We start from the raw sequence: 57671 nt of genomic DNA, 5'->3' as shown, positions 1-57671 counted from the left end.
TTTGCCCTTGCATCTTGCGATGATATTGGTATTTAAGTCTTTGCTAAGCTGAGCTAATTCATCTTGAAACAAAGTTATATCTGTATGATAAAGCAAGGTTATACTAAAGTCTTTCTTTGTGCTTAAAAACTCTACGCCAAAAAGCTTATTTGAAAGGGTTTTATTAGCATTTAAGCGCGCAAGCAAGCAAGGCATAAAGTTTTGAATTTGAGGCTCTGCAAAATCAAGACTTTGAATTTTTACCTTTTTCTTACCCTCAAAACTTGCATAACTTAAGCCTTGCTCGTCTTTATAAAAAGCAAGCTCGGCTCTGTTTCTATAGGCTTTTGAATGGTTTTGAAATTCCTCGATCTTAAGCTCATTTACAAGCTCTTTAAAAAGTTCTTTTGCAAACTGACTTTTTTTGGCAAAATCAGACATTTACACCTTTTTGCCAACAAATCTTAAAAGCAAGATCATAGCCACAAACCCTAAAATAAGGCTTAACCAAACATTTAAACCAAAACTTACAGGCAAATACCCACAGAGTATGCTTATAACACAAACGCTAAGTGCATAAGGCATTTGTGTTTTAACATGAGCAAGTAGCTCACAACGACTTCCCATAGATGAAAGTATGGTAGTATCAGAAATCGGCGAGCAGTGATCGCCAAAAATGGCTCCGGTTAAAACAGCTGAGATATTTATCACCATATAATGATGAAGTTCTGCTCCGCTTAAGTCATTATGAAAGCCAACAGCAGCAGCCAAAGGTATGGTAAGAGGCATTAAAATTCCCATAGTTCCATAACTTGTGCCAGTTGAAAAAGAAATGATAGAAGCAAGCAAAAATACAGCTGAAGCCAATACAAAAAGTGGTGTGGTGCTTGAAAGAAGCTCGATAAGGTATTTTGAAGTGCCAAGATCTTTGATCGTAGAAGCCAAACTCCACGCACATAACAAAATGATAACCGTCATTATCATAGTCCTCCAGCCATGAGTCCAAGTCGCTATTCCTTCTTTTAAAGTCCAAATTTTACGCCAAATTCCCATGATAATAGCCACTATAGAAGCTAAAAGTGCAGCTTGAAAAAGCACCACAGAAGCATCAGCTGCCCCAAAAGTCTCACGCAAGGCAAAAAGGCTAAGTGGGCTTGCGTTAATTTGGGCTTTTAAAGCTTCATCTTCAAGGGCATTATATCCACTAAAATAAAAACCCACAAAAGCAAAAATAACCAAGATAAGCAAAGGTATAAGAGCATTGCTTGCTTTAAGGGCGATATGCTCTTTTGGCTCTAAGAGTTTATCTTCTATATTATCAATTTGCTCGTGTCCGTGCGAAAACTTACCTGCTCTTGCATTAAGTTCAGCCTTAAGCATAGGACCAAACTCACGTCCCATAAAGATAGTAAGTAGCACAAAAACGAGCATAAAAAGATTATAAAAGCGGTAAGGCAAGGTTTGTACAAAAATTTCAAAAGCATTCAGCGAAGCCCTATCAACCCCAAGAGCTGTAAAAATTTCAGCCGAATCAATCAAATCATATCCACTTCTAATCAGTGAAATTTCAAGCCCTATCCAAGTAGAGATGATAGCAAGCCCTGTAATAGGAGCAGCTGTTGCGTCCATGATAAAGGCAAGTTTTTCGCGACTTACTTTAAACTTATCAGTAACTGGACGCATGATAGGTCCAACGATTAAGGAATTTGCATAATCATCAAAAAACACAAAACACCCCATGCACCAAGTGGCAAACTGAGAACTTTTTGCCTGTTTAGCTTTTTGAGAAAGCCAAAGAGCAACTGCCTTAGTGCCTCCGCTTTTTGTGATTAAAGCGACTACGCCTCCTATGGTTAAAACTTGCAAGATAATACCAGCATTTCCAGCGCTTGCCATAGAATTTAAAAGCTTAAAAACAAGTCCGGTAAAAGCTCCTATTGTAGAATGATACAGCATAGCCCAAAAGCTTACTTGGGCTGAATTTAAAGAAGTTTCATTTGCAAGCTGAGTGTTTAAAAGTGTGGCTTCATTAGCTAGCCCATTTTGTGTTAGTGCAAGCATAAAAGTGCCCGTAAAAGCTCCTAAGAAAAGCGATAAAACCACATCTTTGCTTATAAAAGCAAGAGCGATAGCAACGATAGGGGGTAAAAGCGTAAAAACACCAAAAAGCTGGGCGTTTTGACTTGCCAAATCAGGGCTTTGAGCCATTGCAAAAAGTGGTAAAAATAAGAAAAATGCAGCTTTCATAGAGTTTGTCCTTTTTCCACAAAAAAGCCATTCCAAGTCTGTGTTACAGGCATGAGTTCAAGCTCGTTGATATTGATATGATCGGGTAAGGCTAGTATAGAGCAAATGACTTTGGCTATATCTTCAGCGCTTAAATACTTGGTATTTTCATACAACTCATCAGCTTTTTTCTTATCACCCTTAAAACGCACCTCGCTAAATTCGGTTTTGCAAAGCCCCGGAGCAATATTTGTTACTTTGATATTTGAGCCTCTTAAGTCGTTTCTTAAAGCGAGTGAAAACTGACGCACAAAAGCTTTGGTGCCACAATACACATTGCCACCAAAATAAGGATTTACCCCAGCAACTGAGCCAAGATTAAAGATATAAGCGCTTTTTTGCTTTCTTAAAAGCGGGATAACTGCCCTTGCTACATATAAAAAACCTCTGATATTTGTATCGACCATAGTTTCTATATCTTCAAGGGCAAGTTCGTCAAATTTTTGAGTTTCTAAGGCTAAGCCAGCATTGTTTATGAGTATATCTATAGCCTTAAATTCACTTGGTAGATTTTTTACTGCTTCAAAAACAGCTTCTTTATCTCTTACATCAAGGGCTAGTGGGTAAATCTGCCCTTGAAAATCTTTAGCTAAGTTTTCAAGTCTTTCTTTGCGTCTTGCAAGAGCGATGATTTTAAAGCCATCTTTGGCTAATGCTCTAGCTATAGCTTCTCCAAAGCCAGAACTTGCTCCTGTGATAAATGCTGTTTTCATTCTAAAGTTCCTTCATAAAATAAATTTGTGTTTTCTTCTAAGCCTAGTGTTTTAAGATAGGCTATGTTTTCATCTTTGTGTGCAAGTATGGCAAAATCAAGTGCGTTAAAACCCAAATCATCTTTTGCATTTATATCTACTTTATAGGTGGTTAAAAGCTTTAAGATATTTACATTTGCATAGCTTGCTGCGTGCATAAACACATTTTTTGAAGTATGCTCAAGCGCGCAAAGTGTGATATAATAAGGCGTATTGCCACTTATAGCTAATTTTTCGTTATTATTGATGTATCTTGCATTGACATTTGCACCTTTTTCAAGCAAAAGCTTGACGATATTTTCTTGGTTAAATTCTACCGCATAAAAAAGAGGAGTTTTGCCAAAAGCATTACTTGCATTGACATCAGCACCTTTTTGAATAAGAAATTGCGTATTTTCATAGCTTTCAAGAGCATAAAATAAAGCACTTTCATAGCCCTCATTGATCTTCGCACCAAATTGAATCAACTCATTGATGATACTTGTATCTCTCTTGCTTAAAAGTGCAGTTTGTAAGGCTATGCTAAGATCAATATCACTTGGTTTATTTGCATAGATATAGCCTTGAATTTGCCTTAAACCTTTGCTTTTATCGATAATGAGTTTTTGAAACTCGCTAATATCTTTAAAGATTTTCGTCTCGCCCACAGCCCAAAATAAAAACTCATCTGTAGCCTTTTGTGCATAAATTCTAGCATCTTGTGCGTTCATCTTGTGCGTTTTTATAAAAAAATCCACAAAGGCTTTATTGGCTTTTTCAAGCTCTTCATTAAATGCGCGGTAAAGCCTGAAATTTCCTATACTTTGATACGCCCAATAACGAAAATATGCTTGAAACTCGCCTTTTTTATCCGCCAAATGACTTGGCGTTTGATACGAGCTTGGATCAAGAGCAAGCTGGGCGAGCAAAAGATGAAAAGAATCAAGATGAGCAAAATAATGAATTCCTCCACAAGAGCTATTATTGCCCCTGATTTCATTGCTAAGCTCATAAAGTCTTTTGCTAAAGCTTTGGTTTTTAAAACTTTTTTCACAAGTTCTTAATGTTTCTATGATCGTAGTATTAAGATCAAAAGCAGATCGTTTGTTTGCGTTTTGAAAGAGACTTTTATCTTGCTCTAAAAGTTCGCAACTTGCATACGCATTAAAGGCAAAAACCGCACAAAAAAGAAAGAAAAATAAAAATCTCAAAAAATCCCCTCAAAAGCTCACATTTTAAGGCAAAAGCCCTAAAATGCTGTATTGGCTATAAATAAAAGTTAATTATAGCCAAAGTTCTCTTAATCCACAAGCTCAAAATCCTGAATCTCATTAAAATTAAGATATTTATAAATTTCGCTTTTTTTGCTATCATCAAGCTTATCTTTAACGAGTTCAAGGTATTCGCTCACGCTTGGCAAGCGTCCTAGTAAAGCGCACACTGCAGCTAGTTCAGCACTGCCAAGATACACTTGTGCGCCCATACCCATTCTATTGTCAAAATTTCTCGTTGAAGTTGAAAATACCACGGCTCCATCAGCAACTCTGGCTTGATTACCCATACATAGCGAGCAGCCCGGCACTTCAATACGCGCTCCAGCAGCACCAAATACACTATAATACCCCTCAGCACTAAGTTGAGCTTTATCCATTTTTGTTGGTGGCACCACCCAAAGCCTTGTATCTATCATGCCTTTGCCTTTTAAAATTTCGCCCAAGGCTCTGTAATGTCCTATATTTGTCATACAAGAGCCGACAAACACTTCATCTATGTGTTTTGGACGCTTGCTATCAGCTAAAACTTCACTTAGCGTGGCTACATCATCTGGATCATTTGGACAAGCTAAAATAGGCTCTTTGATGTCATTTAAGTTAATATCAAAAACATAAGCATATTTTGCGTCCTTATCAGCCCTTAAAAGTTCTGGCTTTTCAAGCCATTTTTTCATCTTTTCAGCCCTTCTTGCAAGGGTTTTTTTATCCTCATAACCTGCTTCAATCATGGCCTCTATTAAGGTAATATTTGATTTGATATACTCACTTACACTTTCTACACTTAAATCCACACAGCACGCTGCTGCACTTCTTTCAGCTGAAGCATCGCTTAATTCAAAGGCTTGCTCGACTTTTAAATTTGGCAAGCCTTCTATTTCTAAGATTTTACCTGCAAAGATATTTTTCTTACCTTGTTTTGCTACGCTAAGTTGTCCTTCTTTAATCGCATAATAAGGTATAGCATTTACCAAATCCCTCAAAGTAACTCCGGGCTGAAGCTCGCCACTAAAACGCACTAAAATGCTCTCAGGCACATTTAAAGGCATAGAACCAGTTACAGCTGCAAATGCAACAAGCCCACTTCCAGCAGGAAAAGAAATGCCTATAGGAAAGCGAGTATGCGAATCCCCTCCAGTGCCAACGCTATCAGGCAACACAAGGCGGTTAAGCCAGCTGTGAATGACTCCATCGCCAGGCTTTAAGCTCACGCCCCCGCGACTTGTCATAAAATACGGCAAAGTTTTATGTAAATTTGAATCACTTACCTTTGGATAAGCTGCAGTATGACAAAAGCTTTGCATAACCATATCAGCATTAAAACCAAGTGAGGCAAGCTCTTTGATCTCATCTCTTGTCATAGGTCCGGTTGTATCTTGAGAACCAACGGTTAAAGTCATAGGCTCTATATACATACCAGGACGCACGCCAGCAACTCCACAGGCTCTACCAAGCATTTTTTGAGCTAGAGTATAGCCTCCGCTTGAGTTTTTAGGTTGTTCTGCTTTGATAAAAATTTGCTCTGTTTCTAAGCCTAGAAATTCTCTAGCCTTAGCACACAAACCGCGTCCTATGATGAGCGGGATTCTTCCGCCTGCTCTTACTTCATCATAAATGGTATTTGGGCTGAGTTCAAATTTGGCTATGACTTCGCCATTTTTAACAAGCTCGCCCTTATAAGGATAAATTTCAAACTCATCACCCATTTCAAGCTTGCTTACATCACACACTATAGGCAAGGCCCCGCTATCTTCTGCGGTATTAAAGAAAATCGGTGCTATTGTTGAGCCCATAACTATGCCTCCTGTGCGTTTGTTTGGCACGCCTTTGATATCTTTTCCCATATGCCACTGAATAGAGTTTATGGCTGATTTTCTACTAGAACCTGTGCCTACTACATCGCCTACATATACCACTTCTCTACCGCTTTTTTTAAGCTCTGCTATCTTTTCAAGGCTACCTGGTTGGCGGTTTTTAAGCATGGCTAGGGCGTGAAGGGGGATATCACTTCTCGTAAAAGCATCACCTGCTGGACTTAAATCATCAGTATTTGTTTCTCCGGGGACTTTAAATACTATACATTTTATAAGTTCAGGAAGTTTTTCTCTTTTTTCAAACCAAGTTGCATTTGCCCAGTTTTCTAAGACTTCTTTAGCATAAGCATTGCTTTTGCTTAGTTCGCAAATGGTATGAAAATCATCATGCACAAAGATGATATTTGAAAGCACTTTTGCAGCTTGTTTGGCTGTGTCATCTTGTTTTAACGCCTGGATTAAAACCTTGACATTATAGCCTCCAAGCATAGTTTCAAGCATGTTTAAAGCCCTTGTTTTGTCTATAGCTTTACAGCTGATTTTTGACTTTAAAATTTGATCTAAAAACTCACATTTAACCAAAGCTGCATCATCAACGCCCGGATTGACTCGGTTTTCAAGCAAAAAGGCTAGTTCTTCGCTTGGCTCATCTTGTAAAGCCTTGCAAAGTGCTTTTGTTTGCTCTACATTTAAAGGAAGGGGCGGAATGCCTAAGCTTTCCCTTTCTTTTGCATTTTCTTGATAATCTTTGATAAAAGACATTTTCAAACTCCTTAATTTTTCTTTTAATTGTAACGATAAAAAGAAAAATTTTTCTTGAAATTTAAGAACTTCTTTATCTTTTCTTACAAAAACACACAAATTTAAATCAAAATGGTTTTATTTGTGAGTATTTTTGTAGCTGTTTTTAATCCTCTTTAACTCAAAGAAAAATTTCACATATCCTCCCTTAAGTATGTTTTTATGAGCTTGTATTAAAGCTTCTCCTAACTTATAACTTAAATGCTCTTTTACTTTTAAAGCTTCGTGATAATCTTCATAAGCTTGCAAAGGTGGAAGTTTTAAATTTGGATTTATTTTAATTTGTTCTTGATAAAGTTTTTGAGCTTTTTTGTGCTTGTTTTGAATCTTTAGCAAAGTAAAAGGCAAGCTTATGATACCACTTGTATTTTTTGAGTTTTGTATCATTGCTAAGCCAAGTTTATAAGAAAGTGTGTTTTGAATTCTTTCCTTAGCTCCTTTTGGTTTAAAAATTTCTAGTTTTTGAAGTTCTTTGCTATCGATAAATTCTAAGTCCTTAAAGGCTGTTTTGCTTTCATCTTTGTATAATTTACATTCACTGATATCATTATCTTCAAACAAAGCAAAACGATTTTTTTCTGTGTTATTATAGATATAATCATACACAAACTCAAGCTTTTGCAAAGCTGTATCCATACTTTCTAGTTCTTTTTCTATTAGAGCTGGATTGAGGAATTTTTCTTTTTGGAAGGTGAATTTAAAATCTTCGGTTTGCATGGTTTTGTGCTGCTTGGTTTGGACTTTATCCCAATTACCAGCACATGGATCTAATCTACTCCAAAATACTTCATTTTTTATAAATTGACTTGGATTTCCAGCATAAATAGTATTTGAAAACTTTTTACCAGAATTTACGCTTTTTGCTCCCAAAACGCTTCCACTTGCCACAACACAGCCTTTTAAAATCGCACTTTCTTGCCCACACCACACATGATCGCCTATGTAGATGCTTTTACTGAAATTATTTCTTGCATAAGTCTTGCTATTAAAAATCAAGTGATGATCACAGGTGCTTAGCCAAATTCCCCAAGAAAACATAACATCATCGCCCAAAATGATATTTTTGCCCTCATACACCCGAAAACCTGCACCATTGCTTGTGCTATTTTTGCCTATATAACAAAGTCCATGCGATCTCAAGTCAAATCCTCCACTTAACCAACCACCATTTCCTGAGATAAATAAAAGTGCATTGTCTCCATAAAAAGTTGCATTCACATTTGCACTTTCTGTGGCAAAGAAAAGTATATTATCTCGTCCTTTAAATTCAAATTTAAGATTTTTTTGCTTGCTTAAATCCCCATAAATGATATTATTTCTTTCATCTTTTTGAAAAGGTATCATAAAAATTTGCTCCCCCCCCCCCTACTCATATTTGAAAATAAAGTCCTAAATTTACCTTTTTTTACTTTAAAATATCCTAAATTTACCTTGTTGTATTTTAAAGCTAAAAAATATATGCTTGTGTAAAAATTTTTTGGAAAAAGTGATGACTCAAAGAGATTTAGCAGGCAGACTTGATATCAATGTCAAAACCTTACGCAAATGGAAAAAAGATCGTCCAAGAGTATATGAACTTTTAATGCTAGGACTTGAGGCTGAAAATATGCTTAAAGAACTGCGACAAAATGTGCAAAAATTTGAAGAGCTTTTATACAAACACAGCGAAGAAGCAACAAAACAAAAGTCTTAAAACTCAAATCCTTAACCCCACTTTAAGCCAAAATAAGCTAAAATCAAAGCTTTAATTTGCAAATTTAAATACACTCAAAAAAGGTAGAAATGACTTATTTTTCTTTAGAATTCGCACTAATGTTTTGTGCTTTTTTTGTGCTGTATTGGTGTTTTAAAGAAAGTTTTCGCGCACAAAATATCTTTATTTTAGCATTTAGCTATATAGTGTATATCTTGATGAATCCTTACTTTGCTCTTGTGCTTTTTGTTTATACCTTTTTTATTCATTATTTTGCTTTGTTGATTTTTGTGCGTCAAAAAAGATACATTTTTGCTGCTTGCATTTCTTTTGCGGTTTTGAATTTATGCTTTTTTAAGTATTTTACAAGTATTAAAGATAGCTTTGATCAATTTTTAGCGTTTTTTGGTTTTGAGTATTTAAACTCTGATCTTATTTTTCCAGTAGGCATTAGCTTTTATACTTTTGCTTCAATCACCTATCTTGTAAGCGTTTATAAAGAACACAAAATCGAAACTTTTTTAAATTTAGCTACTTATCTTTCCTTTTTTCCGACTTTATTAGCCGGTCCTATCATGAGAAGTGAGTTTTTTTTCAAACAAATTCATCAAAGAAGAGAATTTTCAAATGGCGATTTAATCATCTTTTTACTCGTCTTAGGTATCATCAAAAAGGTATTAATCGCTAATTACTTAGGCATTTACTCTAAAGAAATTTTAGCAAATCCTAGCACGCATAATTTCTTAGAGCTTTTGTGTGCGATATATGCTTTTAGCGTGCAAATTTATTGCGATTTTAGTGGCTATGTGAATTTAGTTACAGCTTTTGCTTTAATGCTTGGCTTTAACCTACCTAAAAACTTTGATATGCCTTATCTTTCAAAGAACTTGAAAGAATTTTGGAGCAGATGGCATATCTCGCTTTCAACCTTTATAAGAGATTATATTTATATCCCTTTAGGCGGAAGCAAAAAAGGGCGTATGCGAACTTATGTGAATTTGTTGATCGCCTTTGCACTTTCTGGAATTTGGCATAACAATACCATCAATTTCTTATTTTGGGGACTTTTGCATGGGCTTGGGGTGGTGTTTTTGCATTTACCATTTATCCAAAAGATAAATTTGCAAAAAATTCCATATCTTGGGAGTTTTTTAACCTTTCATTTTGTGGCTTTTGCGTGGATATTTTTTTATTATCCAAGTTTTGACAAAGCATTTGAATACCTCAAAGCCTGCGTGGATAATTTCTTTTTTGAGCTTGAATACAAAGATATTTATATTTTTGCGTCCTTTGTGGCTTTGTTTATCATCTATCCTTTATTTGTGAATTTTCAAAAACATTGCGTGCGAATTTTGCATATCACACCTTTGTTTTTAAAGCCTATTTTGCTGGCTTTAATCTTACTTGTGGTTTTTGCGTTTATGCCAAGTGGAATACCTCAATTTATTTACGAGAGTTTTTAAGATGAAAATTTTTAGATTTTTCTTTGTGATCCTAAGCACTTTTTTCATCGTTGCTTTTGTGATGAATAAAAGCATAGCCTCGTATTTAGAGCAAAAATATCACCTGCACGTAGCTTTTCAAAATGATATTTTAGATGAGGCAAACAGCTTTAAAGTAAAGCTTGAACAAATTCGAGCTGTGCTAAGCAATGATACCCAAGCCTTGCATTATGGCTCTTTGAGTGAATTTAGCACAAATGATATAAATGCAAGTTTTAATGAAACTTATCTTATCGATGAGCTTGATGAAAATTTAAGCAAAATAACACTTGAGCTTGACAAAAACACAAGCATTCAAAACCATGATACAAACTTAAGCTCCATTCCAAGCAAGCTTGTGATACAAAAGGGCGAGGAGTTCTTGCTGATAGGGGATTCTTTAATGCAAGGTGTAGCTTTGGCTTTGACAAGAGATTTAAGCAAGCTTAAGATCAAAAGCACGAATTTAAGCAAACAAAGCACAGGCTTAAGCTATAAAAGCTATTTTAACTGGGCAAGTGCGACTCAAGCAGCATTTGTGGAAAATAAAAATTTAAAATACCTTGTTGTATTGCTTGGCGCAAATGATCCTTGGGATATTAAATTTGAGGGCAAATACCAAACCTTTAATAGCGAGCAGTGGCGTGAAATTTATACCAGTCGCGTTGATGAGATTATCAAAATCGCCAAACTTCACAATGCTAAGGTTTTATGGTATGAAATTCCTCCAGTGAAAAAAGACAGCCTTAATGAAAAAATCAAAATCTTAAATGAAATTTATCGTAGCGAAAACCTTAAAAATAACGAAATTTTCATTCAAACAACGCAAGCTTTAAGTGAAGACGGCAAGTATTCAAGCTATATTAGAGATGAAAACAACAAAAGCATTAAAATTAGAGCTGATGATGGCACGCATTTTAACATAAAAGGCGCAAAACTTATGTCTGAACTTTTGCTTGAAAAACTTGATACAAACGAGCTTAAATGAAAAAAATCTGTTTTTTTCTTTTGTGCGTTTTTGGGCTTTTTTTTATCAACGCTTGTGTATATATGAGCGTGCCAAAAAGTATACGAGTAAGCCAGCCTATCAGCAAAAAAGAACTTTTAGACAAACCAAGATCGGCTTTAATCAACTTTGCAAGCTCAAGCGAACTTGAACGCCTAAAAGGATACCTTAGCGATAAAAAAGACTTGAAAATCCGCATTTTTGGCGACTCTCATATGGCAGCTGATTTTTTTTCAAGAGAGCTAAGAAAGCTACTTATAAAAGTCAATGCCATAGGCTTTGCCTACCCTTTACAGCCCAAATACCAACATAATTTAATGCTAGATTATGAAAGCAAGGGCTTTGAGCTGTATAATTCTAAAAACGATAGCACACAAAACTACGCTTTAGGTGGCGTAAGTATAAAAGCTTTAAGAAAAAACGCTTTCGTAAAACTAAGTTCAAATCTCAAAGAACAAAATTTCAAATTTGGCGTCATTTTTGAAAGCAAAAACAAAAAAGAAGCCTTTATACTCAAAGACTCTAAAGGCAAAACTTATACACTCAAAACAACGCACTCTGGGCTTAACTACAAAGAATTTAACAATATACATTTTCCTATCAGTATCCACGCGCTTGAAAAAGGGGTAAATTTAAATGGCTTTTTTATCTACAATGAAAAAAACAATCTCATACTTGATACGCTTGGTATCAATGGTGCAAGATCTGATTTATGGCTTAAATGGGATCAAAAAGCTTTAAAAGCTGAACTAAATGTGATAAAAAGCGATTTTATCATACTTGCGTATGGTTCAAATGATGTTTTGTTAGGAAATTTCAACAAGATTAAATTTAAAGAAAATTATAAAAATTTCATCGCTACACTCAAGCAAGCAAATCCAAGTGCTGTGATTTTGCTGATCTCTCCACCAAGCGTTACACAAAAAATCGCTGAAAATTATCAACTTTCAAGCGACTTTTACCCAGTAAGAGATGCACTTTATGAACTCGCAAAAGAGCAAAAACTCTTGCTTTTTGATATGCATAAATTTATGCAAGAAAGCGGAGGCAAAGACTTGTGGATAGAGCAAGGGTATTCAAAAGAAGATGTGCATTTAAGCGTGCAAGGCTATGAGCTTATGGCGGATAAGTTTTATAAGGATTTAAAAGTTTTATTGCGGTTTTAATGGCTACATTGCCAAGCTAATATCACCGCACAAAAATTTTACTTTATCTATTATCTGCACGAAAATCAAATAAATTTAAAAATTTCCTCGCTCTTTGAGTTTTGGGCTGGGTAAAAAACTCCTGCGGACTTGAAATTTCAACGATTTGTCCAGCGTCCATAAATACTATCCTATCAGCCACAGCCCTTGCAAAGCCCATCTCATGCGTAACTATAAGCATACTCATACCATCTTTTGCTAAATTCAGCATAACATCAAGCACTTCACGCACGATTTCTGGATCAAGAGCAGCTGTAACCTCATCAAAAAGCATAAGCTCAGGATTCATACACAAGCTTCTTACTATGGCAATGCGTTGTTTTTGTCCTCCGCTAAGCTCTCTTGGATAGGCTTTAAGCTTGTGTGCTAAGCCTACTTTTTCAAGCCAAGTCATAGCCTCTTGTAAAACTTCTTCTTTTTTGCGTTTTTGCACTTTTAAAGGAGCTAAAAGCAAGTTTTGCTCGACATTTAAGTGATCAAAAAGCTCATAGGATTGAAACACCATACCAACTTTTTGACGAATCTTTTGCCAATCCTTAAAATTTGTATCAATTTTTTCTTTATCAATATAAATTTCTCCACTGGCTATACTCTCAAGCCCATTAATACAGCGTAAAAGTGTGGATTTACCACAGCCACTGGGTCCTAGTATCACCACAACTTCTTTTTTATCTACACTTAAATTTATATCTTTTAAAACATGGTGTGAGCCGTAGTATTTTTGCAAATGGCTGATCTTTAAAATTTCCATTTTAACTCCATTTTTTTTCTAAAATTTGAGAATACCAAGAAAGCGGATAGCATAATAAAAAATATATAAAAAATATTATACCATAAATGACAAAAGAAGCATAAACATTGCTATGATGAAACTCGATGATTTGTTGCCCTACTTTGACAAGCTCCACTGCTCCGATTAAAAAAGCAAAAGTCGTGCTTTTTATCATTCTGGTAAGCAAATTTATACTTGCTGGAGTTAAGCGTCTAAAAGCTTGAGGCAAGATCACGAAAATATAGAGCTCATAAGTGTTTAAAGCAAGGCTAGCGGCTGATTCGTATTGATGTTTTGGTATGCTTTGCAAAGCAGCTCGCACCAAATCCATCATCTCAAACACTCCCCAAATACTAAAAACTAAAATCGCCGCACTCACTGCACTTAAATTCAAGCCAAACCAACGCGACAAGCCAAAATAAATCACAAAAAGCCACACGATCAAAGGCATAACACGAACAAATTCAAGACAAAATCTACAAAATGCGTTTATAAAAGGATTTTTAAGATTATACATTACGCCCATAAAAAGCCCACCTACAGAAGAGATGATGATACTAACAATAGAAATTTCTAAGGTGATTAAAAGCCCTTCAAGTAGTCTTGAAAAGGTGTTTAAAGTCAGTAACTCAGGCATAACGCAACCTTTTTTCAAGATAGCTTAAAAACAAAGACAAAGGCAAGATTATACATAAATAACTCACAAAAAGCATAAATAAAAGCTCATCTGTCTTATAAGTAAGCGAATTTAAACTCGTCATCGTATAAACAAGATCAGGTAAAGCAATGATAGTAACAACCGAGGTTTCCTTAAATAAAAAAATAGTATTTGCACTAAGGCTTGGCATAGCCACGCTTAAAGCTTGAGGCAAGATCACAAAGCGAAACACCTGCCAAGGACTTAAAGCCAAGCTTAAGGCTGCTTCAAACTGCTGTTTTTTTACCGCTTCAATGCCAGCTCTTAAACTCTCTGCCATATAAGAACCACCCAAAAATGAAAGCCCCAAAACCGCACAGCTAAAGCTCTCAAGCCCAAGTCCAAGCCGTCCAAGCCCATAATACAAAAAGAAAAGCTGGATCAGCAAAGGTGTGTTTCTTGAAAGCTCTATATATACCCTACAAATTTGGCTTAAAAGCTTGAGCTTAAAATACTGCATTAACACGCAAAAAATGCCTATACACAAAGAAAAGAAAAGTCCTAAAGCAAAAACTTCAAGTGTAAGTAAGGCTGCATTTATAAAATTTGGCGTGTATTTGAGCATAAAATCAAAATCCATCTTTTTCCTCTTAGTAGTTTTTTAAGACTAATTTTAGTCTAAATAAGTTAAAAATTCTTTTAAATTTTCTCATTCTTTTTTATCAAGTGTATGAATAGCTTCTAAGATGCGCTTACAATTTTGCGTGTCTTTAAAAGCAAAGGCATGATAAGCATTACTTTTAAAGGGTTCTTGGAGCTTGCATTCATTTTTAAGCAAGTTTTTAAGCTCTTTTAAAAGACTTTCTTTATCCTCGCATACTTCACCAAAGCCATCTTTTCTATAATCAAAATAACCCTTTTGCCAATGCGTCTTAAAAAAATCTTTCTCATCAAATTGATAATAAAGCACCGGCTTTTGCAAATACCCCATCTCAAAAGCCACACTTGAATAATCAGTAATCATCATACTTGAATGCGTAAAAAGTTCTTGCAAAGAAAGGCTTTCATCTTGCACGCACTCTATAAATTCTGGCAAAGCAAAGTCTAAAAGATAAGGCTTTAAATTTGGATGAGGATTAAAAAGCACCTTATAATCAAATGTTTTAACCAAAGTTTCAAACTCTTTACTACACAAAAACTCACTCCAAGCTTTAAAAAACTCACTTTGCTTGAAATTTGAATTTTTCCTTCTTTGCATAAGTTTTTTGCTAAAATCTCCAACAAGCTCACGTCTCCAAGTTGGCATGATGAGGATTTGCTTTGTGTTTAAGACCTTATTTTTAAGCAAAGCATCATGCCTTGCAAGTCCTGTGAGTTTTACTTCTTTGGAACTAAATTTATAATGATTTACTCCCTTTACTATAGAATCATATTCTTTAAAGCTCGCCGTGATAAAAAGATCGATTTTTCTTAAATTTAGCCAAGCAGAAAGATCATCTTTTATAACTCCATGCTGCAAAAAGATAAAATCCTTAGTCAAAAGAGTATTTTTGCCAAAAGCCCCATACAAATACCGATCAAGATGAGAAGAGATAATCTTATCAGCCTTAAATAAAAGATATAAAAAATAAAGCGAGTTCATATCCACAAGCTTAAAGCCTTCTCTTTTGAGCCTCAAAAAATCACTTGATTTTTTACTTAAGACAAAATAGCATTTTTGAGCTAAGTTTTGTTCTTTAACAAAGCGGTATAAGTGTTCAGCATTATCATCAGCTTTTAAAATCATATCCGCAAAAAGCCAGATATGAGCATTTCTTGCCCTCTTTTTTTGCAAAAATTTCATTCTTGTATGCACATTTTCTAAGCTTTGAAGCTTTTTATCCTTAAAATAAAGCTCTATTTTACAAGAGTTTTCAAATGCTTGTAAATTTTTAGCCTGCTTTGGTAATTTAAGCCAAATTCTTTGTTCATAGCAAAATACCCTATTTAAAAAATCATGCTGTATTATCTTTTCATAGCAAGGTTTTAACTCATTTTCATCAAAGAAAAAAGAAAGTTTTTTATCAAAACTGGCACAAAAATAAACAAGTAAAATAAACTCTTTTTTCTCATCAAAATCCATAATAAAAGCTCTTCTAGGCAAGTTTTTTTCCTTCTTAAAGCAAGATAAAATACCAAATTGATAAAAATAACTAAAAGCTTGAAGCTTGAAATTTAAGATATTTTGCCTTTCTATATAGCTAAAATTTTCATCTAAAAGCTCTAAAAATCGCTCTTTTTCCTTTTCATCTAAAAGCTCAAGCATGCTTGGATTAGCAAGTATGTTTTGAATTTTCCAAAAAAGCTCATACAAATTTGTTTTTTGAATAAAATCAAAAAGCTTTTTATGAGTATTAAGAGCATATTTTGCAAGTGCTAAATTGCCCCTGTCACTTACCTTAAGATAAGCATCTTTTGACTTCATACTTAAATCTACGCTTGAATTTTTTGCCCTTCTTTTGCGGTAATAATACCTTGCATTTTTCAAAAAAGCAGTTTTAGAATTTAAATAATGAAGCAAATATTCATTGATGAACTTAGCGTCCTCAAAAGTTGGTTTTAAATCCTCATCAAATTTTACCCCACTTTTAAAAAGCTTTTCAAAAGAAAGCAAAACACTATTACAGCTTAGCTGGATAAAATCATCTAAATTTTCATTTTCTAAAACCCTGCTTGTTTTTTTAAAACGATAGTTTAAGGCATGAGCGTCCTTGTAAAGGACTTTAAAACCTTCTCTATAAAAAATTAAATTTGCACTAAGCATTGAAAAATCTTCATTTTTATGCTTATTTAAAAAACGCTCTACTGCATAGAAAAAATTCCTATCTAAAAAATCATCACTATCACAAAAGCCTATCCAATCAGACTTTAAGCCCTTTTTTTTGATATATTCAAGCCCAAAATTCCTTGCACTTGCCTGCCCACCATTTTCTTTGTATAAATAGATGATATTATGAGGAAATTTTTGCTGGTATGCTTTAATGATCGAGGCTGAGTTATCATTTGAACCATCATCAACCAAGATTAAAATGATATTTCTTTTAAAATCAAGCCTTTGTGTGACAAAAGAATCTAAAAAATCTTTTAAATACATACTTACATTATATACAGCTGAAACGATGATATAACTATGTTTTGCCTTATATTTTTTAGCTAAGAAACGCTTCAAAACATTACTTAGCGGTATTAAAATGGCTCCTTTAAGAAAAAATGGAGCCATTTTTAAGCTTTTTTCACTAATATAAAACATTTTTATTTGTCTTTCTTTGCCAAAACTCTTAGAAAAGGTAATTTAGAATCTTTAAAAAAGTCTTTTGGCGAACACATAAGCTTTCTAAATAGCCTATAAAACTTAGTTTGTGAGAGTTTAGCCTCTAAAAAAGCTGGCAAAAGCTTAAATTTAGTATGCTTAAGCTCATAAATATAAGGCTTAAATATGAGTGATTTTAAAGGATAAAAACTTTTTTTATGAGCTTGAAAATTACTTATTTCTTGAAGTAAATTTTCATTTATAATTTTGCCTTGAAACTCTTTAAAATGCCAAAGCTCAAGTTCATTTTCATCTTTTTGAAACTCGCATACTGCATATTCAAGCCTGTGTTGTTTTATACACTCTAAAAACTGAATTTGAGAAGATAAATAAGACGCATTAAACAAAATCAAAGCAATTTTTTCTTGTTTAAGAAAGCTTAAAAACTCGGCCTCATTTTGAAACTCCTTATATACAAAAGAGCCAAAATACACGCTTGCTATCCTAAAACTTAAAAGCTCCTTACTTAAAACAAGCACCTTTTGATCTTGTGCTTCTTTGCGTTGTAACACCTGAGGTAAGCTTTGTAAAAAACTTTGCTCGTCTTTAAAATACTTTTTTAGCTTTGTAAAAAATAAACGATGATTAGCTTCTTTGTTGCCTAGATAATTGTTTTGATTAGGCTCAATGTGCCAAAAATGATACACAAAAAGCGAATAAAAAGCACTTTCATAGCCAAGTAAAGAAAATAAAGCCCTGAAACCTTTAAATTCATTAAAATGCCAGTTTCTACTATCATAAGCTAAATTTGCTGGCATTTTTTCAAAATGCACGCAAGCTTTTAAAACACGAGCAAATAAATCAAAATCCTCATAGCCATGCCCCACAAAGCCTTCATCATTGCCACCAAGTTCAAGAAATTTATATTTATTTATCACAAAAATACTTGAAGAAGGGCTTAAAAACTTACATATTTTTTGCTCATTAAGCAAATCATTTTGTACTAAAGCATCCCAAGAATTTGGACTTTGACTAAGCAAAAACTCACTTGCTTCTTGTTTAAGATAAATGCAAGGTAAAACAAGCAAAGCATTTGGATTTGTATCAATACCCTTTACACATATAAGTTCAAGGAGTTTTGCAAGACTTTGAGGTGAAATTTCACAATCTACATCTAAAAACATCACCACATTTGCCCTAGCATTGATTACACCTAAATTTCTACATACTCCTAAACTAAAAGCTTGATTTTCTTGCTGTTTTTTTTCTTTCAAGTAAGTATGCTCTGACTTTAAAATATCTTCTTTTACACTCTCATCAAAGCAACTTGAAAAGCCCTCAACAAAGATATACTCCACCTTCTCATCGCTTTTATAAGCACAAGCTTTTTGCAATACTCTTTCTTTGATATAAGCTCGCTCAACACTTAAGCCAAAGGGGATAATAATACTTAGCTTGGGATTTTTCATAGTATTATTGTAACAAAATCTGCCTTTATAAAAGCTTGAAAAGTTCGTTTTTGTTTATGATTTTAATCTTGCCTTTGTGCGTATCGATTAAAGCTTTATTTTTAAGCTCTTTAATCAATCTTGAAAGAGATTCAGCTCTTGAATTGAGCTTTTGTGCGACTTGTTTTTGCGTCAAAGAGCTTAGCTTTGCTTCATTTTCAAGTAAAAAATATAGAAATTTTTGCCTTAAATCAAGACTTTGGGTGCCAAGCTCTTTTTCTAAAATTTGAATCTTTTTAAATAAAGAACTAATAAGCATTAAAGCGATTTTTGAATCCTCTTGACAAAGAGCCTTAAACTGCTTAAAATCAAGTTCTAAAACCTCACTTTCCTTTTCACAAATAGCACTTGCTGGATAGTTTAAGCCCTCAAATGCTGGCATTTCGGCGATAAAAGATATAGGCGTAAAATGATGGATACTTAGTTCCTTTCCTGCAGCCAAAGTCTTATAAACCCTTACTTCTCCGCTTAGCAAGATAAAAAATAATTCTGCTTTTTCACCTTCAAAAAACAAAATATTTCCTTTTTGATATCGCTTTTTTCTCCCTATGCGAAGAAAAAATTCAAGCACATTTTGCATATTTTTCCCTAGTTTTTTTATCTTAATTTTAACACAAATCAATAATTTTTAAAGAAAATTTTCTTATACTTTAGCTTCAAATTTAACAAGGAGAAAAAATGAAACTAGATACTATAAATAAAGAAGGTATCGATCGTTTAATGGAAATTTTTTATGAAAAGATTAGACGCGATAAGGATTTAGGAGCGATTTTTAACGCTAAAGTTGGCACAGATGATGAAGCATGGCAAAACCATAAAGCAAAAATCAGCAATTTCTGGCAGGGTATGCTTTTAGGACAAGGTGATTATAATGGACAGCCTATGAAGGCTCATATTGAGTTACCACCTTTTCCGCGTGAGTTTTTTGATACTTGGTTAAAACTTTTTGAAGAAAGCTTAAATCAAGTTTTTAACGAAGAAATGAGTGCGGTGATCTTGCAAAGAGCGCAAATGATCGCTAGAAATTTTCAAAATGTTTTATATGCTGGGCGTTAAGGCGTATTGAAAACAAAATCGATCTTAAGTTTATACTTTTGCTTTGTGCGAGGTGTAAATTTAAGATTTATATGTTTAAAAGCACAAAAATAAGCAAGTTTTTTACTCTTTATTTTTATACTCATACGAAAACACGGGCAAAGCCCAACCATAACAAATCGCTAAAAGTCTAAAAGCAACGCCAAAAAAAAGAGTGATTAAAGTAGTGCCTAAGCTGTTAAATTTAACAAATTCTATCAAAATATAATACAAAGCCCCAGCACTCATCGAAACAGCAGCATAAAGCTCTTTTTGAAAGACAAGAGGGATTCTCGCACACAATGTATCTCTTAAAATTCCACCAAATACACCAGTGATCACAGCTGCGCTCACAGCGATGATGAAACCATAACCCTCTGCTATAGCTATACTCGCTCCTAAGATACTAAACACCACAAGCCCAACCGCATCAAGAGCTAAAAAGAGCCCCTCAAGGCGAGTGATGAGACGCGGAATTTGAGTTGTGATGAGCGCACAAATACAGATTAAGATCACATATTCAGGATGAGCTACCCAAGTTAAAGGATAGTGTCCTAAAAGTATATCTCTAATGCTTCCTCCACCAATAGCTGTAACCAAAGCGATAAAAATCACACCAAACAAATCCATCTTATGCCGCCCAGCAGCAATCGCTCCTGTCATCGCTTCAGCAGAAATTCCAATGATATAAAGTGTAGTTAAAAGCATAAATTTTCTTAAAAGTGTATTGCAAATTTGCAAAATGTCAGTTCATGGTGCCCAAGGTCGGACTCGAACCGACACAAGGTTGCCCTTACTAGATTTTGAGTCTAGCGCGTCTACCAGTTTCACCACTTGGGCTTATTAAAAAGTGAGATTATACACTATTTAAATTTAAAAAAGACTTTAAAGCTTCAAAAAAAATATTTTTAGCCGATTTAGCCTTAAATTTAAAAAATGGAACTCTTTTTGCTTGCATCAAGTAAAAGAAACCATGATCAAGGACAAACAATGCGAATTACCAATCAGCTCACAAATTACCATTCGATCAGCTCCGTCCAGCAAGCTATGTCAAATTTTTATAAAGTTAGCAACCAAGTCAGCACAGGCTTGCAAATTCAAAACTCCTTTGAATCAGCAAACACCTATATAGATAACACTCGTCTTGAATACGAGCTTAAAACCCTAGAACAAGTCGAAAAGGCTGCCTCACTTGCCAATGAAATGACAAAAAACACAGACAAAGCCTTAGGCGATATCGTTTCGCTTATCGAGCAATTTAAAGTCAAAGTAACTCAAGCAGCAAGCGATAGTCAAACACAAACTTCAAGAGAAGCCATAGCAAAAGAACTTACCCGCATCAAAGAAGAGATTGTAAATATCGCAAATACAAGTGTTAATGGGCAGTTTTTATTCTCAGGATCGCTTAGTGGCACAAAGCCTTTTGATCAATCAGGAAATTATTATGGCGATAATAAATCAATGAATATCGTTACAGGAGACAGCACACAAAGCGCTTACAATGTCTCAGGTTATGATCTTTTTTACAAAGCAGACAATGACTTTAAAAAGCAAATTACCACAAATGTAAGCTTTACAGACAATCGCTATGATTTAAATCAAAACCCAGATAAAACAACTTATCTTGATGGCAATGCTGCGATTAGAAATTTAATAGGACTTGGCTATGTAAGGGAAAACAATCCTCCTCTTGATCCAACAACGGATTTTGAAACAACACCAAAAGACTTTCCACCAACCGCCCTTTATGTACAAGGCACAAGACCAGATGGGACGAGCTTTAAAAGTGCTGTGCTTATGCAGCCAGGCGATACTTTGCAAGGCATGCTTGATAAAATCGGTGCATTGTATGGCAACACCGATACAAATAAAGTCGTTGATATCAGCATTAACAATAGCGGACAAATTCAAATCACAGACTTAAAACAAGGCAACAACACTCTTGATTTTCACGCTGTAGCTTTTACTCCACAGGTTCAAAATTCTACTGAATTAGATCGTATCAATGAGGATTTGCAAGCTCAAGGAAACAGCTTAACAGACTTGACAAATATAGTTATGCAACAAGCCTTAGGAGCAAATGGCGATCTTACTAATCTTACAAGCCCGGTAAATATAGGCATAAACGGAAATAACTACTCTATAAGCTTGCAACAAACTGATTTTATCTTTAGCAAGATGACTGATACGCTTGGCAATGCAACAAATGGGGCAGATTATGATAATGTCTTTTTTGAAACAAGTGGCAACAAGGTTATAGGCAATATCTCACAAATCACAAAAGCAGATGGAGTGTATGCTACAGCTTCAACCAAACTTAGCGAAGTCGCAACAGGAGATTTAGCAAATACTACGCTAAATTTAGTCGTCAATTCAAAAGGCGGAAACACCTATAATGTCACTATTGACTTAGGAAATTCAAGCGTAAGCTATGAAGATCCAGCAAATCCGGGGCAAAATATCACTTTTCCTATCATGCATACTAATCCAGCTACTTCAAATAATGGTGTAGTAACTCCAAGCAATGATATTACTTATAAGCAACTCAATGATGTCATAGGGCTTTTTGCTTCAGATCAAATGCCAACAGCAACCATACCAGTAAATGCAAACCAAGTTACAGCAGCTGATTTTCAAACCTACAATACCGCTTTGCAAAATTCAAAATCAACCGTTGAAGTTAGCCTTGATTATAAAGGACGCATTACGATTACTGATAAGCTTTCAACCGGCACAAACATAGGCGTAGCTATGCACGATAGCCAAAGCACGCAGTTTCCAGCTCCACCGCTTACCACCACAGCTCAAGTAACAGATGGTGCGGCTTTATCCTTTAGTGCAAATAATGCTTTAATCATTGATGAGCCTCATGTTGATCTTATAAAAGACTTAGAACTGATGATTGATTCTGTTTTAGAAGGCAATATGAGAGCTGATTCTGAAGGTAAAGATCCAAGAAATACAGGTATGCAAGGAGCGCTTGAAAGGCTTGATCATTTAGGCGAACATTTAAGAAAACAAAGAACGCAAATCGGTGCAAGTGCAAAAGCTATCGAGGATACTGAATCAAGAGTAAAACTTTTAAAAGTCAATATCCAAAGCGTAAAATCAGAAGTCATTGATACTGATCTTGCTGAAGCGCTTACACAGATGATGCAAACACAGCTTACCTATCAAGCAGCGATGAAAGCTTCAACAACGCTTTCTCAGCTCAGTTTGCTTAATTATATGTAAAAGAGCTTTGCTATAAATTTAAAAAAATGCAAAAAATTTATGAAAAAAGCTTCAAATTTATTTTTTGTAGCCGATATAGTCTTTTAAGGAAAGACTATTTTTAAAAGGACTTAAAATGGAAATAGCAAAGATAAATGGCTCAAACTTGGATTTATCCATGAGTAAGCTTACAACAAGTCAAGCGCAAAATGCTTCGCCAAGGCAAAGTATTCACAATGCTGTGCAAAACACACAACAAAGCAGTGGCGATTCGCAAAACGATCAGCTTGCTAAGGATAAGGATTTAAACCAAATTGCGCAGAATTTAAACGAGCAAATGAAGTCTTTAGATACAAACATTCGTTTTGCATATAGCGATAAGATAGAAGGACTTTATATCAGTGTCACTGAAAAGGACACAGGTAGGGTTATCCGCCAAATTCCTAGCGAAGAGGCGATGAAAATGGCTGAACACTTTAAAAACGCCATAGGCTTAATATTTGATAAGGAGGGTTAAACAATGGCACTAGGTTCTTTAGGAAGCATAGGTATAGCTTCAAGCGTTTTAACAACAGAAACTTTAAATAAACTCAAAGAGGCTGAAGAGGGAAATATCATCAAGCCTTATACCACAAAAATGGAAAAAAACACCGCTAAGCAAACAGCAATTACTGAGCTTAACACCAAACTTTTATCTTTTCAAACTGCTGTTTCTTCACTAGGAGATGCAACAGCTTTTGCCAAAAGAACGGTAAATGCCAGCGTAACAGGTGATAGTGCTGCAGCGAGCTTAAGTGCAAGTAGCGGGGTAAGCACACAAAGTTTGAGTGTAAAAGTTGATCAAATCGCTCAAAAAGATGTGTTTCAAAGCAAAGGCATTACTGCTGATACAGATAGAGTTTTACAAAGCGGACAAAATGCAACAAGCTTTACTATCGTGCAAGGCAATAGCAAATACACTATTAGAGTTGATGCAAATACAACTTATGCGGACTTAGCTGAAAAAATCAACTCAGCAACAAGTGGAAATGTCCAAGCTAAACTTGTAAAAACAGGTGAGGCAAATACACCTTATCGTCTTACTTTATCAAGCAAAGAAACAGGCACAGACAATGCAATCAAGCTCGTTGATGGTGATGGCACACTTGATAAGGCTGGAAATTTTAACTCAACTCAAGCTTCGGCTGATTTGCTTGCTAATCTTGGTTGGGAACTTGATAAAACAACAACTAATGGCAAAGAAGGCTATGCTATAAAAGATCCAAATGGGAAATATCATATCAAAAAAGCTCAAAATGCTGAATTTACACTTGATGGTGTAAAAATGATACGTCAAAGCAATGAGGTTAAAGATATAGGTGCTGGACTTACTTTAACACTTAAAAAGGCGGGTGAGATTAACTTTGATATCAAACAAGACACTGAAGCCTTAACAACTGCTATGGAAGAACTTGTTGAAAAATACAACGATCTTATGACTCAACTTGAAACAGCAACTAAATACGACACTGAAACAGGTGTGGCTGGTGAATTGCAAGGCTTGAGCGTAGTCACAAGCATAAGATCAAATATCGTCAATTCACTCTTTCAAAGCCAAGCTGTAGAAGGAACAGAGCTTGATGAAAATGGAAATTCAAAAGCAACCACCGTTATGATGTCTATGCAAGACTTTGGCTTAACACTTAGTGAATCTGGAACTTTAAGCTTTGATAAAAGTGCTTTTGATGAGAAGGTGGCTGAGGATATTGACTTGGCTGAGAAATTTTTTGCTGGAACAAGTGGCTTTGAAGAGCTCGAAGTTACAGGTTCAGCAACTCAAGCAAAATTTAATGCAGATATAGACTTTACAGGCAAAGAATTTAAAATTACTTTCAATGATAAAACTTATGATTTGTCTAAAAAAGCTGATGGCACAGCTTTTAAGATTACAGGAGCCAATGAGCAAGAAAGAGTGCAAAGCCTTATCGATCATATCAATAGCTTTGGCATAGAAGACTTAAAAGTATCAGTGCAAGAGCTTACTATCGGCAATGCCAACGGACAAGCTGTCAAAGGCTATGCGATCAAATTTAAAAGCGATAATGGCTCGGACTTTGAACTTACTGGTGATAAAGATGTGCTTGAACAAATGGGCTTAGAAGCAACTAAAGTTACACCGCAAATCGAGCAAGGCACAGGCGTTTTTGCTGATCTAAAAAGCGTGCTTGAAGGTGTAACAAGCACAAAAAGTGCAAGCAAAGGCTCTTTGACACTTTATAGCGAACAGCTTACTGCTGAAAACAAAGCGATGCAAGAGTCAAAAGAAAAATCTCAAGCAAGCATAGACGCGCGTTATGAGACTATGGCAGAGCAATGGATACAATATGATAGGATCATTTCCAAGCTTCAATCACAAGGGCAGTATATCACTCAAATGATAAACGCTCAAAACAGCAACAGTCAATAATTTAAGAGGAATAAACAATGAATAGTCTTGCATATAATGCCTACTCTCAAAACCAAGTTGGTATAGAATCACCACAAAAATTGGTTGAAATGCTGTATGAGGGGCTTTTGCGTTTTTGCTCTCGTATCAAAGTTTGTATCAAAAACGAAGATATAGAACAAAGAGTGTATTATGTTAAACGCGCCACAGCGATTTTTATCGAGCTTTTAAATAGTCTTGATTATGAAAAAGGTGGCGATGTGGCATATTACCTTAGTGGGCTTTATACAAGAGAAATTCAACTTCTGGCTTTAGCAAATCTTAAAAATGATGAAGCTAAGGTTGATGAAGTGATTAATGTCGTCAAAGGTTTACTTGAAGCTTGGCGTGAGGTTCATGAAAATGCAAGCGTGGCTCAGTAATTTAAAACTTGCTGTTATAGAAGAAGATATAAGTGCTCTTGAAGATTTGCTTGATAGCTTTGCGCCTCAAAATATGAATACTCAAGAGCTCATAGAAGCAAAGGCTTTGATCGAAGAAGCCTTTGTTCTTATGCAAAACAAAAAAGCCGTCCTTGCAGTAAATATGAAAAAATTTCAAAGAGCAAAAGAATTTCTTAAATCCTAAAAACCCCATATCCTATCATCATAAAGAAAACTTGACTTTTAAAATAAATTTGCATAGAAAAAAACAACAAAACATAAATACACTTCATTTTATCATTATCAGGTTAAAGTCATATTTGCAAGAAACAATAAAAGATTAAGAAATTAAAATCAAAATATAAAAACAAACGATAAAAAATTCTAAAAAGTTCCAAAAAGCTAAATCAAGCCTACTCAGTTTTGTTTTTGTAGGCTTATATATTTATCTTGTTTGCAAGGTTTTTTGTGGTTATAAAATAAAACAAAAAGCTAGATAAAAGAAGCTTATTTGCTTGCTTTTCCTAGATACTCCCCACTTGTAGTATCCACACGCACCACCTCGCCTTCTAAAACATGAAAAGGAATTTGCACCACAGCTCCTGTTTCAAGTGTGGCTGGCTTTTTGTTTGAGCCTTGGGTATCGCCTTTAAAATTCGGGGCAGTTTCTATGATTTTAAGCTCAACAACTTGCGGCACTTCCACGCCTATAGCTTTACCATTGTGAAAGAGTATATCAACCATCATACCATCAAGTAACCATTTTTTAGCATCTGCAACATCTTCATCACTAATACCCACTTGCTCATAAGTTTCAGTATCCATAAATTGGCAATTTTCACCATCATCATACAAATACTGCATTTTTTTATCTTCTAAATTTGGAGCCTCGCATTTATCGCCTGCGTGAAAGGTTTTTTCAAGCACCTTACCATCGATAAAAGACTTGATTTTAATACGCACAAAAGCTGGTCCTTTGCCCGGTTTTACATGTTGATATTCAACGATTTTAAAAGGTATGCCCTCAATTTCTATCTTTAAGCCCTTTTTCAAATCACCCATAGAATAAGTCGCCATTTTCTTTTCCTTGATAAATAAATTAAACTCGTATTCTAGCACAAAAAAAAGTTTTTTTCAATATACAAGTATTTCCAAAATGTTTCTAAGCCTTTATAGAATTGCTCTTAAGTCTTTAAAGACTTATATTAAAACATAAAGGAAAAAACCATGCTAAGATTATCTTTAGTTTTAGTTTTATTTGTTTGTGCTTTTCATCTTCATGCTAAAAGCCTTGAAGAAAGCATTAAAGATGTCGAGCTTAACACTTATCTGCGTTACCGCTATGAGTCAAATTATAAAACAGGAGATTTAACCAAGCTAGATAGCTTGAGTATCAATCCTTTTCCTGCTGGTAAAAGAACGCCAAGCAATTCTCAAAGACATCGTTACTTAGCCTATTTTAATCTAGGCTTTAAACTTGATGAGTATATAAAACTAGGCTCTCAGTTAAGCTATAAGGCTGGAAGAAATGTAAGCGAGCAAAGCTATGGTCCTAATGCAAGCGTAAATACCACAGAAAGTTTTAGCCTAAGACAAGCTTATATGCTTATACAACCAAATGAATATACTCATCTTAGTCTTGGTAGGCAAGTGGTAGGTAATTTTTGGACAAATTCAGCCCAACATGACGGACTTGTTGGCATGGGTGCTAAGTTTTCTTTTGATTTTGAGGGTGTAAATTTAAATGCCTTTGCTTGGGATAGTTTAGATATAAATGATGGAGATACTATACTTGATCGTTATGATTTTGATGAGGCTAGAGTTGAGAACTTTTTTGCAAAAAATTGGTATGGAGCAAGTATGCAAGCTGACTTTTTAAATTTTAAATCCTTGCTTAACTTTTCTTTCTTACAAGATAGAGCCTTACTTTATGCCTTGGATTTAAAATATAAGTTTAATTTTGATAATGACTTAACATACACTATCCACGGACAATTTGCAGGCAATAACATACAAGATTATCTTGAAAGAAGAGCATTTAACAATGCGAGATTTTTTGCTTTGCAAGGCGTGCTTAAGCTGCAAAACTTTGATTTTAGATTTGGCGGGCTTATGTATGGAGATAAAGAAAAAAGAAGCTTTCACAGCATAGAAGATGGAGGTAAGTTTATCTTTGCTGGGGAAGAAGCCCTTTCAAGCATAGGATCTTCTAATTATTCTGCTCATGTGGGAAGAAATTTGTATGGTTTTGCTGTGCTTGGCTATACTTTGGATAAGATGCGTTTTGGTTTTGATTTTGTGCATGGAGGTACTCAAACTTCTAGTAAGCTTTTAGGAGAAATAGCGCGTTTAGGTGGTGGTAAAAAAACTGAATATGTTGCTCGCTTTGGATACAAGCTAAGTAAAAAATTTGATTTTTTGACATATTATTCTTTGGTTCAAGTAAGGGATATTAGCATAGAAAATCAAGCAAAAAGCTCTTATGATAATAAAAAAATACGCTTGCAGCTTCTTTATAGATTCTAATAATCCTAAAGTAATCTCATAGTCTAAGGCAGAAAATTCCTCACAAGACAAACACAATAGATAGCCAAGATATAAATCTTTGCTATCTATATATTAGTTTTATTGGCACAGAAGAAAATAAGTTTCCTTTAGTTCTCTAAGACCTTCTTTACCAGAATACATCTTTCCACCTACAAATACGGAAAGGTAAGACCTTGAACCAGCACTGGTAATATTGCTCTGTAATTCAGTAATACCTCTTCGCATTTCATCACAATTGACTCTAGCCCCAAAACCCGAAGCACTGCTTATGCTCATGGCAACAATGCACAAACTAAAAAGTATCTTTTTCATTTTATTCCTCTCTTAAATCTAAAATTTCTTCATCTGAGTTTATAAACTCATCAACTTTTTTGCTCAACTCCTCTACGCTTTGAAATTGTGGTATATATGCACTCACATAAGGGGTGAAGAAGTTATTATTTTCACTTATAGTGATTACAACTTGTGCCCAATCCGTCTCTGTAGGGTGTGGTGCAACCCTAATCACTCTTACAGAATCTTTGTTAAAATACATACTTTCATTATTGCTAACGATTTTTTTAAGCATTTTAACTCCTTTCATAAAAAATTATGAAAGCAAGAATATCAAAAAAAAAAAAAACGCAAGACCCTAAACCTAAAATTTGGAATTTTTCGACAAAATTAAAACAATTCGCACTTTAGTAAAATTTGTTTTCAATTTCTGCTATAATACAGCTTCAAAGCATAGTAAATGCTCGCTTTTACAAAAAGAGGAAAGTCCGAGCTGCAAAAGACAAACATTGTATCTAACAGATACCAGCAGTAATGCTAGGGAAAGTGCAACAGAAAGCAAACTACCATGAATTTGGTAAAGGTGAAACGGTGGGGTAAGAGCCCACCAGCGAATTTGGTGACATTTTCGGCTTTGTAAACCCAATGTGCAGCAAGAAGGGATGGTTAGAGTCTTTGAGAAAACCCTTCGCTTGATTTTGTTTGTGAAAACAAAACCAGATAAATGAGCATTCACGACAGAACTCGGCTTATCGCTATGCTTTGATTTTACTTAGCTTTATTGCTAGATACTGACTTATTTCATTTTTGGCTTTAAAAGCTTGCTTTTTAAGTTTTGCATTTCTTTTTTAAATTTTTAGCTACAAAATCAAACAAAAAGCATGTATTTTCACCCTACAAAGCCCTTTTACTTTTGAATTTAAACTTAAAAACTTAAATTTGAATCAAGGCTGATATTTTTGTCTTTAAGTTGAAGCATTTTTGGTAAAGCCTCATAACTTGGTAGTTCTAAAGCCTTAGGATCGATACTATCTACACTCAAATTTTGCGTGTCGATATCTGGCACTAAAAGTGAGCTCGGATCGCTTAGAGCTTTAATTTCTGGTATTTTAAGATCATCTGGGACTTTAAGATCAAAAGTGCTGGTATTTTTTTCTTCATCTTTTTTGATGATTTTTTGGGCGATTTCTTTTTGTTCATCGCTTGCTTCAGTATCTTTTAAAAAGCTTTTAAGCTCTTCTATATCAAATTTTTCTATACCTTTTAAGGCTAAGATATACACTCCATCGATCTCAAGCTTGTATTTTTTGTTAATAAAACGTTGCAAAGTCTCTTTAAATCTTAGTTTGCCAAGCTCAGTAAAAAGATCTTCATAAAAAAAGCTTGAAATGATAGTATTGCTCGCATCGATAATCTTGCTTTCATTTTCCTTCACATTTTTGCCCTCAAATTCAAGGCTGATTTGCACCTTTTTAAGTGTGTTTTTGCCTGCCTTGCTATAAATTTCAGTGCGTAAATTTTCTATTTTTAAACTTTGACTGAATACAAACAAAGGCAAAAATAAAAACAAAACTATCTTTTTCATTCCACTTCCTTTTCAAGATCGATAAAATCAGCTTTTTTATAAAAATCAAGAGCATTTTCATCAAGCTTTAAAGCCTTGATAAAATGAGCCTTAAAGTCCTTACCTTCATATACAAGCTTTAAACTTTGTGGCTGGCTTGCTCTTGAAAGCGCTACATAAAGCTGGGCATTTTCAAAAATCCAACCTATATCACACACTAAACGCGCTATACTCATACCCTGAGCCTTATGAATGGTGATAGCATAAGCAAGCTTAATGGGAAACTGACTCACGCTTGCAAGCACCCTACCATCATCACTTAAATCCTCAAGAGTAAAGCTATAGCGATCAAGATAGATTAATTCGCCATTATCCTTTTCAATCTCGATTAAGTCCTTACCCTGCTCATTTACAAAAGCACTGACCTTGCCCTGCTCGCCGTTAAAATACCCTGCTTCGTAATTATTTATGCAAAATACTATTTTTGCTCCCACTTTAAGCTTTAAATTCTCACTCACATTAAGGCTTTTTCGCCATTTTTCAAAACTAAGCTCGTCTAAATTTGCATCATTTTTCACAGCCAAAGCCTTAAATTCAAAAAGTTCGCCTTCAAGTTTGTTTAATTTTTCATTATTGATAAGCTCGGCTTTTTTATTTGTGGAGCAAAGCAAAGTATAATCATCATCTATCCTAGAAAGCTCTTGTTTTGAGATAAGTAAATTTTCAAAATAAGTCAAAAGCTCCTCATTAACCCTACCCTGCCTTAAATTTGAAAGATGATTATAAAAAAGCAGATCATTTGTCCGCTTTGCACTCTTTAAAAAGACATTTTTAAAAGCAAAATCCGCCCAAGAAAGTGAAGAAAAAGCATAATACGCCCCAGAAAAAAGGCTTTTTTCACTGATTTGCTCTTTTTTAAGCACAGGAGGAAGCTGTAAAAAGTCCCCTACAACTAAAACCTTGCCTTGAAACTGACTCGTTCTTAAGCGAAAAGCAAAGAGCTCAAACAGCTCAGCACTCACCATAGAAATTTCATCAATGATGAGCAAATCAAGATTTTTAAGGATTTTTTGAAGCTTGACAAGCTTTTCTTTTTGCTTTTTATCAAGCTTTAAAAGCTCATCTAAGGTATTACAAATTCCTAAAGCAAAGAAGCTGTGTAGAGTAACACCGCTGATATTAAAAGCTGAAATAGCTGTTGAACCAAGTGCAATGACATTTTTGCCACTTAGCCTTAAATCCTTTTTTAAAGCACTTACAAGATGAGACTTACCAACCCCAGCCCCACCGCTTAAAAAAACATTGTCATTTTGTAAAATTTGCTTGAGGTAATTTACCATTTTCATTTTATAATTATAGCTATTTTTATGAATTTAAGGTTAAATAATGCGTTTTTTTCTTATATTTTTCTTGTGTTTTTTTCTTGCGTGTAGTAGCAAAAACAAAAATTTTCAAAACCCTAGCATAAAAAATACCCAAAACCTTGAAGCACAATTTTACGCAAGTTTAGAGCTTAAGCAAAACATAAGTGAGTTAAGTGAGCTAAAACAAAGCAAAAAAAACTCTGCAAAAGCCTATAAAGACAAGTTTTTTTATGCTTGGCATATACAACCTAAGATAAAAAATACCCAAGATATATTTTGGTCTTTTCAAATTTATCTTAATCCAAATAAAAATTATTATTTTTTCAACAAAAAGCCTATAGATAAAGCGTATTTTAAGGCTTTGATAGATAATGCTAACACAAAAGATTTTTTAAAACTTAAGAAAAAAGCTCTTGTCATAGAAAATAGCTTTTTAAGAAATATCCCCACTCAAACAGCTATTTTGCAAAATCCTTTTAAAAACAGCGAGGGTGTGCCATTTGACTACTCGCTTGATAGCGTTTTAAATGTGGGCTCACCTGTGCTGATCTCTCACTACAGCAAAGACAAACGTTATGCTTTTGTTTTAGCAGAAAGTGGTTGGGGCTTTGTTGAGGCTAAGAATTTAACGCTTTTTGATGAAAGAAGAGCTAGAACTTATGAAAATTTAAACTTCCTTACGCCTATAAAAGAGCGAGTAAGTGTGTATGATGAAAAGGGTAAATTTGCTTTTGAAGCAAGGATAGGAGCGATTTATCCGTATTATGCTGAAGAAAAGGGGTATTTTTTAAGTAAGATTGGGGATAAAAAAGTAAAGCTTAGCAAAAAGCATTTTAGCCCTTTTCCTTTGCGTTTTAATGATACAAATGTCAAAACTTTATTAGCTCAGCTTTTAAGTCGTCCCTATGGTTGGGGTGGGTATGATTTTGAGAGAGATTGTTCTTTGTTTGTAAGAGATTTTTTTGCAAGTTTTGGCGTGCATTTACCACGAAATTCAAGAGCACAAAGCAAGGCTTTAAAAAACTTTGATGTAAGCTTTTTAAATAACAGACAAAAACAAGACTTTATCACAAAATTTGCTAAGCCTTATGAAAGCTTGCTCGGTATGAAAGGGCATATCATGCTTTATGTAGGAAAGGTGCAAGATGAAAATGCGGCAATTCACGCTGTTTGGGGGCTAAGAACCCAAGATGATGGCAGGCTTTTAATCGCTCAAACTGCCTTAACTTCACTTGATATAGGCAAAAATGATGATAGGATAAAGGCTGAGGATTTACTCCTTTCTAAGATCGATTTGATAAGTTTTATAAGTTTAAGTGAAGCTCAGAGCAAGCAAATCAAGGAGTATTTAAATCAAATTGAGCAAAAAACAAATCAAGGAAAAAAATGAAAAGACTAAGCATTATTTTACTTTTGTTGTTTCATCTTACTTTTGCACAGGATGAAACTAAGGATTTTGAGAGTTTTGAGCCTGCTTTTAGCATATATTTTTTCACGCTCAAAGGAAAGCTTGATTCAAAATACCCTATCACGATAAAGCTTGTAACTAACATTGTAGAAGATGAAAATCACGCAGTTAATGTGAAGGGTGTGTATTTGTATGATAAATTTCAAAAAAATATCCCCATATATGGCGAGCTGAAACAAGAAAGCCTTGAGCTTTTTACACAAACTGAAGATGAAAGTTTTATTTTTAAGCTCACGCAAAATGATTTGGAAAAAATTTTAGATGATAAAAAACAGCCCTTAAATATCACAGGAGAGTGGAAAAGCACACCAAAAGGCAAACAAAGCAAAGCTTTACGAGTGGTTTTGAGTGAGGTTGATTTATTAGAGGGTAAAATTTCTCGTCTTGATGCATACTCAATGAAAGCGCGAAAAAGCTATGAGCCTACGCAGGAGCAAAAAGAGTGGCTTGAGTATTCTAATGAAAAACTAGTTACTTATTATTACGAAGATAACGCATTTTTTATCAAGCCTGCAAACATTGGGATTCTTGAATTAGAAGCTAAAAATATGAGTTTTGAGGAGTTTGAAAAAGCCGCTAGAGAACAAATGCAAGGATATGTCTCAAATGACTTTGCAGGCGGGAGTTATGAAGCATTTACTGGAGCACGTGCTGATACAAAAGCAATAAGTTTTGGAGGTTCAGGGGAGTATTTTTACAGAAGCACACCGCATCCAAATACTATATATTCCCACGCTGTTTTTTCGATTAAAGATTTAGCCTTTGTTGATACAAGCCCTTCAGCTTTTGTGAATGTGAATAAAAAATTTATTAATGCCTTTCAAAAAGAACTTGTTAAAGCATGGGAAGGCGATGATGATGAAGTGCCAAATGTAGAAAACTATATAGAACGCATGACTTTTAATGTGGGCGATAAGGATGATGAGAATATATTGGTGCATTTTGGATTTGAACATGCTATCCGAAATCGAGATGATATTTTAATCCCAAAGGCTAACATCAAACCCTTTGTCAAAAAATCAAGCTTTTTTTATGAGTATTTTTAGATATCAAGAAGATTAAAAATTTAAATGAGCTTAAACAAATTTATGTTAAGATAAGTCTAGAAATTTTTCAAGGAAAAAAATGCAAAAAATCAAAGAATGGATTTTAAAAAAACTTTTTAAGGTGTCAAATCAGCCTGTAAATTTGCTTGATTTGCTTGAAGCAAATGCTTTATATAATGAAAAAATGTCTATTGATCCAGCAAAACTTCATTTTAAATTTCAAGAATTTAACGCTTATTTAATCTTTGCTGTGCTGTGTGCAATCGTGCTTGTGCCACTCATACTCTTAACGCATTCTGGTTTTCAAATCGTTGATTTTCATTTTAGCATTATCAGTGCCATTGGTGTTACAGCCGCCATTTTTATCTTTTTTGATATGTTTAAAATTTACACACGAAAAAGTATGACAAAAAAACTCATTAAAAAGGCTTGGGACGAGTATTTTCCTTGCTTTGAATATGAAAGATATTCAAAACTTCTTGAGGAAATTTATCACAAACTCCCAAAACATATGATCTCAAAACCAAATTTAGAAAGCTATGTTTTAGAACAAATCATACAAAATGAACAAAAAGAATAAATCACTCTAAATAATCTAAAATTTGATTTTGAAAACGCATATTTTCAAGCCCTCTTCTAAGCTCTTTATTTTCCTCATTTAAAACACTTTCTTGGTTACGCAAAGTGCCTATTTCTCTACTTAAATAATAAATATTATTTCGTATATAAATTTGTGGGATAAACACCACACAAGCAAAAAAGATCAACAAAAAAGCAAATAAAAGCTGATTGAAATTTAGGTTTTTTTCTTCTTGGGTAGCCTCTTTAAATCCCTCAAGAAGCGTATTTTTAGTGTGTGAGCTGTTTTCTTGCTCAAGTGGTGAAAAGCTATGTGTGTTTTTGACTTGTTCTAAACTCTGATCGTTTACATTCATATGCGTTTGTTTTAAATTAAGTGCTTGACTTGAATCCTTTGCTTGCTTTAAAGAATCTTGAGCTTGCAAATTTGTTTGATTTTTTTCATCATTTGGAAGTTTTGCTTGTTGTAAATTTAAGTTTTTTTGCGAGTTTTTTTGCGTTTGCGAGTTTAAAATTATGCTTTCTTTATGTTGTGTCTGTGAGTTTAAATTTGTGAGTTTTTCTCTTTTGCTTGGTGTTTGTGGGGTATTTATGTGCTGGGTATGAATTTGCTTTGTAGTGGTTTGCTGAATGCTTGTTTTTGCTTTTTTATCACCAAAAAAATTTATACCTTGTAAAAGCTTGCTTTTTTCTTTTTTGCTCTGTTTTTGAGCGCTTTGCTTGTCTAAATTTACTTTTTTATTTTCACTTGTTTGCTTGATATTTTTGTTCTTTTTTTGTTTGAGCTTGGCTAAAAATGCAAAGCCAAATTTCTTTTTTTCTTCAAGCTTGACATTGATTAAATCCTCTTTAAGATAGATATTACCTTTTGTTTTTGGCTCTAAAAAATCCTGATCAAAAAAATCAAAGCTTTGTTTTTTGTTTTTATTTAATCTGCGTTTGAGTATATCATCATCTGGTGGTATTTGTTCAGCTTCAGCCCTTACCCTGCCCTCTTTTACAGCTCTTGAATATCGAAGCATTTTTTCGCGTATATTTTGACGTTCTTTTAAAAAATCATCATCTAGCATTTTTCACCTTAATTAAAATAAAAAGATCTCATTTTAGCACAACTTGAACGAGAATTTGATCTTTTTTCAGCCTCGCTTGCCACAATAGGTTTTTTACTCAACACTCTACCTAAGCTATGATTTGCCCCACACTCGCATTTTAAAGCCTTTTCATCGCAAATACACGCACGAGCAAAATCTTTAAAAGCATTTTTCACCAAAGCATCTTCTAAAGAATGAAAGCTGATAACAGCCAGCGTGCAGTTTTTAAGCACTTTGCAAGTATGCAAAAACTGCTTTAATGCTTCTAACTCGCCATTAACCTCAATGCGAATGGCTTGAAAAGCAAGCACAGCTTTTGATACTCTTCTGCCATTCACGCTTTGTGTGCCGATGATTTGGGCAAGTTCTTTAGCTGAGCTTATAGGCTTTTTTGCTCTTTGTATGCAAATTTTTTCAGCCAAAACTCTTGCATCTTTAAGCTCTGCAAATTCTTTAAAAATATGCTCTAGTTGAGCTGGTGTATATGAATTTACAAGCTCATATGCACTCAAACTTTGCTCTTGATTCATACGCATATCAAGATAGTTTGAATGCACGCTAAAACCTCTTTCATCTTTATCTAAATGCAAAGATGAAACCCCTATATCAGCAAGCACGCCCCTTACTTGCATAAGCTCATCACAAGAAAGTCTGCCTAAAATTTCTTTAAAATCACTTTTAATCAAACGCACTCTTGAGCCAAATTCTTGTAAATTTTGCCTTGAAAAACTCAATGCCTCATCATCTTTATCACAAGCGATTAATCTTAGTTTTTCATGGGCTTTTAAAATGGCTTTACTATGTCCGCTAAACCCCAAAGTGCAGTCTAAAAATATCCCATCATCAAGCCCTTCAAACACCTTTAAAACTTCAGTTTGCAAAACGGGGGTATGGATAGCTTGCAATTTTAAACCTCTATTATCTTTATTTTTTGTAATGATAGCAAAACAAAGATAAAATGCGCACATAAATATCTTGAAAATTTACAATTTTTAAACTCAAATTAAACACTTATAGGGTAGAATAAGGCTTTATTTTACACAAATTTTTTAGGAATAATAAATGATTACTTGGATGCAAAGACATAAAAAATGGCTTGTTATTACGATGTGGATAAGTGCGATTGCTTTTGTTGGAGCAGGTGCGGTAAGCTGGGGAAGCGTGGATTTAAATTTTAACCGAAATACTTCTGTAGCAAAAGTTGGCGATGAAAAAATAAGCTTTGTTGAGTTTAATCAAAGATTTAACCGAATTTTTGCTTATTTTAACCAAATCAGCAATGGCACACTCACAGAAGCTAAAGCAAAAGAACAAGGTCTTGATACGCTAGCTTTGCAAAGCCTCGTTGAGGATAAACTGCTCGTTTCTTTTGCAAAAACGCTCGGCTTAAGTGTGAGCGAGGATGAAATTTTAAATCTTTTAATCTCTGATGAAAACTTTTGGGATAGCAATAAAGGCTTTGATAAAAATATATATTATAGCATACTCGCGCAAAATGATATCAAAGCAAGCCAATACGAAGATATGCTCGCAAGCGATATTTTACTTCGCAAACTTAGCGTGCTTTTTAATCTGCCCGTGAAAGAAGAAGAACTAAAGATGCTTGCTTCAAATTATTTTATGCAAGATGTTTTAAGCATAGAACCTTTTAAAGCCAAAAATGTTAAAATCGATATCAATGAAACCAAGCTTGAAGCACTTTGGCAAGGGATAAAAGAGGACTTTAAAACTGAAAAAAGGTATTTTATCTCAAACTATTTTATCCCTTTAGAAAAACACGAATTTAGCGAGGCTGAGTTGCAAGCATACTATGACAAAAATAAGCAAAATTATACTGATTTTAGTGGCAAAATTTTAAGTTTTCAAGAAGCCAAAGAAGAGCTCAAAAAAGACTTGGGACTTGATAAACTCAAAGATGAAGCTAATCAAAAATACCTTGCCCTAAATAAAAAAGAACTTGACTTTCAAAAAGAACTTATCCTTAGTCAAACAGATATTTACTATCCTTTAGAATTGCTTGAAAAAACAAATGCTGGTGGCGTGCTTAAGCCTTTTAAATTTGAAGATGGCTATATGATAGTAAGATTAAACGCTTATGAGGGCGTGCGAACAAAAAGTTTTGAAGAGGCAAGGGAACAAGTTTTGCCGATCTATGAAGAGCAAGAAAGAAAAGCAGAGCTTGAAAAACAAGCCAAGGAAGCTTTAAATAATTTTAAAGGTAAAAACATAGGCTCAGTAAGTAGAGACTCTTTAAGAAATCCTGAACGCGTCGATGAAGAAGTGATGAATGATGCTGAATTTAGCCTTTTTTTAATGAATGTGTTTAATTCAGATCAAAACAAGTCCTTTGTCTTACTTGATGATAAGGCAATTTTATATGAGATTAAAGCACAAAATTTGCTTAATAACTCAAAACTTAACGAATACAAAACAACCTTAGAACAAGAAGCTAAAAATGCCAAAGCAAGTGAGTTAAGACAAGAGTTGCTTACAGAACTTCGCAAAAGATACGCAGTAGAAATTTATTATAAAGGGAATATAAATTGAATATTTTAGGAATTGATCTAGGCTCAACGCAAACTTGTGCGATACTAGCACAAAAAGATGAAGAGGGACTTAAGATAATAGGTTTTGGAAAAGCTAAAACTCAAGGTGTAAAAAAAGGTGCGATCACCAACATAGAGCTTTCTTCAAAGTCCATAGAACAAGCCGTTAGAAATGCTCAAATGATGAGTGGGGTGCATTATGATAAGGTTGTGGTTTCTATATCTGGTTCTTATGCTAAAAGTGTTGATAGCATAGGCGTTGCAAATATACCAGATCATGAGATCAGTATAAAAGAAATTCACCGAGCCGTAAGCACTGCAAAACTTACTGCAAATATCCCAAGTGGCTATGAAATCATTCATGTTTTGCCTTATAATTTTAAAGTTGATGATTTAGAACATGTTGATGATCCCTTAGGAATGAGTGGCAATCGCTTAGAAGTGGCTACTCATATCATCATTTCACAAGAAGCGCATATCAAAAACCTCAAAAAAGCCGTTGAGCTAGCTGATCTAAGAGTGGATAACTTCGTGCTTTCAGGCTATGCTTCAGCTATTGCTTGTCTTGATGAAAGTGAAAAAGAACTTGGGGCTGTGCTTGTGGATATGGGCGGGGCAATTTGTGATATAGTCGTTCATATGGGCAACTCAGTGCGGGCAAATGAATGCTTACCTATAGGATCAAATAATATCACTCAAGACTTATCCATCGCCTTGCATACACCTTTAAAAGAGGCTGAAAAGATCAAGCTTAATTACGCAAATCTTTCCAATCAGCCAAATACCCTGATACAAGTGCCTTCTATGGGTGATGAAAAAAAAGTGAATGAATACAAGCTTGAAGTTATTTCAAATGTCATTTACGCAAGAGCTGAAGAAACTTTGATGATCTTAGCAAAAATGTTAAGTGAAAATCCTTACGCAAACAGCTCTGGTGCAGGCATAGTGCTTACCGGAGGTATGACAAAGCTGGCAAGTATCGATGAACTAACTTCTGCAATGTTTGATAATAAATCCGTGCGTGTAGCAAGTGCGAGAAAAGATCTTATTTCTGGTTTTGCTGAAATTTTTTCAGATCCTGAAAATACTTGTGCTATAGGACTTTGTTTATATGGGGCTGGGTATTTTACACCTTATGAGCTTGATTCAAATCAAAAGCTCCGCTACAAAGGCGAACTTGAGCTTTATAACGCACCAATCAAGCAAGAGCTTGTTTTAGTCGAAGAAGATGATGAAAGAAAAAGCGAATTTGTAGATGAAAATTTACAAGAAAATGATACAATAGCGATTAAAGACCATTTGGATTTAAGAACAACAAAAGGCAAAAAAACCGATGGTGTATTGTCTCGTTTGTGGGATAAATTAACAAACCAATTTTAATTGAGGAGCGGATTATGAGTGAATTTACGGTTGAAGAAATGCAGCACGCAAAGGGTGCAAAGATTAAGATTATAGGCTGCGGTGGTGGCGGTGGCAATATGATCAACCACATGATGAATATGGGCTTAAATAATCTTGATCTTATCGTAGCGAATACAGACGGACAAGCACTTACCAAATCTTTAGCCAAAACTAAAATTCAACTTGGAGAAAAAACCACAAGAGGACTCGGAGCTGGTGGCGATCCAGATGTGGGAGCTGAAAGCGCAAAAGAAAACTTCGAAGAGATTAAAGCCGCTCTTGATCAAAGTGATATTGTCTTTATAGCTTCTGGTTTTGGCGGTGGCACAGGCACTGGAGCTACTCCTATCGTGGCTAGAGCCGCTAAAGAAGTAGGTGCTTTAACCGTTTCTGTTATCACTATGCCTTTTGCTTTTGAAGGGGCAAAAAAGAAAAAATTTGCTGAAATGGGCTTAGCAGAACTCAAAAAGGAAAGTGATTCTATACTTGTTATTCAAAATGAAAAAGTCAAAAATCTCATCGATAAAAAAGCCTCAGCAAGGGAAGTATATGCATTAATCGATGATGTTTTAGCTCGTGCGGTTAAAGGCATGGTATCAATCTTGCTTGATAATGGACGTGTGAATGTTGATTTTGCTGATATTAAAACCATAATGAGCCATAGAGGCTTAGCCTTGATGGGCATGGGCTCTGCACAGGGTGAAAATGCGGCTATGGAAGCTCTTGCAAACGCTCTTGAATCCCCTTTACTTGATGGGCTTAATGTCAAAAATGCTAAAGGACTTATCTTAAATTTAAAACACCACCCAAATTTTTCTTTCTGGCAAATAGAAAGTGCAGCTCAAAGCTTAGCAGAATCACTTGGTAGTGATGTAAGCTACAAATATGGTGATTATGAAGATGAAAGTATGGAAGAAGATATGGTTGAAGTAACTATCATCGCCACTGGCTTTGAATACCAAGATCAGCATGGGAAAATAGACCCTGCCACAACAAGCAAAGATAACGAGAGTAAAAAAACTCCTTATGTTGGGCTCGGTATGACAGGAACTTTTAATAATGATGAAATCATTACTCACTTAGAAGTGCCAACTTGGATTCGCAAACAAATGGATTAAGATACAAAGCAAACCTCTTTAGGCTTGCTTTGCTGTGTCCTACTTTCTTGCATATACAAAAAATTCAAGAAAATTTTAAGCTAGCTTTTTTTACATTAGTTAAAAAACACAAAAATTTTATTTTACAAAAAACTAAAAGACTAATCAGCTTGAAAATGCCTCGCAAAGCTTAAGATACACTTCTTTTAAGTCCCTACTGCAAACCCTTGTTTGTCCTATGGTTGTGATGAAATTTGTGTCACCATTCCACCTTGGCACAAGATGGTAATGACAATGCATGCTTATGCCAGCTCCTGCTTGCTCGCCTAAGTTCATACCTATATTTACACCTTTTGCATGAAAACTTTCTTTTAGAATTTTCACCCCCTCACGCACTTTTTCACTCATCTCCTGCCAAATTTCAAGCTCTAAATTTTCGATATTTTCTTCGTGCATATAAGGGATAATCATAAAATGCCCGGGCGAATACGGATATAAATTCATCACGCCAAAACAATACTTCGCCCTAAAAAATACACCTAATTCCTCATCGCTTCTAAGCTTTTTACTCGCCGCACAAAAAGGACAAATACTCCTGTCTTCCTCAAAATACTGCTGTCTCCAAGGTGCATATAAGTGCTGCATTTTCACTCCTTTTTTAGTACTTTACTGCTCGATCAAGCTTTTTAACGCCAGCTTTTCATCAGTCTGTCTCATAAAATACTCACCCATCAAAAAGGCATTTACCCCTATTTCTTGTAACTCTAAAAGCACTTTTTTGCTATCCAAGCCACTTTCAGCTACGATAAATTTATCTCTTGGCATAAAGGCTATAAGCTCTTCACATAGTCTCATATTCATCGTAAAATCATTTAAATTTCTATGATTAATGCCAATAATATTTGCATCTACGAACAATGCCTTGTCTAAATCTTCTTTATTATGCACCTCAAATAAAACTTCTAAATTTAAAGACTTTGCAAACTCATACAAACTTTTAAGCTCATTTTTATCAAGCATTTTAGCGATTAGTAAAATAAAATCTGCTCCAAAAGCCCTAGCTTCAAGTATTTGATACTCATCAAAGATAAAATCTTTTCTCAATAAAGGCAAGGATACTTTTTGGGCAATTTGTTCTAAATACTCAAGTGAACCTTGAAAATAATGAGGCTCTGTTAAAACCGAAATCCCGCACGCCCCTGCTGCTTCATAATTTAAAGCAATTTGAAGTGGCTTAAAATCAGCTCTTATCACGCCTTTGCTTGGACTTGCTTTTTTTACCTCAGCAATGATTTGAATTTTTTTTGTATCCTTGCTAAAAAAAGCAAAAAAGTCTTTTACATTACGAGCAAATGCCCTTTCTTCAAGCTCTACCAAGCTTACGCTTTTTTTTCTTAGCTCTAAATCCTGTTTTGTTTTCTTAAAAATATCTTCTAAGATCATTTTTTCTCCTCTTGCAAGCATTTTTGAATGGCTTTAATATGTGCTTTTGACTCTGCTGAATCAATAAATTCTTTATCGTGCATAGTTTCAAGCATAAGCTCCCAAGCCTTTTGACACTGATTTTGCTTATAATACCCCCAAGCTAAAGAGTCTATAAAAAATAAGTTATTATTTTCAAGCTTCAAAGCCCTTTGCACAAGCTCTATACCTTTTTGAATGTCCTTATCATGATCGATAAGCAAATATCCATAATAATTCAAAAATAAAGCCTCGCTTGTTTCATCAATCCCTTCTTCAAATTTTGCAATTACAGACTCAAGCACCTTTTCATCAACTTTTTTTGCCTTTAAAGCAAGCTCAAATTCAGTCGTTGCAGCAATGAGTAAAAATCTTTTATTATTTGTTTTTTTATACGCTTTTAAAGCAAAATGATATGCTTCTTGTTCCTTTTTTAAAGCAGAAAAAAGTGCAAAAGCAAAGTTTTCATCAAGATTATATGCAAGGGTTAGATTAAGGGCTTCTTGATATTTTTTATCCTCATAAAGCAAACGCACGCTATCATCAAGATAGGCTTTATTTTGCGTAAGCTCATAAAGTTTGAAAAGCAAGTTTTGTAATTTTTCTTTTTCGCCAAGCTCGCTGTATAAATTTGCAAGCAAAGAACAAATTTTTAAAGAACAACCCACTTTTGATACAAAGCTCTCAAGCTCTTTTTTTGCATTTTGTTTTTGCCCTAAAATAAGCTCATTATCAGCGATTTTAAGGCTTAAATTCTCATTTGGATCCAACTCTTCTTTAAGGTATTTTTTTGCGAGATAATAATTTTGCAAAGAAAGAGCAAATTGTCTATTTTGAGCGTAAATATCGCCCAAAAGTTCATAATTTCTAAAGTCCTTATCTCTTAAAATAAGCTCTTCAAGCAAATTTTTAGCACTCTTAATATCTTGTTTTTGTATATGATAAAGCACGCCCAAACGCACTAAATCAGGGCTTTGATTAAAATAAGGCTTTGCAAGCTCATACAACTCATCTTTTTTATCAAGATTATTAAAAATGCTGATCATAAAGGCATTTTCGATAAGTTTTTCATCTTTATACTCAGCAAAAAGCTCTAAAAACATATCTCTAGACTTTAAAGCTTCGCCCATTTCATTATAAGTCATTGCTTCTAAAAGCTTAAAATCAAGGCTTTGTTGCTTTGTATCAAGAGTATAAGGACTTGAAAAAGATGAAGTCTTTACAACACAAGCGCTGAAATTTACAAGTAATAACGCTAAAAATATATACCTATACATTCGTTTTTTAATTCCTCTTTGTGTTTTTTAAAATAATCCCAAAAGGGAAAAGTTCTACACTGCTTTGGACGCAACTCATAAATACTGCAATTTTTCTTTCTTTGATCAAAAAAAATACACGCAAAACCATTCTCAAATTCACATTCTTTAAAACTATATCTTAAGCCCACTTTTCGCAGATAAGTTTTTACAAACTCAGCTTTTTCAAGCCCCAAAAAAGCTCTTATAGCTTCTAGCTCTTCAAAACTTGCAAAGATATTGCCACTTTCACCAACACAGCATTTACCACCACAAGCTACGCAAGCCTTTTCATCAAAACAAAAATCAAAACCTTGTTTATATATCATTACTTTTTATCCTTATATTTGCTTGCAAAGCCTTCATTTGTGGGCTTAAAATACCATTTTCATACATACAAAAAGGAGCTAAAAAGGCACAAGGGGCTTTTGAACTTTTTCTAGCTTCGATCAAAAGCAATCTTGCTTTATCATCTTTACTCTTATGCACACTTTGAATTTGACTTAAGTTTAACTTAAACTCACTCAAACACTGCACGATCTTAGCCAAAGCCAAAGCCTCATAACAAAAATACAATTTACCCTGAGGTTTTAAAGCAAGGCTTGCTTGATGAATGAAGTCTTTTAAGCTTAAACTATCTTGAAATTTAGCCATATTTTTATGCTCATCTTGTGAACGCATAGCTTTAAGGCTATAAAATGGTGGGTTTGAAACGATGATATCAAATGCTTGCCTTTGCATAAATTCCTTGAAATCCACACAAAGCACCTCAGCTTCAAGCTCGTTTTGATCTGCATTTTTCCTTGCTAAAGCACAATTTTGCTCTACAATATCAAGCAAAACAAGCTTGATTTGTGGCACAAAGGCTTTAAGCATTAAGCCTATGATCCCGCACCCACAACCCATATCTAAAAGCCTGCCTTTAAGCTTTTGTTTTAACACAAAGTCAAACAAAAGCAAAGAATCACTATTATAACGATAGCCTTGTTTGAATTGAGAAAAAACAAGCTCTTGCAAGGCTTATACTTTCATATTTTCAAAAACTAAAGAGCAAAGCTTAAAGCAAGGCATATTTTAAAACCTCATCAAAACTCTTAACTGGGATAATCTCAAGATTTTGCTTTACCTCATCTGGAATTTCTTTTAAATCCCTTTCATAGTTTTTCTGTGGGATTAAAGCTGTTTTTATGTCTGCTTTATAGGCAGCAATGAGCTTTTCTTTAAGTCCGCCAATTGGCAAAACCTTGCCCATAAGATCAAGCTCGCCTGTCATAGCTACATCTGAGCGCACTTTACTTCCACTAAATACGCTTGCTAAAGCCACGCACATGGTTATACCTGCACTTGGTCCATCTTTTGGGGTAGCTCCATCTGGAACATGCAGGTGGATATTGTATTGATCATAAACATTTTCTTTTAGCTTATAAAAAAGCTTTTTAGGTACTTTAAGCTTGTTTTCATCGATTAAAACCTTTACTACGCTAAAGGCTATACGCGCGCTTTCTTTCATCACATCGCCTAGCGAGCCAGTAAGCACAAGCTCGCCCTTACCTTTGATCTTGATGGCTTCGATCTTAAGTACATCTCCGCCCACAGCTGTCCAAGCAAGCCCATTGACTTGTCCTATCTCATCTTTTCCGCTTTGTTTTTCGATCTCATAGACTTTTTTATCTAAAAAAGCATTTAAATTCTTAGCTGTGATGCTGATCTTTTTGCTTTCTTCAAGCAGAAGTTTTTTTGCTGCTTTGCGGCATAGTTCGGCTACTTTTCGTCTTAAGGTTCTTACTCCTGATTCTCTTGTATATTCGCTAATCATCAGCTCAGTTGCATCTTTGCTAATGCTTAGTTCTGTGCTTTTTAGACCATGTTTTTTAAGCTCATCAGGGATAAGATAGTTTTTGGCTATAGCAAATTTTTCACTTGGAGTATAAGAGCTAAGTTCAATAAATTCCATTCTATCTCTTAAAGGAGCTGGAATTTGGCTAATATCATTGGCTGTGGCGATAAAGATGATCTTACTTAAATCTATATTAAAATTTAAATAATAATCCCTAAATTTAGCATTTTGTTCTGGATCAAGTATCTCTAACAGTGCTGCACTTGGATCGCCTCTAAAGCTTCTGTTGATCTTATCGATCTCATCAAGCACGACAACAGGATTGATCTGCTTTGCTTCTATAAGTCCTTGGACTATGCGTCCTGGCATAGCCCCTATATAAGTGCGGCGGTGCCCTCTTAGTTCATTCACATCCTCAAGTCCGCCTAAAGCTATGCGTATGAGTTCTCTTTTTAAAGCCTTGGCTACTGAGTTTGCAAGACTTGTTTTACCCACACCCGGAGGTCCATACAGACATAAAATGACTTTAGCTCCATCTTTATCAGCCACACCTCTTTTTTCCAAAAGCTCACGCACTGCAAAATACTCTTCTATGCGTTCTTTTGGCTTATTTAGGGCGTAATGGTCTTTATTGAGCTGTTTGCTGACTTCTTTGATGTCAAGCTTTTTTTTCGCTAGCTTTTCAAAAGGCACTTCAAGGGCTGTTTCTATATAGGTTTGAAGCATGCTTGCTTCTGAATTATCTTGATGAATGCGTTCAAATTTTTCAATTTGCTTTTTGATCTCTTTATAAGCTTCTTCATACATGAATTTTTTCTTCGCCTCAAGCTTAGTATGATAATCCCTAGCCTCGTCTTCTTTTTGTGCGTCAAAGCCAAGTTCTTTTTGAATTTGTCTTAGTTGCTCTTTTAAAAAATACTCTTTATTAACCTTATCGATCTTTGAATGAACCTTACTTTTGATCTCTTTTTGAAGTTTATTTGTTTCTATTTCTTCAGCAATTAAGGCTATGAGTTTAAGCATTTTTTGCTCTAAATCAACTTCTATAAAAAACTCATAAGCAGTTTGCTTTTTAATGCGTATGGTATTTAAGATAAGATCACAAATCCTTGCACTATCAACGCCCTCTTCTATGCTTCTTAACAAATCAGGACTAAAATAATGACTCATTGAAGCTAAAGCACGCACTTTTTCTTTTAAAACAGCAAGCAAGGCTTCGTTTTTGCTGGCTTCTGGGATCTTTTGCTGGATTAAATCAACCTCAGCCATCAAAGGCTTTTGTCCGCTTTGTTTGATGATCTTACCCTTAGCATAACCTTGAAAAAGGATTTTTATGCGTCCATCAGGTAAAGGCACTTTACGCATAATCGTGCCTATAACTCCACAATCATAAATTTCATTAAAGGTTCTTGCACCTTCAAATTTAGAAGGAGCGACAAAGATCATACTTTCGTTTTTAAGCGCAAGCTCAAGGGCTTTGATATTGTCAATATCGCTTAAAAAAATCGGCGTTATCATAAAAGGATATAAAAAAAGTTCATCTTCAACCAAAACAGGAAGTTTGGCTGGGTAGTTTTGCACCATTTGCATTATCGTTTTTCCTTATTCAAAAATTCGTCTATACCAAGCAACTTTAGCCTTAATCATAGGCACATCATTAAATTCAGACTCTTGCAATCTTTGCTGATAAATTTCATAGCTTTGTTCTCTATCTGTGCGTTTGTAAAGACTGGCTATGTTTTCATCTAAGGCAAAAATAGCAAGGTTAAATTTCGTAAGCATGGTTTGCACCAAAGGAGCGTATTCAGTTTGTGGATAAGTCTTTGAAAATGTAGCGATTTGATCCCTGCCCTCAAGCAAAAGAGCTTGCTCTCTATTTGGCTGAGCAAAGGCTTCAAATTTAGCCTTAATCTGCAAATAACGGATAAAATCAAGATTTTGAGAATTCCCAAACTTTTTTGCATTTTCTTCCAAATAAAAATCAGCAAGTTTGTATTCTTCTTCTTCAATATGCATTTGAGCTAGAATAAGCTGTATAGGCTCTAGCAAAGCATCAGCACTATGTTCGCTTGCCATAGAAGTATAATGCTCATCAGCTTTTTCAAGATCATTGTCTTGTATATCTTTGATGATTTGTTCGTGCCACTGCAAAGCACTTAGGTTGTAAAGTTCATCATTTCTCGTGCTACATGCTAAAAATAAAAAACTTATACTCAAGAAAAAAAGAAGTCGTGTTTTCATAAAAATTTACCTATATTTTGTATTTTATTTGATTTTTTCAAAATTATAGTAAAAAAAAATAAATAATTTGGTTTTTTGGAACCCCTTTTGCTTATTTTATGGTAGAATTCTTAAATGAATTCTAAATCAAAAAACAAAGGATGCAAAGATGAATCTTGCTGTAAAATGCCCTATATTAGGGTTTGAAGAAACTAAAACTATGGAATTTAAGCCAGTAGATGAGCTTTTTGCCGAGCTTAAAAGTCTAGATGGAAGCGACTTTAAATTCGTGCTTGTCAATGCTCAAGTGATCCGCCCGGGCTATGACTTTGAAATACCAACATATTATCAAGAATTGCTTGGTTTAAATGCTGATTCAAAAAGAGAAGCTTATATCATCATGGCTATGCATAAGGATTTAAGTGAGTCAAGTTTAAATTTCCTCGCTCCTATCGTGATCAATTGGGATAATAACTCCTTAGTTCAAGTGATCTTAGACTCAGCAACTTATCCAGAGTATTTTCAAGCGGATAAAATTTCAAACTATGTAAAGAAAGACTAAGGCTTTGAAAGAACTTTTTATCCTTGCAAGCGGAACTATGGCTAAAGCTCTTGCAAAAGGGCTAAAAGACAAGTATAAAATCAGCTTCGTAGGACGCAACATCGCCCAACTTGAAGCCTTAAAACATGATGGTTTTAGCACATTTTTGTATGAAGACTTTAACCTAGAAAGCAAGGACATTATACTTGCTTTTAAGCCTTATGCCCTAAATGAAGTCGCAAACAAGCTCAAAGGCAAGGCTCGCTTGCTTATATCTGTGCTTGCAAATACCGATCTTAAGAGTTTAGAAGTGATAAAAGCTCAAAATTACGCCCGCATAATGCCAAACACCGCAGCAGCTTTTAAAGCTTCAACTACGCCTTTTATTTGCAAGAATGAGCTTTTTAAAGATGAAATTATAACCATTTTGCAAAGCTTCGGACAAGCTTTTGAGCTTGAAAAAGAAAGCCAAATGAATGCAGCCATGGCACTAAGTGGTTGCGCTCCAGCCTTTTTGGCAATGGTGGCTGAAAGCATAAGCAATGCTGGTGTATATGAGGGCTTAAATGCTGATTTAAGCTCAAAGCTCACAAAAGCAAGCTTTCAAAGTTTTGCTACTCTTGTGCAAGATACGCACCCAGCTCTCATTAAAGAACAAATTTGTTCTCCCGGTGGCGTTACGATCAAGGGCGTGCGTGCTTTAGAAGACAAAAATCTTCGCTCAGCTTTTTTTAAAGCCATTCACGCAAGTGCAAACAACCTTGATGACTAGGGCATTTTCCTTACTTGAAAGCGTTTTTGCCCTACTTGTTTTAGCCTTAATTTTTTCTTTTGCTTATTTTGCCTTAAATCAAATTCTTAAAAATCAAAACATCTCTTTGCAAAGCTTATATGAAGCCCAAAAAGAGCTTAAAAACGAGCCTTTAAAGCCCTTGCGTTTAAAACCTAATGAACTTCTTGAGCTTGAATTTAAGGAGCAAATACACTCAAACTCAACTTTTAAACTTAAAAGCCTAAAACCAGCACATAGACATTATGAGGCGGAATTTAAAGATGAAAAAAGCTTTTAGCCTCTTTGAATGCTTGCTGGTGCTTGTTTTATCTTGTGCATTTGCACTTATCATCTTTCAACCTTTACAAAATCTTTTTTCTTTATATACATCACAGCAAAGTCAAAAAGCCCTAGAGCTTCACTCAAGCTTTACGCTCATAGAAAAACTCTTAAGACGTTGTATCAAACTTCAAATTTCTTCTCAAAATATATCTTGTCTTTTAGAAGATAAAAATAATATCTTGTTGCAACATTCTTTACACACTTTTATTGGCAGTTCAGGGCTTTTACTTCAAGATCAAAACAAAAGCTTTTATGCTCCTAAAAGTCATTTCATCTATGAAATCACAGAGAACAACAAAAAAATACAAGCTGGAGTTTTAGCCCAACAACTCACCCTTAGGAACCAAAAAAATCCCTTTTTATACCTTTACAGCCTTGAAACAAAGCAAATTTATGAACTTGAAGTTTTAGATGATACAAGGCTTAAATTTAGCCAAAATACTGAATTTAAAGGCTTTTACAAACTTGTTGAAGCAAATATATTTATAAGTTTTCAACAAAACTCACTTAGCTACGAATACACGCCTTATTCAAGCACAAAATCCCAAAAAGCCATTCTTTTAGAAGGGGTACAAAGCTTTGCCATCAGCCAAAACGCTTCAACTTATACCATGAAAATTTGTCTTTTTGATAAAACAAAGCCCATTTGCCTAGAAAAAGAGCTTTTGCTATGAAAAAAGCTTATATCTTGCTTGCGAGTCTTGCTTTACTCGCCTTTTTTAGCTTTACGCTCATCTTTTATCTCAAGCAAACAAGCTATATACCAAAAAGGCTAAAAGATACTATTTTACATACTCAAGCCCAAATTCTCTTGCAGGATTTTAAAGAGCTTTCAAAGCTTTTTTTGTATGAAGCTAAACTTCAGGGCAAAGACTGCCTTGAAAGTGTAAGTTTAAACTACCCAAATGCAAATGATTTTATCATTATTAGGTATTTTTACCCATTGGGTAAATGTGAGAATTTTAAGCTTACTCAGCTTAATACAGACGCAAATTTAAGTAAAGATAAGCTCATCATCGCTCATATCAACATACTCTTAAACAGCCAAAACGCTGTTAATGATGAAATTTTTATTCAAGATACTTTTACATTGTATCCAAAGTAAAAATTGACTTGAAAAATTTCCAAGTCAATTATGAGTTTAGTTTTTAGAAGTTATAAACATAGCGAATGCCGGTTGTATCTGGTTGGACGATTTTTTGTCGTTGATAGCTTGCGTTGCCATCTTTATCAACGAATTCAACCGGAAATTCCACGCCCCTAGCAAATCTTCTGTAAATTTCAAAGCTATGACGCTCATTAAACACAGCTCTAAAACCAAAAGTAAGCCCCATATCTATACCCTCAACACTACCAACATCTTGAACATGGTAGTCTATATAGCCTAAATTTACACCAGCATATGCACCAAAAATTCTCCCATCACAATCACAAAAATTATACATCACGTCAACATTAGCACCTATACTTAAAGCACCCATTATAACATCTTCATCACTTCTTTTATCGCCTCCAGTAAAAAAACCATAATTAAAGCTTCCATAGCCTCTTACGCCAAATTTTGGTGTAAAGAAGTGCTTATAACCACTTATAAAACCGAGTCTTGGACCTTTTAAACCTAAATTTTTATAACTTCCCGTAACATCACCATCTCTAGTCTTTTCTTCAATTGTTTGATTTGCAAGCCCTCTTGCCACATCAACACCAAAAAATCCTCCGCTTTCCTCAGCCCAAACATCACTTGTTAAAGCCGCCAAAAGAGCAATGCCACCGCATATCTTTGCAAATCCTTTTTGCATGTCTTCTCCTTAAAAATAAAATAAAGTTATTATTATAGCCCCCCCCCTTAAGCTTTGTTTAAAAAAAACTTAAATTTAAAAAAAATATATTATAAAAAGATGATAAAAGTCAAAAATCAAAACAAGTAGATTTAAAAATTTGCGAAGTTGAAAATAAGGTATTAAAATCTTTCAATTTTTGAGCCAAAAGGCTCAAAAATCAACTCAAGCTATATGCTTTTTCTCCATGAATACTACGATCAAGCCCCTCAAATTCAAGCTGTTCTTCTACTCTTAAACTTGTAAAAAGCGAGATAAACTTAAAGATAACAAAACTTACAAAAGCTGAAAGTCCTATGCAAACGCCTATAGCTAGAATTTGTTCTAAAAGCAAATCCCAGCTTCCGCTGATAAGCAAGCCCTCGCCCAAAGCTCCCTCAGCCACAACGACTGGATTAACACCCCCGCTTGCAAAAAGTCCAGTAGCTATGCCACCCCAAACACCGCCTATGCCATGCAAAGAAAAGGCGTCTAGGGTATCATCAAGATGAAGTTTGTATTTGATATAACTTAAACCAGCATAGCAAAACACAGCCGATAAAGCCCCTATGATTAAAGAAGCTGTTACGCCAACATATCCGCATGCTGGTGTAATGCCAACAAGCCCAGCTACAAGCCCACTTAAACCGCCAAGCAAACTTGGGCGTTTGTGTATGAGCCACTCAGCCAAAACCCAAACCAAAAAGCCAGTTGAGGCTGAAAGTATGGTAACCACAAAGGCATTTACCGCTATATCATCGATTGCTCCAGCACTTCCAGCATTAAAACCCAGCCAACCGATAAAAAGCAAAATCGCTCCTAAAAACGCGTAAGGTATAGAATGAGCGTTATTTGAAGCCTTGCTTGGTTTGTCTTTTCTTGCTCCTACGAGCAAAGCTCCCACAAGTCCAGCAACCCCAGAACTTATATGCACCACGCCTCCACCAGCAAAGTCTAAGCTTCCTCTTTGAAGCAAAAAGCCCTCGCTACTCCATATCATATGCGCTAAAACATCATACACTAAAGTGCTCCAAAAGATCAAAAACACCACCAAAACCCCAAGCTTGATCCTACCTACCAAAGAACCGGTAATGATAGCTGAAGCGATGAGAGCAAACATAAGCTGAAAGATGACAAAAAGTATGTTTGGCACTCCAGCAGCGTTATATCCACTGATATTTTCAAGTCCTACATTTAAAAAGCCCCCAACTAACCCTGCCCCGCTATCTTCGCTAAAAGCAAGACTAAAGCCTATGATAACCCATTGCAAAGTAATCACACCAAAAACGATGAAACAATTCATAATGGTATTTAAGGTATTTTTACTCCTCACCATACCAGAATAAAACATAGCCAAAGCCGGCGTCATCAAAAGCACCAACAAAGCACACAACATAATAAAGCTTGAATTTGCTGCATTCATTTTCACTCCTTTTGTAAAAAATCAAAGAATTATATATTTAATTTCCTTAAAATAAAATTTTATTTAAGAATTTTTTTATATATTTTTTATAATAAAATTAAAAATATAATTATAAATTAAATTTTTTACTGAATTTTGTTGATATTTATGCTTAATATTTCAGCTTGAAAGATATTTTTATTTTAACCCATCTAAAAAAATGTTTTAAAATAAACTCTAAATTCAAATTTTTATACATAAATAATATTTTTATATATAAAAATATTAAATTAAGTTTAAATTAATAATAAAATATTTAGAGTTGTTTTATTTGTTAGCGTTGTGTTTTAAAATCAATCTGCTTAAATCCATATCATTGCTTTAAATTTGGTATTTAGTATCTTTGTTTTTATTTTCTTAAATATTTATCTTATCTTTTACAATGAAAAATTTATAAATTTTTCCTTTTATAAAACTCATATTGATCGAGTTCAAAAAGTTTATTTTGATCTCTTTTAAGCTGTTTTAAAAAATTTTCTTTATAGTTGAGCTTAAAGCCAAAATGCAAACTTGTATCTGTATCATCGATCTGGGCTGGGTTTTTTAGCTTTTGCTGACTAAGGCTGAAATTGAAAATTGAAAATGGCGAATAATTAAGCGTGTAACGCACTTTTTCATTATCTTTGCTAAGATCAAAGCCAAGTGGCGTGTATATGGGTAAGACAAAGGCAAAGCCAAGTTGCAAATTTCTCTTTTGTTCGTCGTTAAGCTCGTCTTGATCGAAAATATAATAATTCGTATAAGCCTTAAAATAAGAGCCAAAACCCAACTCTGTGCCAAGGCTATAGCTGTTTTTTTCCTGTACTCTATCAGCAAAGCCATTGAGTCCAAAAAGCATACTGCCTTGCTGGTAGCGGTTAATCAAGCCGTTTGAATAATCTAAATATTCTTGATTGATCATAAATTCTTTTTGAAAAAGTAAAACGCCGTATTGGTTTTCATATAATAAATTCATATTTTTAAGCTCAAAACTTTGAGAGTTAAAATCAAAATTTGAGGAAGTTTGATCTGCAGAATTTCCAAATTCAAGCACTTGAGCCAAAGAATTATTTAAACTATCTTGAAAATTCGGTGCTTGCTCTTCAAGTTGATGTGGCTTTTGCGTGATATTTCTTTCGTATTTTTTCCAAGCATCATTATGCTTATCAGCGCAAATGAGAGAACATAGAAAAATCAAGCAGTATAATTTTTTCATAGTTTTATTGTAAATCAAAATCGTAAATCAAAAATAAGTATAATTTCATAAAAATAATATCTTGGTTAAAATAGATATAAATCTTGTCAATCTTAGCAAGCGATGAGATAAATTCGTATTTTAAATTAAAATGATGATTTTATAAAATTATGATAAAATATATATCTTAAATTTAAAGCAAAAAAATGAATGGTGGATTAGTTTATATAAGCAGTGTGATAGTATTTAACCTTGTTTTAAATTTTATCGGCATTATGTTTATTGTTAATGTATTGTGCTTTTATGCGCTTAACTTTATAAAATACACAAGCAAATTTATCAATTTTTATTTTCTTGTTGGAGAATTTTTTGGAAATTGTATAGTTGGCGTGGCTGGATTTTATCTTTGTGTGTTTATAGATGATACTTTTTTTGAATTTCAAGGCGCAATTTTTGTTGCTATACTTGCTATTTCTTCAATTTTAATGATATTAAATATGCTTTTTTTACTCATACGATATAGTGCGTTTGAATATGGATTAAACTACAAAAAGATTTTACATGAAAAAGCAGAAATAAAAATGTGGATAATAAAAAGTCTTATTTTTGGAGCTTTGCTTTCCTCGCTTTTTGCTTGTTTATGCATAATCATCTTTTGGTTTTTTTATGATCAAATTTGATATATATTCTTTCTTATAGATAGCTCTATATCCAAAATGTATGTTGTCACATTTTTATTTCCTTCTGCTTGTAATCTAACTAGGGTATTTTATGGAACATTCTTTGTTTTTTTAATTAAGTTGTGACATAGCGGGGGGGGGGCGTTTAGTTATAAACTAAGCAAAGTTTTAAAAGATTGTACTTGTTGTGTTGCGCGATAGTGAAGCAAAAAAATGGTGGCAATTAAAAAAGAAATGTAGCATTTCTTCTTATGCAATCTCTGCTTTAAAAATTACTAGATTGCTTGTTGATGATACTTCTACAAAGAAAAGAATTGGAACGGAAATGCTTATTCTAGCAGATATTCTCGCTTTTAGCATATCCAATCTAGTTGGTTGCAAACTTATTATAGTAGATGCTAAAAATGAAGCTAAAGGCTTTTATCAAAAAAAATGGTTTCAATGAATTATCATCACAACCACAAGGAGAAACTACACTGATGGTAAAAGAAGTAATAAATAGTAAAGATAAAAAAGAGCTTACCGAATATCTAAATTTTTGTAATGAATATTCTTTAAATCTTATTGAATCTTTTTTAAAAGAAATTATTAAATCTTAATTCAATAATAGAGTAAATTCTACCAATGTTAAAAACTTCAATCTACCATTGACTTTTTAACACTTTTATGCTAAAATATCATCATTGAAATGATGAAAATATAGGAGTTTGTAGATTATTTTTACTATAAAAAATATCCAAAAATAATCTTATTTAAATTCAAAGGATTTTGCAATGCAAACAATAAGACAAGAAGCCACTCAAAAACAAAGCAAAGCATACATTGCCGAAAGAGAAGCTGTTAAAAAAACTATGGAAAAAATGGCAAAAGAACTTGAAAAACCACAAATTAAGGCTGTATTTCAAAGATTAAAAGATAAATGAAATATATAGAAATTGACGAAGCTATTGCCATTCACGAAAAAATCATTGAAACGATAGGTGGGCTTAGTGGTTATAATGATACACAAATTTCTTACTTAACAAGTGCCTTAGAGCATATAAAAAATGATGAATACTATCCAACCATTGCTGATAAAATCACTCATTTAATGTTTGCTTGTATAAAATCCACCCATTCTTAGATGGAAATAAAAGAACTGCTATATTTTTGGGAATGCACTTTTTAGATTTAGATGATAAATATAATGATAAATTTGCCGAGATTATGGAGGATATTGTCGTAGGCGTAGCTGATAATACTATTTCAAAAGATAGCTTAAATAAAATTTTAAATGATTTTATTTTAAATTATAATATGATAAATTGATACTTCTTATTATATATCATTGACTTTTTAACACTTTTATGCTATAATATCATCATTAAAATAATGAAAATATGGGAGTTTGTAGATGAGCATTTATGAAAAAATAGCAACTTGTTTTATTGTATTTGCATTTATTTGTTTTGTTGCTGGTATAGTGGGACTTATACTCTTAACTTCAGGTGTAATTTTTGGAGTTGGTATAGTTTTTGCAGTTTTTTTCCTTATTCTAGCTACTGCTATAGTTAAATTATCTTATCTTACTAGCTTTAAAGGGAAATCAGATGTATTTTGGTATTGGGCATTATTTAAAAAATAAAAAAGGTGTTAAATATGAAAAATAAAATTTCTCGCATAGCACTACTTATTGCTTTTGGCTGCTTATCTTTTACCTATGCTTCTGATAATTTAGAATGTAATTCTGCACAAGATTGTAAGCAAAAGGCTGAATTTCAATATTATAAAGAAAAACCAAACTATCAAAACTACATAAAATATTTAGAAAAAAGGTGCTATAAATTTAAACAATGTTACGAGCTTGGGAGCGAATATCTCAAAGGCGAATTTGTAGAGAAAAATTATAAAAAAGCAGTAGAACTGATGGAGCCTCACTGCGAAGTTGATAGAACGGTGCCTTGTGATACAGTTGCAGATTTATATGCAAGAGGCGATAAATATCTTCAACCAAATCCTCATATAGCTAGAATATATTCCGATATAACTAAGTATTATAAAAAACTTGCGTGGCAAGCATCTGTATGCAAGGCTCAAATAGAAAATGGTGTAATAAATCCTAACGATATAGATTGTAAGGATATTATTAAAGACTATGAAAACATAAAAGCAAATTACTCAATGCCAAAAGAGCATTGAGTAATTTTATATTCCTAAATTTTCAGGAATCGGTCTTAAACCTGTAACTTTTTGTATTTGGTTGTTAATATTTGTTTTTGAATTACTGATTTCTCTAAACTTGTCTGCCACAGGATTTCCTTGACTTGCTGTAGCTTTTACATCTTGTTCACTTGGCAGAAAAGCACTGTTAGTTTTACCATCTCCAACTACTCGGACATTTTCCATTTCTTTATTGTGTTGTTCCATTATTGCTTTTGAAGAAGCATTAGGATTTGCATAATTTATTCCCTCAGCCCTAGTAGTAAATGTATCCCCTTGTGTTGTCATTGCAGCACCAAATTGTTGGTTGAATTGAGCAAGTCCTGCTGGATTGCTTTTTATCATACCATTAATTTGATTGCCTGCATCTGTAAAGTATTTATTTTGAGTAGCTGTATCAAGACTCATAAAATCATTATGTCCATCTTTGGCTGCTAAATCTCTAGCACAATTGTTAAGTATATTATCAGCATTATTGCTTGTTATGCCTTGAATACTGCTTTGAGCTTCAGTATAAGATTGTCCGTGAGAAAGTATTTTTTGCATATTCACGCTATCTTCTCCTCTTAATGATTGCGTCCAACTTGAATCTATGCCCTCACTTGTAGCTAAAGTTTTTGCAGATGCTCTTTGCATCATTGTATCATAAGCTGCTTTTTCTGTATCACTTAGAGTATCTGAAGAACTCCATTCTTTAGTAGCTCTACCTTCTACACCAGCAGATATTTCAGAACCAAAAGCACTAAGTCCTGCTTGAGCCTTAGCATAAGCAGAAATATTAGCTTTTTGAGAATCGCTTAATTGGGTATTATGGCTAATTTCATTTCCAAAATGACTAGCGAAGCTTTTTTGAAAGCTCTCATTGCCTTGTTCCATAAAGCCTTTTGCCACATTTAACATCGAAGCTTTACCCTCAGCACTAAGCTTGCTATATGTATCATTAAAAGTATTGTTCCAATTTTCAGCCAAAGTCTTTGCCTCTTGATTAGCAGTTGACATAGTCCCTGAGCTAAAAGAAGCTCCTTGCATAATACCACCTACATTTGTTCCACTAAATACCGCATTTTGTAGATCACTATTATGCACTCCTGCACCATCAAAGGCTTGTTTGGTATTTGTATTTGTAAGATTGCCTTGACTATCTTCAAAAGCACCTTGACGATAATGTATGCCAGCACTTACACCGATAACTTCCTCCCCTCTAGGAGTAGAAATTTCTGTCTTAGTAGAAAGTCCTTGCTGAGTAGAAAAGCTACTTGCTGATCTTGCACTACCTGCTAGTTGTTGG

57 protein-coding genes, 1 tRNA gene, 1 other RNA gene and 2 pseudogenes (1 of these 61 running past the window's edge) are annotated in these 57671 nt (G+C 34.3%); 29 read left to right on the top strand and 32 right to left on the bottom strand.

What is annotated here, in order from left to right; genetic code table 11:
- The 6 genes from trmA to CQA38_RS07040 form a co-directional block, all read right to left on the bottom strand.
- Window positions 1-420, bottom strand: partial view of a tRNA (uridine(54)-C5)-methyltransferase TrmA gene (trmA, locus tag CQA38_RS07065; RefSeq protein ID WP_137633296.1) — the 5' end (the start) only. The gene continues 627 nt to the left of window position 1, outside the view; only the first 420 of its 1047 coding nucleotides appear in the window; the start codon lies at window positions 418-420; its stop codon lies off the left edge, out of view.
- Window positions 421-2226 carry a Na+/H+ antiporter NhaC family protein gene (locus CQA38_RS07060; protein ID WP_137633295.1) on the bottom strand — a complete coding sequence of 602 codons (1806 nt, stop codon included), beginning with the start codon at window positions 2224-2226 and terminating at the stop codon, window positions 421-423. It abuts the gene before it with no gap.
- Entirely contained in the window at window positions 2223-2978 is a 756-nt protein-coding gene (locus CQA38_RS07055; protein WP_137633294.1) for an SDR family NAD(P)-dependent oxidoreductase, read from the bottom strand. Before CQA38_RS07055 ends, CQA38_RS07060 begins: the two co-directional genes overlap by 4 nt.
- Complete coding sequence (locus CQA38_RS07050; RefSeq protein ID WP_137633293.1) at window positions 2975-4207, bottom strand: ankyrin repeat domain-containing protein; 1233 nt, start codon at window positions 4205-4207, stop codon at window positions 2975-2977. Before CQA38_RS07050 ends, CQA38_RS07055 begins: the two co-directional genes overlap by 4 nt.
- Before the next feature lie 89 nt (window positions 4208-4296).
- On the bottom strand, window positions 4297-6843 hold the full coding sequence (locus CQA38_RS07045; protein ID WP_137633292.1) for a bifunctional aconitate hydratase 2/2-methylisocitrate dehydratase: 2547 nt from the start codon (window positions 6841-6843) through the stop codon (window positions 4297-4299).
- A gap of 117 nt (window positions 6844-6960) precedes the next feature.
- A complete protein-coding gene (locus CQA38_RS07040) occupies window positions 6961-8226 on the bottom strand; it encodes an acyltransferase (protein ID WP_137633291.1) in 1266 nt (421 codons plus the stop codon).
- A 142-nt stretch (window positions 8227-8368) separates the two neighbouring features.
- On the opposite strand from CQA38_RS07040, the gene CQA38_RS07035 reads away from it, so the two are divergent.
- The 4 genes from CQA38_RS07035 (at window position 8369) to CQA38_RS07020 (ending at window position 12228) form a co-directional block, all read left to right on the top strand.
- Window positions 8369-8575, top strand: coding sequence for a hypothetical protein (locus tag CQA38_RS07035; RefSeq protein WP_137633290.1), 207 nt, complete (start codon window positions 8369-8371; stop codon window positions 8573-8575).
- Between the two features lie 89 nt (window positions 8576-8664).
- Window positions 8665-10038 carry an MBOAT family O-acyltransferase gene (locus CQA38_RS07030; RefSeq protein WP_137633289.1) on the top strand — a complete coding sequence of 458 codons (1374 nt, stop codon included), beginning with the start codon at window positions 8665-8667 and terminating at the stop codon, window positions 10036-10038.
- 1 nt (window position 10039) lies between these two features.
- The gene (locus CQA38_RS07025) at window positions 10040-11044 is read left to right on the top strand and encodes a DUF459 domain-containing protein (RefSeq protein ID WP_137633335.1); all 1005 of its coding nucleotides are present in this window, start codon (window positions 10040-10042) and stop codon (window positions 11042-11044) included.
- Window positions 11041-12228 (top strand): GDSL-type esterase/lipase family protein, encoded by a 1188-nt coding sequence (locus tag CQA38_RS07020; RefSeq protein ID WP_137633288.1) that lies wholly within the window; start codon window positions 11041-11043, stop codon window positions 12226-12228. Before CQA38_RS07025 ends, CQA38_RS07020 begins: the two co-directional genes overlap by 4 nt.
- 43 nt (window positions 12229-12271) lie before the next feature.
- On the opposite strand, the gene CQA38_RS07015 is transcribed toward CQA38_RS07020, so the two are convergent.
- The 6 genes from CQA38_RS07015 to CQA38_RS06990 form a co-directional block, all read right to left on the bottom strand.
- Window positions 12272-13018 carry an amino acid ABC transporter ATP-binding protein gene (locus CQA38_RS07015; RefSeq protein WP_137633287.1) on the bottom strand — a complete coding sequence of 249 codons (747 nt, stop codon included), beginning with the start codon at window positions 13016-13018 and terminating at the stop codon, window positions 12272-12274.
- A gap of 1 nt (window position 13019) precedes the next feature.
- Window positions 13020-13676 carry an amino acid ABC transporter permease gene (locus tag CQA38_RS07010; protein WP_137633286.1) on the bottom strand — a complete coding sequence of 219 codons (657 nt, stop codon included), beginning with the start codon at window positions 13674-13676 and terminating at the stop codon, window positions 13020-13022.
- Window positions 13669-14316, bottom strand: coding sequence for an amino acid ABC transporter permease (locus CQA38_RS07005; RefSeq protein ID WP_137633285.1), 648 nt, complete (start codon window positions 14314-14316; stop codon window positions 13669-13671). Before CQA38_RS07005 ends, CQA38_RS07010 begins: the two co-directional genes overlap by 8 nt.
- 69 nt (window positions 14317-14385) lie before the next feature.
- Window positions 14386-16965, bottom strand: coding sequence for a CDP-glycerol glycerophosphotransferase family protein (locus tag CQA38_RS07000; RefSeq protein ID WP_249355232.1), 2580 nt, complete (start codon window positions 16963-16965; stop codon window positions 14386-14388).
- A gap of 2 nt (window positions 16966-16967) precedes the next feature.
- Window positions 16968-18434, bottom strand: coding sequence for a galactosyltransferase-related protein (locus tag CQA38_RS06995; protein WP_137633283.1), 1467 nt, complete (start codon window positions 18432-18434; stop codon window positions 16968-16970).
- A gap of 25 nt (window positions 18435-18459) precedes the next feature.
- A complete protein-coding gene (locus CQA38_RS06990; RefSeq protein ID WP_137633282.1) occupies window positions 18460-19053 on the bottom strand; it encodes a Crp/Fnr family transcriptional regulator in 594 nt (197 codons plus the stop codon).
- A gap of 98 nt (window positions 19054-19151) precedes the next feature.
- Between CQA38_RS06990 and CQA38_RS06985 the strand changes: the two genes are divergently transcribed.
- Complete coding sequence (locus CQA38_RS06985) at window positions 19152-19529, top strand: group III truncated hemoglobin (protein WP_137633281.1); 378 nt, start codon at window positions 19152-19154, stop codon at window positions 19527-19529.
- A 102-nt stretch (window positions 19530-19631) separates the two neighbouring features.
- On the opposite strand, the gene CQA38_RS06980 is transcribed toward CQA38_RS06985, so the two are convergent.
- Complete coding sequence (locus tag CQA38_RS06980) at window positions 19632-20255, bottom strand: trimeric intracellular cation channel family protein (RefSeq protein WP_137633280.1); 624 nt, start codon at window positions 20253-20255, stop codon at window positions 19632-19634.
- 45 nt (window positions 20256-20300) lie between these two features.
- A tRNA-Leu gene (locus CQA38_RS06975) sits at window positions 20301-20387 on the bottom strand.
- Between the two features lie 150 nt (window positions 20388-20537).
- On the opposite strand from CQA38_RS06975, the gene flgL reads away from it, so the two are divergent.
- The 5 genes from flgL to CQA38_RS06950 all read left to right on the top strand — a co-directional run bounded on the left by flgL (window position 20538) and on the right by CQA38_RS06950 (window position 25812).
- On the top strand, window positions 20538-22781 hold the full coding sequence (gene flgL / locus CQA38_RS06970; RefSeq protein ID WP_137633279.1) for a flagellar hook-associated protein FlgL: 2244 nt from the start codon (window positions 20538-20540) through the stop codon (window positions 22779-22781).
- Between the two features lie 115 nt (window positions 22782-22896).
- Complete coding sequence (locus CQA38_RS06965) at window positions 22897-23277, top strand: FlaG family protein (RefSeq protein WP_137633278.1); 381 nt, start codon at window positions 22897-22899, stop codon at window positions 23275-23277.
- 3 nt (window positions 23278-23280) lie between these two features.
- A complete protein-coding gene (gene fliD, locus CQA38_RS06960) occupies window positions 23281-25206 on the top strand; it encodes a flagellar filament capping protein FliD (protein ID WP_137633277.1) in 1926 nt (641 codons plus the stop codon).
- Window positions 25207-25223: 17 nt separating this feature from the next.
- On the top strand, window positions 25224-25607 hold the full coding sequence (gene fliS, locus CQA38_RS06955) for a flagellar export chaperone FliS (protein WP_137633276.1): 384 nt from the start codon (window positions 25224-25226) through the stop codon (window positions 25605-25607).
- Window positions 25588-25812, top strand: a complete 225-nt coding sequence (locus CQA38_RS06950) for a hypothetical protein (protein WP_137633275.1) — start codon at window positions 25588-25590, stop codon at window positions 25810-25812. Before fliS ends, CQA38_RS06950 begins: the two co-directional genes overlap by 20 nt.
- Before the next feature lie 302 nt (window positions 25813-26114).
- Here the strand turns inward: CQA38_RS06950 and efp are convergent, their stop codons facing one another.
- Complete coding sequence (gene efp, locus CQA38_RS06945; RefSeq protein WP_137633274.1) at window positions 26115-26684, bottom strand: elongation factor P; 570 nt, start codon at window positions 26682-26684, stop codon at window positions 26115-26117.
- Window positions 26685-26834: 150 nt separating this feature from the next.
- Between efp and CQA38_RS06940 the strand changes: the two genes are divergently transcribed.
- A complete protein-coding gene (locus CQA38_RS06940) occupies window positions 26835-28133 on the top strand; it encodes a major outer membrane protein (protein WP_137633273.1) in 1299 nt (432 codons plus the stop codon).
- 99 nt (window positions 28134-28232) lie between these two features.
- Here the strand turns inward: CQA38_RS06940 and CQA38_RS06935 are convergent, their stop codons facing one another.
- Window positions 28233-28466: a hypothetical protein gene (locus CQA38_RS06935; RefSeq protein WP_137633272.1), complete on the bottom strand. Its 234-nt coding sequence runs from the start codon at window positions 28464-28466 to the stop codon at window positions 28233-28235.
- Between the two features lies 1 nt (window position 28467).
- Window positions 28468-28722 (bottom strand): hypothetical protein, encoded by a 255-nt coding sequence (locus tag CQA38_RS06930; RefSeq protein WP_137633271.1) that lies wholly within the window; start codon window positions 28720-28722, stop codon window positions 28468-28470.
- A 153-nt stretch (window positions 28723-28875) separates the two neighbouring features.
- Between CQA38_RS06930 and rnpB the strand changes: the two genes are divergently transcribed.
- Window positions 28876-29195: RNase P RNA component class A (gene rnpB / locus CQA38_RS06925), an RNA gene on the top strand.
- A 157-nt stretch (window positions 29196-29352) separates the two neighbouring features.
- Here the strand turns inward: rnpB and CQA38_RS06920 are convergent.
- Window positions 29353-30012: a flagellar basal body-associated FliL family protein gene (locus CQA38_RS06920; RefSeq protein WP_137633270.1), complete on the bottom strand. Its 660-nt coding sequence runs from the start codon at window positions 30010-30012 to the stop codon at window positions 29353-29355.
- On the bottom strand, window positions 30009-31331 hold the full coding sequence (locus CQA38_RS06915; RefSeq protein ID WP_137633334.1) for an AAA family ATPase: 1323 nt from the start codon (window positions 31329-31331) through the stop codon (window positions 30009-30011). The genes CQA38_RS06920 and CQA38_RS06915 overlap by 4 nt, the downstream gene beginning before the upstream one ends.
- Window positions 31332-31377: 46 nt before the next feature.
- Between CQA38_RS06915 and CQA38_RS06910 the strand changes: the two genes are divergently transcribed.
- From CQA38_RS06910 to CQA38_RS06900, 3 genes are all read left to right on the top strand, one after another.
- The gene (locus CQA38_RS06910; protein ID WP_137633269.1) at window positions 31378-32745 is read left to right on the top strand and encodes an SH3 domain-containing C40 family peptidase; all 1368 of its coding nucleotides are present in this window, start codon (window positions 31378-31380) and stop codon (window positions 32743-32745) included.
- Window positions 32742-33869, top strand: a complete 1128-nt coding sequence (locus CQA38_RS06905) for a hypothetical protein (RefSeq protein ID WP_137633268.1) — start codon at window positions 32742-32744, stop codon at window positions 33867-33869. Before CQA38_RS06910 ends, CQA38_RS06905 begins: the two co-directional genes overlap by 4 nt.
- A gap of 79 nt (window positions 33870-33948) precedes the next feature.
- On the top strand, window positions 33949-34449 hold the full coding sequence (locus tag CQA38_RS06900) for a hypothetical protein (RefSeq protein WP_137633267.1): 501 nt from the start codon (window positions 33949-33951) through the stop codon (window positions 34447-34449).
- Window position 34450: 1 nt separating this feature from the next.
- On the opposite strand, the gene CQA38_RS06895 is transcribed toward CQA38_RS06900, so the two are convergent.
- Both CQA38_RS06895 and rsmH read right to left on the bottom strand, forming a co-directional pair.
- Window positions 34451-35518 carry a hypothetical protein gene (locus CQA38_RS06895; protein WP_137633266.1) on the bottom strand — a complete coding sequence of 356 codons (1068 nt, stop codon included), beginning with the start codon at window positions 35516-35518 and terminating at the stop codon, window positions 34451-34453.
- An 8-nt stretch (window positions 35519-35526) separates the two neighbouring features.
- Window positions 35527-36444, bottom strand: coding sequence for a 16S rRNA (cytosine(1402)-N(4))-methyltransferase RsmH (rsmH, locus tag CQA38_RS06890; RefSeq protein ID WP_137633333.1), 918 nt, complete (start codon window positions 36442-36444; stop codon window positions 35527-35529).
- A gap of 157 nt (window positions 36445-36601) precedes the next feature.
- Here rsmH and CQA38_RS06885 point away from each other — a divergent pair, with 157 nt between their 5' ends.
- From CQA38_RS06885 to ftsZ, 3 genes are read left to right on the top strand one after another with little or no spacing between them, the layout of a single operon-like run.
- Entirely contained in the window at window positions 36602-38086 is a 1485-nt protein-coding gene (locus CQA38_RS06885) for a peptidylprolyl isomerase (RefSeq protein WP_137633265.1), read from the top strand.
- The gene (gene ftsA / locus CQA38_RS06880) at window positions 38083-39465 is read left to right on the top strand and encodes a cell division protein FtsA (RefSeq protein WP_137633264.1); all 1383 of its coding nucleotides are present in this window, start codon (window positions 38083-38085) and stop codon (window positions 39463-39465) included. The genes CQA38_RS06885 and ftsA overlap by 4 nt, the downstream gene beginning before the upstream one ends.
- Before the next feature lie 14 nt (window positions 39466-39479).
- Window positions 39480-40604, top strand: a complete 1125-nt coding sequence (gene ftsZ, locus CQA38_RS06875; protein WP_137633263.1) for a cell division protein FtsZ — start codon at window positions 39480-39482, stop codon at window positions 40602-40604.
- Window positions 40605-40748: 144 nt separating this feature from the next.
- On the opposite strand, the gene CQA38_RS06870 is transcribed toward ftsZ, so the two are convergent.
- Genes CQA38_RS06870 through bamD form a run of 7 tightly spaced genes read right to left on the bottom strand, consistent with a single transcriptional unit; the run spans window position 40749 to window position 47417 of the window.
- On the bottom strand, window positions 40749-41228 hold the full coding sequence (locus CQA38_RS06870) for an HIT domain-containing protein (RefSeq protein ID WP_137633262.1): 480 nt from the start codon (window positions 41226-41228) through the stop codon (window positions 40749-40751).
- A 21-nt stretch (window positions 41229-41249) separates the two neighbouring features.
- On the bottom strand, window positions 41250-42026 hold the full coding sequence (gene trpC, locus CQA38_RS06865) for an indole-3-glycerol phosphate synthase TrpC (RefSeq protein WP_137633261.1): 777 nt from the start codon (window positions 42024-42026) through the stop codon (window positions 41250-41252).
- Complete coding sequence (locus CQA38_RS06860) at window positions 42023-43321, bottom strand: ATP-dependent nuclease subunit B (protein ID WP_137633260.1); 1299 nt, start codon at window positions 43319-43321, stop codon at window positions 42023-42025. Before CQA38_RS06860 ends, trpC begins: the two co-directional genes overlap by 4 nt.
- Entirely contained in the window at window positions 43300-43668 is a 369-nt protein-coding gene (locus CQA38_RS06855; protein WP_137633259.1) for a YkgJ family cysteine cluster protein, read from the bottom strand. The genes CQA38_RS06860 and CQA38_RS06855 overlap by 22 nt, the downstream gene beginning before the upstream one ends.
- The gene (locus CQA38_RS06850; RefSeq protein WP_137633258.1) at window positions 43658-44356 is read right to left on the bottom strand and encodes a methyltransferase; all 699 of its coding nucleotides are present in this window, start codon (window positions 44354-44356) and stop codon (window positions 43658-43660) included. The genes CQA38_RS06855 and CQA38_RS06850 overlap by 11 nt, the downstream gene beginning before the upstream one ends.
- 40 nt (window positions 44357-44396) lie before the next feature.
- Window positions 44397-46766, bottom strand: a complete 2370-nt coding sequence (gene lon, locus CQA38_RS06845) for an endopeptidase La (RefSeq protein ID WP_137633257.1) — start codon at window positions 46764-46766, stop codon at window positions 44397-44399.
- 12 nt (window positions 46767-46778) lie between these two features.
- Window positions 46779-47417 (bottom strand): outer membrane protein assembly factor BamD, encoded by a 639-nt coding sequence (bamD, locus tag CQA38_RS06840; protein ID WP_137633256.1) that lies wholly within the window; start codon window positions 47415-47417, stop codon window positions 46779-46781.
- Window positions 47418-47565: 148 nt separating this feature from the next.
- Between bamD and fliW the strand changes: the two genes are divergently transcribed.
- From fliW to CQA38_RS06815, 5 genes are read left to right on the top strand one after another with little or no spacing between them, the layout of a single operon-like run.
- Window positions 47566-47958 carry a flagellar assembly protein FliW gene (gene fliW / locus CQA38_RS06835; RefSeq protein ID WP_137633255.1) on the top strand — a complete coding sequence of 131 codons (393 nt, stop codon included), beginning with the start codon at window positions 47566-47568 and terminating at the stop codon, window positions 47956-47958.
- Window positions 47959-47962: 4 nt separating this feature from the next.
- Window positions 47963-48709 carry a pyrroline-5-carboxylate reductase gene (locus tag CQA38_RS06830; RefSeq protein ID WP_137633254.1) on the top strand — a complete coding sequence of 249 codons (747 nt, stop codon included), beginning with the start codon at window positions 47963-47965 and terminating at the stop codon, window positions 48707-48709.
- A complete protein-coding gene (locus CQA38_RS06825; protein WP_170999485.1) occupies window positions 48702-49007 on the top strand; it encodes a hypothetical protein in 306 nt (101 codons plus the stop codon). The genes CQA38_RS06830 and CQA38_RS06825 overlap by 8 nt, the downstream gene beginning before the upstream one ends.
- On the top strand, window positions 48991-49725 hold the full coding sequence (locus CQA38_RS06820) for a hypothetical protein (RefSeq protein WP_137633252.1): 735 nt from the start codon (window positions 48991-48993) through the stop codon (window positions 49723-49725). Before CQA38_RS06825 ends, CQA38_RS06820 begins: the two co-directional genes overlap by 17 nt.
- The gene (locus tag CQA38_RS06815; RefSeq protein ID WP_137633251.1) at window positions 49722-50156 is read left to right on the top strand and encodes a hypothetical protein; all 435 of its coding nucleotides are present in this window, start codon (window positions 49722-49724) and stop codon (window positions 50154-50156) included. The genes CQA38_RS06820 and CQA38_RS06815 overlap by 4 nt, the downstream gene beginning before the upstream one ends.
- A 43-nt stretch (window positions 50157-50199) precedes the next feature.
- On the opposite strand, the gene CQA38_RS06810 is transcribed toward CQA38_RS06815, so the two are convergent.
- From CQA38_RS06810 to CQA38_RS06800, 3 genes are all read right to left on the bottom strand, one after another.
- Window positions 50200-50850: an outer membrane beta-barrel protein gene (locus CQA38_RS06810; RefSeq protein WP_137633250.1), complete on the bottom strand. Its 651-nt coding sequence runs from the start codon at window positions 50848-50850 to the stop codon at window positions 50200-50202.
- 199 nt (window positions 50851-51049) lie between these two features.
- Entirely contained in the window at window positions 51050-52291 is a 1242-nt protein-coding gene (locus CQA38_RS06805; protein WP_137633249.1) for an ammonium transporter, read from the bottom strand.
- 430 nt (window positions 52292-52721) lie between these two features.
- Window positions 52722-53525: an inverse autotransporter beta domain-containing protein gene (locus CQA38_RS06800; RefSeq protein WP_137633248.1), complete on the bottom strand. Its 804-nt coding sequence runs from the start codon at window positions 53523-53525 to the stop codon at window positions 52722-52724.
- 185 nt (window positions 53526-53710) lie between these two features.
- On the opposite strand from CQA38_RS06800, the gene CQA38_RS06795 reads away from it, so the two are divergent.
- The 6 genes and pseudogenes from CQA38_RS06795 (at window position 53711) to CQA38_RS06770 (ending at window position 56362) form a co-directional block, all read left to right on the top strand.
- Window positions 53711-54184 carry a hypothetical protein gene (locus tag CQA38_RS06795; protein WP_137633247.1) on the top strand — a complete coding sequence of 158 codons (474 nt, stop codon included), beginning with the start codon at window positions 53711-53713 and terminating at the stop codon, window positions 54182-54184.
- A 190-nt stretch (window positions 54185-54374) separates the two neighbouring features.
- Window positions 54375-54629, top strand: coding sequence for a hypothetical protein (locus CQA38_RS06790; RefSeq protein ID WP_137633246.1), 255 nt, complete (start codon window positions 54375-54377; stop codon window positions 54627-54629).
- A 328-nt stretch (window positions 54630-54957) separates the two neighbouring features.
- Window positions 54958-55107, top strand: coding sequence for a hypothetical protein (locus CQA38_RS09220; protein ID WP_170999484.1), 150 nt, complete (start codon window positions 54958-54960; stop codon window positions 55105-55107).
- Window positions 55104-55492: pseudogene (locus CQA38_RS06780) on the top strand (type II toxin-antitoxin system death-on-curing family toxin). The gene CQA38_RS09220 and the pseudogene CQA38_RS06780 overlap by 4 nt, the downstream one beginning before the upstream one ends.
- 85 nt (window positions 55493-55577) lie before the next feature.
- Window positions 55578-55808 carry a hypothetical protein gene (locus CQA38_RS06775; protein ID WP_137633244.1) on the top strand — a complete coding sequence of 77 codons (231 nt, stop codon included), beginning with the start codon at window positions 55578-55580 and terminating at the stop codon, window positions 55806-55808.
- A gap of 14 nt (window positions 55809-55822) precedes the next feature.
- Window positions 55823-56362 carry a hypothetical protein gene (locus tag CQA38_RS06770; protein WP_137633243.1) on the top strand — a complete coding sequence of 180 codons (540 nt, stop codon included), beginning with the start codon at window positions 55823-55825 and terminating at the stop codon, window positions 56360-56362.
- 6 nt (window positions 56363-56368) lie between these two features.
- Here the strand turns inward: CQA38_RS06770 and CQA38_RS09215 are convergent.
- Window positions 56369-57671 (bottom strand): annotated as a pseudogene (locus CQA38_RS09215) (conjugal transfer protein TraG); the annotation flags it as partial.

Origin of the sequence: Campylobacter sp. MIT 12-5580 (assembly GCF_005406235.1) — a bacterium.
In the GTDB taxonomy this organism is placed as follows: domain Bacteria; phylum Campylobacterota; class Campylobacteria; order Campylobacterales; family Campylobacteraceae; genus Campylobacter_D.
This window is presented reverse-complemented; position numbering and strand designations above follow the sequence as displayed.

Excerpts from the sequence above, each read along its gene's own strand:
- CQA38_RS07025 (WP_137633335.1), top strand. The coding sequence starts at position 10,040 with ATGAAAATTTTTAGATTTTTCTTTGTGATCCTAAGCACTTTTTTCATC.
- CQA38_RS07045 (WP_137633292.1), bottom strand. The coding sequence starts at position 6,843 with ATGTCTTTTATCAAAGATTATCAAGAAAATGCAAAAGAAAGGGAAAGC.
- CQA38_RS06770 (WP_137633243.1), top strand. The coding sequence starts at position 55,823 with ATGAAAAATAAAATTTCTCGCATAGCACTACTTATTGCTTTTGGCTGC.
- efp (WP_137633274.1), bottom strand. The coding sequence starts at position 26,684 with ATGGCGACTTATTCTATGGGTGATTTGAAAAAGGGCTTAAAGATAGAA.
- CQA38_RS07005 (WP_137633285.1), bottom strand. The coding sequence starts at position 14,316 with ATGGATTTTGATTTTATGCTCAAATACACGCCAAATTTTATAAATGCA.
- CQA38_RS07060 (WP_137633295.1), bottom strand. The coding sequence starts at position 2,226 with ATGAAAGCTGCATTTTTCTTATTTTTACCACTTTTTGCAATGGCTCAA.
- CQA38_RS06860 (WP_137633260.1), bottom strand. The coding sequence starts at position 43,321 with ATGTATAGGTATATATTTTTAGCGTTATTACTTGTAAATTTCAGCGCT.
- CQA38_RS07015 (WP_137633287.1), bottom strand. The coding sequence starts at position 13,018 with ATGGAAATTTTAAAGATCAGCCATTTGCAAAAATACTACGGCTCACAC.
- CQA38_RS06990 (WP_137633282.1), bottom strand. The coding sequence starts at position 19,053 with ATGCAAAATGTGCTTGAATTTTTTCTTCGCATAGGGAGAAAAAAGCGA.
- fliD (WP_137633277.1), top strand. The coding sequence starts at position 23,281 with ATGGCACTAGGTTCTTTAGGAAGCATAGGTATAGCTTCAAGCGTTTTA.
- lon (WP_137633257.1), bottom strand. The coding sequence starts at position 46,766 with ATGCAAATGGTGCAAAACTACCCAGCCAAACTTCCTGTTTTGGTTGAA.
- CQA38_RS06810 (WP_137633250.1), bottom strand. The coding sequence starts at position 50,850 with ATGCAAAAAGGATTTGCAAAGATATGCGGTGGCATTGCTCTTTTGGCG.
- CQA38_RS06805 (WP_137633249.1), bottom strand. The coding sequence starts at position 52,291 with ATGAATGCAGCAAATTCAAGCTTTATTATGTTGTGTGCTTTGTTGGTG.
- CQA38_RS07030 (WP_137633289.1), top strand. The coding sequence starts at position 8,665 with ATGACTTATTTTTCTTTAGAATTCGCACTAATGTTTTGTGCTTTTTTT.
- CQA38_RS06965 (WP_137633278.1), top strand. The coding sequence starts at position 22,897 with ATGGAAATAGCAAAGATAAATGGCTCAAACTTGGATTTATCCATGAGT.
- CQA38_RS06910 (WP_137633269.1), top strand. The coding sequence starts at position 31,378 with ATGCGTTTTTTTCTTATATTTTTCTTGTGTTTTTTTCTTGCGTGTAGT.
- ftsZ (WP_137633263.1), top strand. The coding sequence starts at position 39,480 with ATGAGTGAATTTACGGTTGAAGAAATGCAGCACGCAAAGGGTGCAAAG.
- bamD (WP_137633256.1), bottom strand. The coding sequence starts at position 47,417 with ATGAAAACACGACTTCTTTTTTTCTTGAGTATAAGTTTTTTATTTTTA.
- CQA38_RS06820 (WP_137633252.1), top strand. The coding sequence starts at position 48,991 with ATGAAAAAAGCTTTTAGCCTCTTTGAATGCTTGCTGGTGCTTGTTTTA.
- CQA38_RS07020 (WP_137633288.1), top strand. The coding sequence starts at position 11,041 with ATGAAAAAAATCTGTTTTTTTCTTTTGTGCGTTTTTGGGCTTTTTTTT.
- CQA38_RS06825 (WP_170999485.1), top strand. The coding sequence starts at position 48,702 with ATGACTAGGGCATTTTCCTTACTTGAAAGCGTTTTTGCCCTACTTGTT.
- CQA38_RS07040 (WP_137633291.1), bottom strand. The coding sequence starts at position 8,226 with ATGATACCTTTTCAAAAAGATGAAAGAAATAATATCATTTATGGGGAT.
- CQA38_RS06895 (WP_137633266.1), bottom strand. The coding sequence starts at position 35,518 with ATGCTAGATGATGATTTTTTAAAAGAACGTCAAAATATACGCGAAAAA.
- CQA38_RS07000 (WP_249355232.1), bottom strand. The coding sequence starts at position 16,965 with ATGTTTTATATTAGTGAAAAAAGCTTAAAAATGGCTCCATTTTTTCTT.
- CQA38_RS06800 (WP_137633248.1), bottom strand. The coding sequence starts at position 53,525 with ATGAAAAAATTATACTGCTTGATTTTTCTATGTTCTCTCATTTGCGCT.
- CQA38_RS06870 (WP_137633262.1), bottom strand. The coding sequence starts at position 41,228 with ATGCAGCACTTATATGCACCTTGGAGACAGCAGTATTTTGAGGAAGAC.
- CQA38_RS07055 (WP_137633294.1), bottom strand. The coding sequence starts at position 2,978 with ATGAAAACAGCATTTATCACAGGAGCAAGTTCTGGCTTTGGAGAAGCT.
- fliW (WP_137633255.1), top strand. The coding sequence starts at position 47,566 with ATGAATCTTGCTGTAAAATGCCCTATATTAGGGTTTGAAGAAACTAAA.
- CQA38_RS06915 (WP_137633334.1), bottom strand. The coding sequence starts at position 31,331 with ATGGTAAATTACCTCAAGCAAATTTTACAAAATGACAATGTTTTTTTA.
- CQA38_RS06920 (WP_137633270.1), bottom strand. The coding sequence starts at position 30,012 with ATGAAAAAGATAGTTTTGTTTTTATTTTTGCCTTTGTTTGTATTCAGT.
- CQA38_RS06995 (WP_137633283.1), bottom strand. The coding sequence starts at position 18,434 with ATGAAAAATCCCAAGCTAAGTATTATTATCCCCTTTGGCTTAAGTGTT.
- CQA38_RS06885 (WP_137633265.1), top strand. The coding sequence starts at position 36,602 with ATGATTACTTGGATGCAAAGACATAAAAAATGGCTTGTTATTACGATG.
- CQA38_RS06855 (WP_137633259.1), bottom strand. The coding sequence starts at position 43,668 with ATGATATATAAACAAGGTTTTGATTTTTGTTTTGATGAAAAGGCTTGC.
- CQA38_RS06905 (WP_137633268.1), top strand. The coding sequence starts at position 32,742 with ATGAAAAGACTAAGCATTATTTTACTTTTGTTGTTTCATCTTACTTTT.
- CQA38_RS06900 (WP_137633267.1), top strand. The coding sequence starts at position 33,949 with ATGCAAAAAATCAAAGAATGGATTTTAAAAAAACTTTTTAAGGTGTCA.
- CQA38_RS06775 (WP_137633244.1), top strand. The coding sequence starts at position 55,578 with ATGAGCATTTATGAAAAAATAGCAACTTGTTTTATTGTATTTGCATTT.
- fliS (WP_137633276.1), top strand. The coding sequence starts at position 25,224 with ATGAATAGTCTTGCATATAATGCCTACTCTCAAAACCAAGTTGGTATA.
- CQA38_RS06795 (WP_137633247.1), top strand. The coding sequence starts at position 53,711 with ATGAATGGTGGATTAGTTTATATAAGCAGTGTGATAGTATTTAACCTT.
- CQA38_RS06950 (WP_137633275.1), top strand. The coding sequence starts at position 25,588 with ATGCAAGCGTGGCTCAGTAATTTAAAACTTGCTGTTATAGAAGAAGAT.
- flgL (WP_137633279.1), top strand. The coding sequence starts at position 20,538 with ATGCGAATTACCAATCAGCTCACAAATTACCATTCGATCAGCTCCGTC.
- CQA38_RS06815 (WP_137633251.1), top strand. The coding sequence starts at position 49,722 with ATGAAAAAAGCTTATATCTTGCTTGCGAGTCTTGCTTTACTCGCCTTT.
- trpC (WP_137633261.1), bottom strand. The coding sequence starts at position 42,026 with ATGATCTTAGAAGATATTTTTAAGAAAACAAAACAGGATTTAGAGCTA.
- CQA38_RS07010 (WP_137633286.1), bottom strand. The coding sequence starts at position 13,676 with ATGCCTGAGTTACTGACTTTAAACACCTTTTCAAGACTACTTGAAGGG.
- CQA38_RS06985 (WP_137633281.1), top strand. The coding sequence starts at position 19,152 with ATGAAACTAGATACTATAAATAAAGAAGGTATCGATCGTTTAATGGAA.
- CQA38_RS09220 (WP_170999484.1), top strand. The coding sequence starts at position 54,958 with ATGCAAACAATAAGACAAGAAGCCACTCAAAAACAAAGCAAAGCATAC.
- CQA38_RS06980 (WP_137633280.1), bottom strand. The coding sequence starts at position 20,255 with ATGCTTTTAACTACACTTTATATCATTGGAATTTCTGCTGAAGCGATG.
- CQA38_RS06930 (WP_137633271.1), bottom strand. The coding sequence starts at position 28,722 with ATGCTTAAAAAAATCGTTAGCAATAATGAAAGTATGTATTTTAACAAA.
- CQA38_RS06935 (WP_137633272.1), bottom strand. The coding sequence starts at position 28,466 with ATGAAAAAGATACTTTTTAGTTTGTGCATTGTTGCCATGAGCATAAGC.
- CQA38_RS06940 (WP_137633273.1), top strand. The coding sequence starts at position 26,835 with ATGCTAAGATTATCTTTAGTTTTAGTTTTATTTGTTTGTGCTTTTCAT.